Consider the following 46162-nt stretch of genomic DNA (forward strand, 5'->3'; position numbering starts at 1 on the left):
TCCTTTCGCGTTCTGCCTGTTCGGCGCCTGCGTGATGCAAACGCCCACTCGACCGACCTCAGGCACTCCGTTTGTGCATGTTCCGCCTCAGCGTGAGGCGGAACTGGCACAGCGGGATTGGGAACCTGCCGCCGATGCCCGAGTCACGGGTGGCGAGTCCCTGAGTGAATATCGCTCGTCCGGACGTCGCGAGCGGCACGCCGCCTGACCAGCACGAAGTCGGCCCCCGTCATCGCGCATGAGACGGGGGCCGACGGTCTGCGAGACGAGGGTCTCGATGCGCTCCTTCGTCGCTACTCGACCACCGGAGCCGACGAGGCCGACGAGGCCGACGAGGCCGACGAGGCCGACGAGGCCGACGAGGCCGACGCCACCACCGCGATCGCCTCGATCTCGAAGCGGTACTCGGGCGAGGCGAAGCCCGCGACCTGCACGAGCGTCGAGACCGGGAAGTCGTGCGTGAAGTACCGCGCGCGGATCTCGCGCACGTCGTCGCGCATGAGCGCGAACGAGTCGCCGACGAACACGTTCACCTTCACGACGTCCGCAGGGGTCGCGCCCGAGGCGTCCAGCACCTTCGCGAGGTTGGCGAACGCGAGCTCGACCTGCTCGCGCGTGCTCGCCGGCATCGTGCCGTCGGGCCGCATGCCGATGATGCCGCTCACGAACACGAGGTCGCCGCCCGAGACGCGGATCGCCTGGCTGAAGTCGGCCGTCGGCGGGTAGACGCCCTCGGGCCGCACGACCTGCTTCAGCACGACGCCTCCCCGCTCACGACGCCCCCGCGATCTTGCGATCGTCGTACCAGGGCGCGAGTCGGCGGCGCAGCGTCGAGATGAGCAGCAGCGTGAGGTTCGCGATGATCACCATCACGATGACCATGGCGATCGCCTCGGCCATCTCGAACTGGTACGCCGCGTACTCGAGCAGGTGCCCGAGGCCGCCGGTGCCCCCGAGGAACTCGCCGAGCACCTCGCCCGTGAAGCCGAGCGCGGCGCCGCGCTGGATGCCCGAGAGGCTGTACGGCAGGGTCGCCGGGAAGATGACCTTCCACCCGAGCGCGAGGCCGTTCACCCCGTAGACCCGACCCGCGTTCACGAGCGAGGGGCTGACCGTGACGGCGCCCTCCATCGTGTTGAGGATGATCGGGAACACCGCGAGCAGGAAGACCAGCGCGATCTTCGACTCGCTGCCGAGCCCGAGGCCGAGGATGAACAGCGGGGCGAGCGCGACCTTCGGCGTCGAGTAGAGCAGCCAGAGGAACGGCGCGACGGTGAACCGCAGCACCGGCGACCAGCCGACCGCGAGGCCGACCACGACGCCCACCACGACGGCGAGCACGAGGCCGATCGCGACGTTGCTCAGGCTATAAGCGAACGCCGACCAGAACTCGGGGTCGACCATGAGCTGCGCGAATGACGCCGCGACCGCGGTGGGCGGCGGCAGGAACGCCTCGGGCACGAGGTGCAGCCAGCTGACCGCGGCCTCCCACACGAGCAGGATGGCGGCGATGACGCCGATGAGGAGCCAGGTCCACTTCGCCTCGTCGCGGCGCACGACGCGGCGTGGCCGCACGATGCGCATGGTTCCGGTCGCGCTGGTGACGCTCATCGCCGGCCCTTCCTCGTCCACGGGGCGACCCATCGTTCGACGAGGGTCACGAGCTGGGCCATGCCGACGCTCCACACCACGATGATCGCGATCGCGGCGAAGGCCTGGTCGGTCTGGTACGTGTTGACCGACTTGATGATGAGGGCGCCCATGCCGATCGCCGAGCCCGAGAGCTCTGCGACGACCATGCCGATCGTCGCGAGCACGACCGCCTGGCGGAGGCCCGCGAAGAGGAACGGCACGGTCGACGGCAGGTACACCGAGCGGTAGAGCTGCGTGCGGCTCGCCCCGTACACGCGCCCTGCGCGGATGATCGACGGGTTCGTCGTGCGCATGCCCGCCGCCACGTTGAGCAGGATCGGGAACAGCGCGCTGATCGCGACGAGGAAGACGACGGGCCCGATGCCGAAGCCGAACCACGCCTTCGCGAGCGGCTGGTAGGCGATCGAGGGGGTCGCGTAGATCGTCCACGCGATCGGGCCGACCACGCGGTCGACCGGCAGCGAGCTGCCCATGAGCAGTCCGACCGGGATCGCGATGACCGCCGCGATGACGAAGCCGATGAGCCACGCCTGCAGCGAGATGAGCAGGTTCGGCCAGAGCACGCCGCTCGAGACGAGCTCGACGAAGCCCTGCCAGATCGCGGTGGGCGGCGGCAGGAAGACGGGGTTGATCCACCCGAACACGCCGACGACGAGCTGCCAGACGACGAGCATGACGACGACCTCGACGGCGAGCACGCCGGCCTTGCCCGCGGGGCTGAGCCCGGCGAGCCACGCACCGACGCCGCCGCGGCCGAGGTTCGGCCCGCTCGCGAGGAAGGTGCTCATTTCGAGACCGCCGCCGCCGTCGCCTCGCCCTGGAGGGCCTCCCACAGGTGGTCGCGCAGCTCGAGGAATCGTGGGTCGTGCTGCACGCTGCGCTCGGAGCGCGGCCGCTCGAGTCCCGTCTCGATGACCTCCTTGATCGCACCCGGGTGGCTCTTGAAGACGACGATCCGGTCGCCGAGCAGGATCGCCTCCTCGATCGAGTGCGTGATGAAGAGCACCGTCTTGCCGGTCTTCTGGATGAGCTTGTCGATCTCGTCGCGCATCACCTCGCGGGTGAGGGCGTCGACGGCGCCGAGCGGTTCGTCCATGAGCAGGATGCGGGGCTCGGCGACGAACGCCCGGGCGAGCCCGACGCGCTGCTGCATGCCGCCCGACAGCTCGCGCGGGTAGGACGACTCGAAGCCGGCGAGGCCGACCATCTCGATCGCCTCCTGCACCCGGTCGCGCCAACCCTCCCCCTTCAGCCCCTTCTGCATCTCGAGGCCGAACTTCACGTTGTCGAAGACGGTGCGCCACGGCAGCAGCGCGTAGTCCTGGAACACGACCGCGCGGTCGGGCCCCGGCCCGGTCACGGGCGCGCCGTCGACGTGCACGGAGCCCGTCGTGGGCTTCACGAGCCCCGCGACGACGTTCATGAAGGTCGTCTTGCCGCACCCCGAAGGGCCGAGCACGGTGACGAACTCGCCCTCGTGCACGTCGAGGTCGACGCCCTCGATGGCGATGAGCCGCTTGCCGGTGCGGGCCACGTCGTAGCTCACCGAGAGATCGCGCACCGAGATCAGTGGGGCTGGCGGGGATGCCTCGGGGCTGCGTGGTTCGGTCGTCGGGGTCGTCATTCGCTCCTCCTCGTTGAGGTGTCGATCTGTTCGGTTCGGTGGTCGAGTAGCGAAGCGTATCGAGACCTCGTGACGGGTCTCGATACGCTCGCTTCGCTCGCTACTCGACCACCGGTGTTGGACCGGGTGGCGGCTACGCCGCGGCCTGGCCCTGGCGGAACTTCGGCAGCACCTCGGTGCCGAGCAGCTCGATCTGCTCGAAGAAGCGGTCGAACTTGAACCGGAAGTCGAACACGAGGTGCTCGACGCCGAGCGCCTCGAACTTCCGGATCTCCTCGACGGCCTGCTCGGGGTCGCCCACGATGAGCTGGCCCTCGAGGTCCTCGACGGTCTGGAAGCTGCCCGACTCGGGCTTCACCGTGAACCGCGCCTTGTTCGCCCAGGCGAGCAGGCCCGGGATGTTCACGTGCTTCAGCGCGTCTTCGCGGGTGTCCTCGATGGACGTCGGCGGGATCACGGCGACCGTCGGCATGGGGCGGCCCGAGGCATCCGTCATGTCGCGCATCGTGGCGATGCGCTTCTCCATCGTGCGCAGCGAGATGCGGCCGGGCATCCAGCCGTCGGCGTACTCGGCCGCGAGGCGGGCCGAGGCCGGCGTCGCGCCGCAGTACCAGAACGGGATCCGCCCGCCGACGGGCTTCGGCTCGATCGTGACGTTCTCGAACGAGAAGATGCCGTCGTCGTAGGTCACGTCGTTCTCGGTGAAGACGCGCTTCAGGATCTCGGCGTTCGAGCGCACCATCTCGACGCGGTTGAGGTCGCCCCAGCCGACGGCCTCGAACTCGTGGTCGAAGGTGCCGGCGCCGAAGCCGAGGATGAGGCGCGGGCCGACGAGCTGCGTGATCGTGCCGGCCATGAGCGCCGTCACGAGCGGGTGGCGGAACGGGATGAGCGAGCCCGTGCCGAGCTCGAGCTTCTCGGTGACCGCGCCGATCGCGGTGAGCGTCGTGAGCGCGTCGTAGAAGGTGCGGTTCGGCTTCTCCATCTCGCCGTGCGGCTCGAACACCAGGTGGTCGCGCACCCAGACCGAGTCGAAGCCCTTGTCCTCGGCGAGCTTCGAGCCCTCGAGCAGCTTCTCGCGGCTCGCCTCTTCACCGAAGTGGGGCAGCAGCAATCCGAACTTCATGTCAGTTTCCTTCCTGCGCGCCGCCGACGGCGAGCGCGACGCCTGCGGCCGCAGCCGCCGATTCATCGGCCCGAGCGGCCGCGAGCTTCCCGTCGCCGGGCTTGCCGACGACGACGCCGTCGGCGTAGACCTCCCGGCCGCGCACGAGGGTGCGCTCGATCCGGGCGGAGATGGTGCGGCCGTCGTACGGCGTCCAGCCGATCTTCGACAGCACGTCGTCGTTCGTGATGGTCCACTCGTGGGCCGGGTCGGCGATCACGATGTCGGCGTCGGCGCCGACCTCGAGCGAGCCCTTGACGCCCGCGAGCCCGAACTTCTCGGCGGGGATGCGGGCGACCATGTCGACCGCGCGCTCGAGGGTGAGCTGGCCGCGGTTCACGGCGTCGAGCATGAGCTCGTAGTAGTACTGGATGCCGGGCGTGCCGGTGTGGGCGCTCCACATCTCGGTCCAGCCGATCTCCTTCTCCTCGCGCGTGTGCGGCGCGTGGTCGGAGCTCGCGATGTCGATGGTGCCGTCGCGCATGCCCTCCCAGACGGCGGCGCGGTTGTCGTCGGGCACCCAGTAGCTGAGCGCGTACGGCCCGAGGGTCTCGACGTCGTTCCAGGTGGAGAGGAACGGCGCCCAGTGGTTCACCTCGCAGGTCACGTCGACGCCGGCGGCCTTCGCGCGGCGCACCGCGTCGATCGAGCGGCGCGTCTGGATGTGCGCGATGTGCACGGGGCATCCGGATGCCTCGGCGAGGCGCAGCACGACGTCGATCGCCGTGTCCCAGATGACGCCCTCGCGGGCCGCGTACGCCGAGGCGTAGCCCTGCGGCGTGTTCTCGCCGCGGGCGAGCACCTCGCCCTCGATGTAGTCCATGAGCGCCTGGTCGTGCGGGTGCACGATGAAGCGCTTGCCGGTGGTGGCGATGCGGTCCATGATCTGCAGCAGGTGGCCGTGGTCGTGGATGCCGGTGCCGGCCGGGTGCGGGTAGGTGCGGCCCGTGTCGACGACCATGTAGATCTTGTAGGCGCAGATGCCCATCTCGGCCATCGGCACGATGTCGTCGAACTTCGTCGGGGCCGGGTTGTGGTTCCAGTCGACGATCGAGCTCGCGGTGTAGCGGTCGAACACGTCGCGGAGCGTCGTCACGTCGACCGTCGGCGGGTTGAGGTTCGGCATGCCGAACATCGTCGTCACGCCGCCGGCCGCGGCCTGCTGCGAGGTGGTGAGGATGTCGTCCTTGTGCTCGTAGCCGGGCTCGCGGGTGTGCACGTGCACGTCGACCATGCCGGGCAGCACGAGGCGGCCGGATGCGTCGAGCTCGCGTGCCGCCGCGACCTCGACGCCGGGTGCGACGAGGCCGGCGATGCGCCCGTCGTCGCCGACGAGCAGGTCGGCGGCGACCGGGCCGCTCGGGGTGACGACGATGCCGCCGGAGATTCTGAGGTCGATGCTCATCGCACGGCCTCCAGACGCGTTGCTTCCATGGGTGCCTCCAGGCGCTCAGAGGTCTCGCCCTGACCGGGCGAGCGGGTGGTGCGGACCTCGACGTCGCTCGGCCGCACGTAGCGGTCGAGCCAGTCGACGATCAGCGGGGTGGTCTCGGTCCAGTAGCGGTCGTACGCCGCGTAGTGGGTGGTGTGCCGCTGCATGACGAGCTGCTTCGGCCCGCGCGCGGCGGCGTAGAGCTGCTCGGCGTGGTCGGTGGGGGTCGTCGCGTCGCCCTCGACGCCGATCACGAGGAGCGGGGTCTCGAGCCGGGCGGCGGCGTCGATCGGCCGGTAGGCGAGGATCTCCTCGGCGCACGAGAGCGGGATGGCGCTCGGGATCTTGTCGTCGACGTCGGCCTTGATGTTCGTGGCACGGCGCTCGGGCGTCGGCACCATGATCTCCTCGCGGGGGTGCACGAGGCGGCCGGCACCGGTGGTGACGCGAAGCCGCCGGTCCTCCTCGAGGCCGGCGAGGAAGGCGAGCCACTCGTGCTCCTGGCGCATGCGGTGCAGCCAGTCGGTGCCGTCGGCGACGGGCACCTGGCTCACGGCGGCCTTCACGCGCGGGTCGGCGTCGGCGAGCAGCACGGCGTTGCCGCCGCCGGTGCCGCCGGTGCCGAAGACGCCGATCGCGTCGGCGACGACGTCGTCGCGGGTGGTCAGGTAGGTGACGGCGTTCACGAGGTCCTGCAGCTGCCGGTTCGGCGAGAGGATGCCGCGGTCGCCGCCCGAGTCGCCGAAGCCGCGGTAGTCGAAGACGAGCACGGCGAAGCCGGCTGCCGTCAGCGCCTCGTGGTAGCGCACGTAGAGCTTGGCGTCCTTCAGGCCCAGCCAGCCGGGGCCCTGCACGATGGCGCGGTACGGGCCGGGGGTGTCGGGCGTGCGCCAGATGGCGGCGATGCGATCGCCCTCGCTGTGGAACTCGACCTCGGTGTGCTTCATTCTTCGGGTCCTCCCGGATCTCGACGCTGCGTTGCGCGCGGGCCCGGGACGGCGGGCGAACCATCGCCCCGACCCGGTTCGAATCACTCGATCCGGGCCCGCGAGGCCATCATCACTCATTTTGGATCCAGAATCCAGTATTGATTCGAAACTCGTCGCGGCGTTATGCTGGCGACGACCACCGGGCTCGATTTGCCCGGTCGTGGTGGCCCGGGATTGGGCCGCGAGTCGCCGACTTCGTCGGAGTTGCACCCTGCACCCATCCCCGGAGGAACTCTGCCCATGCGCACCCACGCCACCCGTCCCCTGCTCGCCGTCGCCGCCCTCGGCGCGACCGCCGCCGTCGCCCTGCTCGCCGGCTGCGCGAGCCCCGCGGGCGCCGACCCCGCCGCCGATTCCGCCGCGAACGGCGCCGGCGCCGAGGCATCCGCCTACCCGCTCACGATCGACAACTGCGGCACCGAGGTGACCTTCGACGCCGCCCCCGAGCGCGTCGTCACCGTCAAGTCGTCGACCCTCGAGCTCATGCTCGCGCTCGGCCTGGAAGACAAGGTCGTCGGCACCGCGTTCGCCGACGGCCCCGTGCCCGAAGAGTACGCCGACGCCGCGGCCGGCCTCGAGGTGCTGAGCGACAAGGTGCCCTCGCAGGAGGCGACGCTCGCCGTCGAGCCCGACCTGATCTACGCCGGCTGGGAGTCGAACCTCTCGGCCGAGGGCGCCGGCGAGCGCGACTCCCTCGCCGCGCTCGGCGTCGCGAGCTACGTCGCACCCGCCGCCTGCAAGGGCGAGGGCTACATGCCCGACCCGCTGACCTTCGACGAGGTGTTCCGCGAGTTCGACGAGGCGGGCGCCGTCTTCGGCGTGCCCGAGCGCTCGGCCGAGCTCGTCGCGTCGCAGCGCGAGGCGCTCGAGGCGATCTCGCCGTCGGACGCCGGGTACACCGCGCTCTGGTACTCCTCGGGCGACGACCAGCCGTTCGTCGGCGCCGGCATCGGCGCACCGCAGATGATCATGGATGCCGCAGGGCTCGACAACGTCGCCGCCGACGTGCATGACACGTGGACGGCGATGTCCTGGGAGGCCGTCGTCGAGGCGGACCCCGACGTGATCGTGCTCGTCGACGCCCCGTGGAACACCGCCGAGGCGAAGATCGCCGCCCTCTCGTCGAACCCCGCCACCGCGGCCCTGCCCGCCGTGCAGGGCGAGCGCTACGTGATCGTCGACTTCCCCTCGACCGAGGCGGGCGTGCGCAACGTCGACGCCGTCGCCTCGATCGTCGAGCAGCTGGCCGCGCTGGAGGGCTGATGTCCGCCGAGAACCCGCTGCTCGAGGAGCGCCCGACGCAGGCGGACGCGTCTCGAGACCGTGCTCCCGCCGCTCCTCGCCCAGCGGGTTCGGCGCGCGCGCTCCTCTGGGGCATCGGCCTCACCGCGGTGCTCGCGGCCTCGATCGTCATCGCGGTCACCATCGGCCCCGCGGCGCTCTCCCCCGCCGACGTGCTCGCGAGCGTCGCCGCGCACCTCGGCTTCGGGGAGCCGACGCTCTCGCCGCTCCGCGACGGCATCGTGTGGCAGTTGCGGATGCCCCGCGTGCTCACCGCAGCCGCAGTCGGCGCGGGCCTCGCACTCTGCGGCGCGGTGCTGCAGGCCGTCACCCGCAACCCGCTCGCCGACCCGTACCTGCTCGGCCTCTCCTCCGGCGCCTCGGTCGGTGCGGTCGTCGTGCTGGTGCTCGGCTGGGCGCTCGTGCTGCCGCTCGCGGCCTTCACCGGCGCGATCGTCGCGCTGCTCGCCACGCTCGGACTCGCGCTCGGCGCGAGCCGGGCGGGCGGCGCCGCCGGCACGACCGGCGCCCGCCTCTCGCCGACGGCGACCGTGCTCGCGGGCATCGCCGTGTCGAGCGTGTTCGGCGCGATCACGAGCCTCGTCATCTTCTGGAGCGCGACGAACGACAGCTACCGCGAGATCCTCAACTGGCTGCTCGGGTCGCTGTCGGGCACCGACTGGCTGTCGGTCGCGATCGCGGGCGGGGCGCTCCTCATCGTCGGGATGCCACTGCTCGCGAGCGCCCGCACCCTCGACGCCTTCGCGGTCGGCGAGTCGGGCGCAGCGGCGCTCGGGGTGAACGTCGCCCGCAGCCGCGTGCTGCTGCTCGGCGGCACCGCGCTGCTCACCGGCGCGCTCGTCGCGGTGAGCGGCTCGATCGGTTTCGTCGGGCTCGTGCTGCCGCACGCCGTGCGGCTCATCACCGGCCCGGGCCACCGCGCGCTGCTGCCGCTGTCGGCGCTCGCGGGCGCGATCTTCCTCGTGTGGGCCGACACGGGCGCCCGCACGCTGTTCGACCCGCGCGAGCTGCCCGTCGGCATCCTCACCGCCCTCATCGGCGGCCCGGTGTTCGCCTGGCTGCTGCTGCGCAGAAGGAGCCTCGCATGAGCCTCGACCTCTCCCGGGTGCGGTTCGACCGCGCCGGTCGCACGATCATCGACGGCGTCGACGCGACCCTGCCGGGCGGTGGCCTGACCGCACTCGTGGGCCCGAACGGGGCGGGCAAGTCGACCCTGCTCCACCTGGTCGCCGCGATCGAGCGCGCCGATGCGGGCGAGCTCGACCTCGACGGGCGGTCGATCGCCCGGATGCGTCGGCGCGAGCGCGCCCGCCTGGTCGCCCTCGCCGAGCAGCAGGCCGAGGTCGACCCGCAGCTCGGCGTGCTCGCCGCGGTGCTCATCGGGCGGACCCCGCACCTCGGGGCCTTCGCGGCCGCCGGCGAGCACGACCGTGCCGTCGCCGAGCACTCGCTCGCCGCGGTCGGCGCACTCGAGTTCGCACCGCGCCCGATCGGGTCGCTCTCGGGCGGCGAGCGCCAGCGCGTCACGCTCGCCCGCGCGCTCGCGCAGGAGCCCGAGCTGCTGCTCGTCGACGAGCCCACGAACCACCTCGACCTCGCCGCCCAGCTCACGGCGCTCGAGCTGCTCGCTGGCCTCGCCCGCGACGGGCTCACGGTCGTCGCCGCACTGCACGACCTCTCGCACGCGGCGGCGTACGCCGACCACGTGATCGTGCTCGCCGCCGGGCGCGTGGTCGCTGCGGGCGATCCCCGCGAGGTGCTCACCGCGTCGCTCGTCGAGCACATCTACGGGGTGCGCGCCGAGGTCGTCGAGCACCCGCTCACGGGCCGCCCCCTGATCGCAGTGGCGGCGCCGGGCACCGCGTCGCGCACGTCGGCGCAGGCCGCGGGGGTCTCGACCCGCATCTGACCTCGCCGGTACTTCGGCGATCGCCACGAATTCGGATCGAATCGCCGCCTCCCGCCCGAAGTCGTGGTGATCTCCGAAGACGTGGCGGCACGCCGGCACCGTGCCGGGCGTAGCCTCGAGGCATGAGTCCGATCCAGGCCGGGCCGCAGCCGACGACCGAGTGGGTGGCCGAGGAGTTCCTGCACAACGCCCGCCGCGGGCGGCGTCTCGTGGCCGTCGAGGGGGCCGATCCCGTGGCATCCGCCCGCTTCGCCGACGAGCTCGCGGCGGCGATCGCCGCGCGCGGCTCGAGCGTCGTGCGTCGCAGCCTCGGCGCGGTCGACGAGTCGCGGCTGCGCACCGGGCTGATCGACCCGTTCCGCGCTGGCGCGCTCGCGGGCGCCGAGGGCGACGACGTCGTGCTCGTCGCCGACGGCGAGCACCTGCTCGACGACGCGGTGCGCGGCGTGTGGCACTTCTCGGTATGGACGCTCGCTGGCGACGAACTGCCCCACTCCGGGGCATCCGTCATCGTCGACGTCACCGACCCCGAGGCGCCGACCCGCTTCTACTACGACTTCTGCGCGATCCCGTCGAGCGTGAACCGGCCCGGCCTGCACTGAGCGCGGCGCAAGGGGTTGCCGCGCACCCCACCCGGGTCTACGGTGAGCACCGAACGGGCAGGTGTCACCACTTCGGGGGGTCTCCATGGTCAACGTCGAGCGGGGCCGCGTCAGCGCGGGCCGCAGCATCATCGCCATCGTCGCTGCCGTCTCGCTCGCGGCGTTCGCGGCGCCGACGGCCGCATCGGCCGGCAGCACGACTGCGGCGGGCACCGCCGTCACCGGGCGTCCGGCGCCACCGGCGCCGTCGACCTCGACCGGCTTCGGCGGCGCGGTCTCCTCGGTGGATGCCTCGGCCAGCGCCGTCGGCCTCGAGGTGCTGCGCGACGGGGGCAACGCCGTCGACGCCGCCGTCGCGACCGCCGCCGCGCTCGGCGTGACCGAGCCGTACAGCGCCGGCATCGGGGGCGGCGGGTACCTCGTGTACTTCGACGCCGCGACCGGCGAGGTGACCACGATCGACGGCCGCGAGACCGCGCCCGCCGCGATGCCGAGCGACGCGTTCATCGACCCGGCGACAGGCGCGCCCTACGCCTTCGCCGACGCCGTGTCGTCGGGCCTCTCGGTCGGCACACCCGGCACGCTCGCGACGTGGGAGGCCGCGCTCGACGAGTTCGGCACGACGTCGCTGCGCGACGCACTCCAGCCGGCGATCCTGCTCGCGACCAGGGGCTTCGTCGTCGACCAGACGTTCCGCGACCAGACGCTCGCCAACCAGGCGCGATTCGCGGCGTTCCCCGACACGGCCGAGCTCTTCCTCCCTGGCGGCGACGCCCCGAAGGTCGGAAAGGTCTTCAAGAACCTCGACCTCGCGCGCACCATGCGGCAGATCGCACTCGGCGGCACCGAGGTGTTCTACGAGGGCCCGCTCGCCGACGAGATCGCGTCGATCGCGCAGGACCCGGTCACTACGCCGGGCGCGACGCTGCCGGCCTACGCGGGTCACCTGACCGCCGACGACCTCGCCGACTACGAGGTGCTGGAGCAGGATCCGACGCACCTCGAGTACCGCGGGCTCGACGTCTACGGCATGGCGCCCTCGTCGTCGGGCGGAACCACCGTGGGCGAGTCGCTCAACATCCTCGAGAACTTCGACCTCGCCGGCGACGACCCGGCGCAGGCGCTGCACCTCTACCTCGAGGCCACCGCCCACGCCTTCGCCGACCGCAACGCCTACGTCGGCGACCCCGCCTTCGTCGACGTGCCGACCGAGACGCTGCTCAGTCAGGAGTTCGCCGACGCGCGGGCCTGCGTGATCGATCCGGATGCCGCGTCGGTGAAGCCCGTTCCTCCCGCACCGCTCTCGGCTTCCGGGTGCGAAGCGGCCGCGGCCGCCGAGCACGCCGACACCGAGAACATCTCGACGACGCACCTCTCGGTCGTCGACCGGTGGGGCAACGCCGTGGCCTACACGCTCACGATCGAGCAGACCGGCGGCTCGGGCATGACGGTGCCGGGGCGCGGGTTCCTGCTCAACAACGAGCTCACCGACTTCAGCTTCGTGCCGAACCCGGCCGATCCGAACATCGTCGAGCCGGGCAAGCGCCCCCGCTCCTCGATGTCGCCCACGATCGTGCTCGACGACGGCGAGGTGCGATTCGTCGTCGGCTCGCCCGGCGGCTCGATGATCATCACGACGGTGACGCAGGTGCTCGTCAACCGCATCGACCTCGGCATGACCCTGCCCGAGGCGGTCGCCGCACCGCGGGCCTCGCAGCGCAACACCGCGGCGGTCGCAGCCGAGCCGGCGTTCCGCTCGGCGTACGAGACGGCGCTCGCCGCGTACGGGCACACGTTCTCGACCTCGGCCGAGATCGGCGCCGTCGCCGCGATCGAGGTCGACGACGACGGGCTCATGACCGCGGTCGCCGAGCCGGTTCGCCGCGGCGGCGGAACGGGGCTGGTGGTCGAGCCGGCCGGCTGACCCGACGACGGAGCCCGGGCCGCCGAGACGGCCCACGAGCGTCGATCAGACCGTCGAGCGCCCCGACGAATGCCGAGTCGCAGGACGGCCGGTGCCACGCGCCGTCGACACCCAGCACGCCGCCCGGATCATCCTGCGACTCGACGGATCTGCACGGCCGGCGCCGGGCGACGACGCCGCGACCGCGTCGCCGCCCGGCCTAGCCGCCCGGCCTAGCCGCCCGGCCCAGCCGCCACGTACTACCCCCGCGCCCGCAGCCGCGGCGCGAGGTCGCGCTCGAACAGCTCGAGGAAACGGCGCTGGTCGTGCCCCGGCGCGTGGAACACGAGGTGGTTGAAGCCCCAGTCCATGTACTGGCCGATCTGCTCGACGACCGCGTCGGGGTCGGTGCCGACGATCCAGCGCTTCGCGATCTGCTCGATCGGCAGGGCGTCGGCTGCGCGCTCCATCTCGACCGGGTCGGTGATGTCGTGCTTCTGCTCCTTCGAGAGCGAGAGGGGCGACCAGAACCGGGTGTTGTCGAGCGCGGTGTCGAGGTCCTCCTCGTACGAGAGCTTGATCTCGATCATGCGGTCGTACTCGTCGAAGGTGCGGCCGTCGTCGCGCGCCGCGAGGCCTTCGCGCACCGCCGGCATGAGCTGGTCGGCGTAGAGCTCGGCGCCCTTGCCCGAGGTGCAGATGAAGCCGTCGCCGGCCCGCCCCGCGTACTTCGCGACCTGGGGGCCGCCGGCCGCGATGTACACCGGCACGCCGCCCGCAGGCCGGTCGTAGATCGAGGCGTCGTGCGTCGAGTAGTACTCGCCGTCGAAGCTGACCTGGCCCTCGTCCTTCCAGAGCGCGCGCATGAGGCGCACCGACTCGCGCAGGCGCGCGTAGCGCTCGCGGAACTCGGGCCATTCCTGCTCGCCCGCGCCCTGGAATCCGGTCGCGATCTCGTTGAGCGCCTCGCCCGAGCCGAAGCCGGCGATGATGCGCTCGGGGTAGAGCACGCCGAGCGAGGCGAAAGCCTGGGCGAGCACCGCCGGGTTGTAGCGGAACGTCGGCGTCATGACGCTCGTGCCGATCTTCACGGTCGAGGTGCGCTCGCCGACCGCGGCCATCCAGGCGAGCGAGAACGGCGCGTGCCCGCCGGTGTGACGCCACGGCTGGAAGTGGTCGCTCGTGAACACCGACTCCATGCCGTGGCCTTCGGCTGCGACGGCGATCTCGACGAGCTCGCGCGGGTCGAACTGCTCGGCGCTGGCCTTGTATCCGAGGGTGAGGGTCATTCGGGGCTCCTTCTTCGAGGGTCGGTGGGGTGAGTCGGCGGGGTCGACGAGTTCGACGGGTTCTGCGGGTTCGATGCGCTGAAGGCCGTGTGCGGCAGCGCGCCGTCGGCCAGTGCGGCGACGGTTTCGGCGGTGCGCGCGCCGACGCCGAGTCGCAGCGCCTGTTCGAGCGCCTCGATCGTGTCGACGTCACGACGGAGGCTGGCGAACGGCGCGCCGCCCGCGAGGTCGGCGAAGCCCGCTTCGCGGTGCCGGGCGGCCGACTGCTCGCCGAAGGCGGGCCGCATCGGCGCCCCGTCGGCGGCGGTCGCGAGGGTCGTGCCGGTGCCGTCGGCGTCGGCGATGAAGGCGAGCGGATGCCGCGACGCGGCCTCGAGCGCGAACTCGAGCTCGCTCGTGCGGAGCGAGGGCAGGTCGCCGAGCAGCACCGCGACGGGCACGCGCCCGCCGGCACGGGCGACGCGGATGCCGTCGTCGATCGCGGCGGTGAGGCCGCCGGGGCCGTCGCCCGTGCCCGGGGCTTCGCGCACGAGCTCGACGCCGGCGGGCAACGGCGACCCGAGGTCGACCTCGCCGGTGACGACGATCACGCGCTCGACCCCGCGCGCGGCGCGCGCCGCGGTGATCGTGTCGAGGGCGAACGCCCGGGCGAGGGCGGCGCGCGCCTCGGCGGGCACGGCAGGGCCGAGTCGGGTCTTCGCCGCGGAGAACGCCTTCACCGGCACGACGAGGGTCCAGCCGGCAGCCTCGGCGCGGCCCGTCATGCGCGCAGCCCCGGCAGCACGTCACGACCGAAGACCTCGATCCACTCGGCCTGGTTGCGGCCGACGTTGTGCAGGTAGATGCGGTCGAAGCCGAGGTCGAGGTGCCGCTGGATCTCGGCGCGGTGCCGGTCGGGGTCGGCCGAGACGACCATGCGGCCCTCGAAGTCCTCGGGGCGCACGGTGCGGGCGAGCTGTTCGAACTCGAACGGCGAACGGATGTCGCTGCGCCCGAAGCGCATGCCCGCGATCGGCCACTCGGTGAGGGCGTTGCGCATGGCCTCCTCGTCGGTCGCGGCCCAGGAGAGATGCAGCTGCAGGATCTTCGGCATGCGCCGCACGTCGCGGCCGCCGTCGCGCGCGCCGTCGGCGAAGCGGGCGAGCAGCGCGTCGAGGCGTTCGGCGGGCCCGCTCGTCGTGATGAGGCCGTCGGCGACCCGGCCAGCGCGACGCGCGGTCACGGGGCCGGCGGTGGCGACGTAGACCTCGGGGGCGACGGGCGGCATCGTCCACAGGCGGGTGGTCTCGAGCTTGAAGCTCGGCCCGGCGTGACGCACGTCGCGCCCGGCGATCGAGGCGGCGAAGAGCTTCTTGATGAGCTCGACGGCCTCGAACATGCGGTTGATGCGATCGGGCGCCTCGGGCCAGTACTGGCCGACGACGTGCTCGTTGACCGCCTCGCCCGAGCCGATGCCGAGCCAGTGCCGCCCCGGGTACATCGAGGCGAGGGTCGCGCTGGCCTGGGCGACCACGGCGGGGTGGGTGCGGAACGTCGGCGTCGTCACGCCCGGGCCGAAGTCGCCGCGGGTGCGCTCGGCGAGGGCGCCGAGGACGCTCCAGACGTGCGACGCCTGCCCGAGACGGGGTGTCCACGGCTGGAAGTGGTCGGTCGCCATGACCCCGGTGAAGCCGTGCTGCTCGGCGAGCGCGGCGAGCGCCACCGCCTCGGCGGGAGGGAACTGCTCGAGCATCGCGGCGTAACCGATGTGCACTGACACTCCTCCATCCTCCCTGCTCGGCGGGGCGCAGTCACCTCGACGGAATCGAGCCGCGGCGCCGCCTTCACATTATTTCGGATACTGGATCCAAAACGCAAGCAGGCAGCAGTGCTCCGGTGATCCGCGCGGATGCCTCGCGCGTCAGCCGCGCGACGTCGACCCTGCCGACGCGGCCGCCTCCGCCTCGACGAGCAGCTCGAGCACCCCGTCGCGCACCCGCTCGAGGTGCGACCGCAGCACGCCGGTGGCGTGCTCGACGTCGCCGCCCTCGACGGCGGAGACGAGCTGCTCGTGGGAGTGACCGTGCTCGGCCCCGTCCACGAGACGCCAGCCGAGCACGTAGCGGCCGACCTTGAGCCGCAACTGCTCGATCATCTCCCACAGCACGGGACGGTGCGCGGCGCCGTAGAGCTCGGCGTAGAACTCGGTGCGGGCGTCGACGAAGTCGGCGCCCTCCTCCTCGGCGTCGGCCGTGCGACCCAGTTCGCGCAGCCGGGCGACGCGCTCGGCGGTCATCTCGGCCATCGAGAGGCGCAGCGCCTCGACCTCGAGCAGCGTGCGGATGTCGTAGACCTCGCGGGCCTGGTCGGCCGAGAGCGACTTGACGACGGCACCGCGACGCTCGTGGAACTCGACGAGCCCGTCGGCCTCGAGCTGGATGAGGGCGGAACGCACCGGCAGTCGCGAGACGCCGATCGACTCGGCCAGGGTCTCCTGGCGCAGCTTCTGCCCGGGCGGCAGCGTGCCGGTGAGGATGGCGTCCTTCAGGATGTCGTAGACCATCACGCCGACCGAGCGGTACCCGGTCTGGTGCTTGCCCGCCAGCTGCTGCAGCGCGTCGGAGTTCAACCCTGACCCGACGGATGCGCGGCGCGCGCCCTCGGCGATCTGTTCGCTCATGGCACCCGAATGTACCGGCAAACCCCGCTCGGGGCACGCATTCTGGATCCAAAAATCGGAGCGGGCTACTCGAAGTCGCTGGTCTCCCGCAGCGGCCCCTCGGCCTGCGCCTCGTCGAACCCGGCGCGATAGCCGTCATCGTAGGCCTCGTCGGCGCCCTGGCGGAACAGGTCGCGCTCGCTCGGTCGCTGGATCGATCGCGCGCCCGGCAGGTCGAGGTCGCCGACGTAGCGGCCGAGCCCACGCACGATCGCGAGCGGCACGCCCGACGACTTGCCCTTCACGAGCTCGCCCGCCCCGGCGATCTCGTCGGCCACGCACGGCATCGTCACCGAGAGGGGCTTGCCCGAGGCATCCACCCCGCCGCGGAGGTCGTCGAAGACGTGCACGCCGGCCGCGCCGATCGCGATGTCGGTCTGCCCCTCGCGCCACGGGCGGCCGAGCGTGTCGGAGAGGATGACGCCGACCCGCACGCCCGTCAGGGCGCGGAGCCCGGTCGCGAGGTCGCGCGCCGAGGCATCGGGGTCGACCGGCAGCAGGAGCACGGTGCCCTCGGGTGCGTTCGAGGCATCCACCCCGGCGGCGGCGCCGACGATGCCCTGCCGGTTCTCGACGATGCGCGTGACGCCGCCCTCGTACTCGCGCGTCGCGATGACGCGCACCGTCTCGGCGGTGATCGCGTCCTCGCGGTCGGATGCCCGGACCACGCGCCCCTCGGCCTTCGAGACGATCTTCGAGGTCACGACGAGGATGTCGCCGTCGACGAACTCCGCGGCGCCCGCGATGATCGCGGCGAGATCGTCGCCGGTCGAGATCTCGGGCAGGCCCTCGACGCCTGCGACACTGAATCCTGCGGCCATGATGCTCCCCTGTTGAACACGACGGGCTCCATTCTGGCAGCTACGACGGGTGCGCGGCGGGTGCGCAAGCCCCCGGGGCGGCGCAGGGCGCGGCGGTACGATCGCGTATGGCCACCGACCCAGCCCCGCAGGACATGCCGGCCGACGCCGATGCCGACGACCGGAGGGACGGTCGCGACGAGACCCGCACCGAACGCCTCGACCGCAACTGGGGCGACATCCTGCAGGAGCTCCGCGCGGTGCAGACCGGCACGCAGATCATCACCGGGTTCCTGCTCGCCGCGGCGTTCCAGCCTCGTTTCACCGAGCTCGACGCCTACGAGCTGGGCCTCTACCTCGTGCTCGTGTCGCTCGCGGGCCTCGCGACCGTGCTGGGCTTCGCCCCCGTCATCCTGCACCGGCAGTTGTTCGGGCGGCAGCAGAAGGACCGCCTCGTGCACATCGCGAACCGCATGCTGTTCGGACTCCTGGTGGTCGTCTCCCTGCTCGCGGCCGGGGTGACGAGCCTCATCTTCGACGTCGCCGTCGGCCGCACGGCCGGCTACATCGCACTCGGGGTCGCCCTCGCCGTCGTCCTCGCCGTGTGGGTCGTCGTGCCGGCGATCGCGCGACGCAACCGCTGATCGGGCGGATGCCTCGCGGCCGACCACGGGGCATCCGCCGCCGTGCTCGGGGTGTCGCCCGCCTGACCTACGCTGGATCCCATGCGCATCGCCACCTGGAACGTCAACTCGATCCGCACCCGCGTCGGCCGCGTCGTCGACTGGATGGTGCGCGAAGACGTCGACGTGCTGGCCATGCAGGAGATCAAGTGCAAGCCAGAGCAGTTCCCGCACGAGGCCTTCGAGGAGGCCGGCTACGAGCTCGCGATCCACGGGCTGAACCAGTGGAACGGCGTCGCGATCGCGAGCCGGGCGCCGATCACCGAGGTCGAGACCGAGTTCCCGAACATGCCGGGGTTCCTGAAGGGCCATGACGGCCCCGATCTCCCCAAGGAGGCCCGCGCGATCGGCGCGACCGTCGACGGCGTGCGGGTGTGGAGCCTGTACGTGCCGAACGGACGTTCCCTCGGCGACCCGCACCTGCACTACAAGCTCGACTGGTACGCCGCGCTCACCGACTACGCCCGCGCCGAGACGACGGCGCACCCCGAGCGCCCGTTCGCGCTCATGGGCGACTTCAACGTCGCCCCGCTCGACATCGACAACGGCGACCCGACCGTGGTCGTCGGGCAGACGACGCACGTCTCCCCCGAGGAGCGCGCCGCGTTCTTCGCGCTCGAGAACGCGGGCGTCACCGACGTCGTGCGAGCCCGCGTGCCCGAGGGGCTCTACACCTACTGGGACTACAAGCAGCTCCGCTTCCCGCACAACGAGGGCATGCGCATCGACTTCATCCTCGGGTCGGCCGCGTTCGCCGAGGCGGTCACCTCGGCGTCGATCCACCGCGACGAGCGCAAGGGCGACGCCCCGAGCGACCACGTGCCCGTGCTCGTCGAGCTCGCAGTCGGCGATGACGACGACGACCGCCCGATGATCTTCTGAATCGGGCGTCGACGCAACCCCCGGCTCGATCCCAGCCCGGCGGACTACCCTCTGAGGGGTGACGAGCATCTCCGATCGAGATCGCACCGAGCCGACCACCGGTCGGACGCTCGGCGGGCGCTACCGACTCGATGCGCTCATCGGGCGCGGCGGCATGGCGAGCGTGTATCGCGGCTTCGACGAGTCGCTCGGCCGGCCGGTCGCGGTGAAGGTGTTCAGCGAGGCCGCCGAGGGCATCGACGACGCGGGCCGGCGCGCCTCCGAGATCGCGCTGCTCGCGAGCGTCGAGCACCGGGCGCTCGTGCGCCTCTACGACGCCGCGCGCGATGTCGACAGCGACCGCGAGTACCTCGTGATGGAACTCGTCGAGGGGCACGACCTCCGTGTCGCGCTGCAGCACGGTCCGCTCGACGCCGCCGACGCGGCCGGGCTGCTCGCCGATCTCGGCGAGGCGCTCCACGTCATCCACTCCCGCGGCATCGTGCACCGCGACGTGAAGCCGGCGAACGTGCTGCTCGAGCCCGCGCACCTGCCGAGCCGGCGCTGGAACGCGAAGCTCGCCGACTTCGGCATCGCGCGGCTGATCGACGACGCCAGGATCACCCGGACCGGGCTGCTCGTCGGCACTCCGGGCTACCTCAGCCCCGAGCAGGTGAGCGGCGTCGCGCCCGGCAGCGCGGCCGACGTCTACTCGCTCGGCCTGCTGGTGCTCGAGGCGCGCACGGGGCGTCGAGCGTTCCCGGGCCCCGCCGTCGAGGCGGCGAGCGCGCGACTGGTGAACGACCCCGAGATCCCCGACGAGCTCGGTCCGGCCTGGGTCGAGCTGCTCACCCGGATGACGGCGCGGGAGCCCGGTGCACGGCCGACGGCGCTCGAGGTCGCGGTCGCCGCCGCAGCGCTCGCGACGACGGCACCCGGGGGTGCGTCGCCGGCCTCGGCCTCGGTGGCGACGCCGCTCGTCCCGGTAGACGACCCCGCACCGCCGACGGCTCCCCCGGGCGACTCGACGGCCGCGCTCGGAGCGACCGCCCCGTTCGCCGTGCTGCCCGATCGCGAGCCCACCGCGCCCACCCGGGTTCTCCCCGTCGATGGAGCACCGGCCGACGAGCGCGATGCCCACCCCTCGGCGGTCGTGCCGTCGCCGGTCCGCGCCGCGCCGTCGGGTCGGCGCGCACGCGCCAGGACTCCCCGCCGACGCCCGATGCGCATCGTGCTGCTCGTGATCGTCGCGGTCGCCGCCGTCCTGGCGGTGTACGCCGTCGTGACCGCGATGAACGCCGGCGGCGGATCGGAGCTCGCCCCGCTGCCCTCGATCCCCGCCGAGCTCGACCCGCTCGGCGAGCACCTGCAGCAACTCGACGAGGCGGTGCGAGGATGACCGACGTGCCCGCACAGCGCCACCTGATGCGGCGCCGCCTTCGCACCGCGGCACTCGCCGCGGTCCTCGCGCTCGGCGCCGGCCTCGGGCTCGCCGGCTGCGCGACCGACGCGGGCGCGGACACCGCCGAGGCGTTGCACGCGTCGGTCGTGCGCGTCGCCGAGCGCTCCGCCGACGAGGACTTCGCTGGGGCCCTCGCCGCGCTCCTCCTCCTCGAACGCGATGTCGACGACGCCGTCGCCGCCGGCGAGGTCCCCGCCGCTCAGGCGACCGAGATCCGCACGGCCATCGAGCTCGTGCGCACCGACCTCCAGGCCGCCGATGCGCGGGCGAACCCGACGCCGACGCCGAGTCCGACGCAGGCACCCGCCGACGGTGACGACGGCGACGGCGACGGCGACGGCGACGACAACAGCGGCCCGGGCAATAGCGGCGACAACCGCAACGACGGCAACAACGGCAACAACGGCAAGGGCAACGGCAACAACGGCGAGGACGAGGACTGAGCCGGCGCCGCCCGCAGAAGCACCCCGCGCGGACGCCAAGGCGCCAGGACTCCGCATCATCCGCGGACGCCGGGGTCGTAGTCTCGTGACGTGCCCCACCTCGACCTGCCCGGAGCTGAGCTCTACTACGAGACCTCCGGCCCCGCCTCCGCGCCCGCCCTGCTGCTGATCCCCGCCGGCATCGCCACCCTCCGCATGTGGGACGAGCAGGCCGAGACGCTCTCCGCCGACCACCTCGTCGTGCGCTTCGACCCGCGCGCCTTCGGCGGCACCCGGCACGACGAGGCCGCGCCGTTCTGGAACCACCGCGACGCGATCTCGCTGCTCGACCACCTCGGCGTCGCACGCGCCACCGTGATCGGGGCGAGCCGCGGAGGTGCGATCGCGATCGACGTCGCACTCCACGCGCCCGACCGCGTCGCGGGGCTCGTCACCGTGTCCGCACGCGTCGGCGGCCACCCCGAGGTGCCGCTCGACGCTGCGACGCAGGCGCGGTTCGACGAGGTCGAGTCGGTCGATCCCGCCGTCGATGCGGCGCGGATGCTGCGGCTCGAGACCGAGCTCTTCGCGATCGGTTCGGGGCGCGACGCCGAAGCGATCGATCCGGCCTTCCTCGCCCGAGCCCGCGAACTCGCGCTGCCCAACATCGCGCACGCCCTCGACGACGGCGACATGCGGCCGCTCGAGCCCGCGGCCGCCGGCCGGCTCGGCGAGATCGGGGCGCCCGCGCTCGTGCTGGTCGGCGAACACGACCTGGCGCCCTTCCTCGTCCAGTTCGAGACGCTCGCGGCATCGCTGCCCGCGGCGACCGCGCACCGGCTGGCCGGCACGGCGCACCTGCCGAGCGTCGAGCGACCCGGCGAGTTCTCGCGGCTGCTGCGCGACTGGCTCGCCGAACACGGGCTCTGAGCCGGGTCGCCGACCCCGGGGCATCCTGTCGGCGGCTTCGGGGCGCGCGTTCAGGCTTCGGCGCTACGGTCGTCGCATGACCACGGAACTCTGGCTCTCGGCGCTCTGCCTCGCGGGCCTCGTCGTCCCGATCGTGCTCGGCCTGCTGGCGCAGCGCCGCCGTGCGCTGCAGCCCGTCCGGGTTCAGCGCCGCCCGGTGAACCGCTCCATCGAGCGGTAGACGCCGAAGCCGTCGCCGACGACGCGGTCGAACGCGCGCGTCGGCAGCAGGGCGCGCAGCACGCGCGAGAACCGCACGCTGCCCGGCAGCTCGAGGAGCGGGCGGCCGGCGAGCATCGCCCCCCAGACGCGGTCGACGACGTACCCGGGCTCGAGCACGGGAGCCAGCGCCGGCCCGCGCGCGCCCGCGAACATGCCGGTCGCGATGTAGCTCGGCGTGACGGTGGTGACCGCGACGTTCCGGTGATCGGCCTGTTCGAGCTCGAGGCGCAGCGAGTCGCTCCAGGCGATGAGCGCCCCCTTGGATGCCGCGTACACGGCCATGCGCGGATTGCCGATCGTGCCGGCGGCCGAGGCGAGGTTGACGATGCGGGCGGGGCGGAACGCGTTGGAGATCATGCCGGGGAGGAACTCGCGCGTGACGTACATCGGTGCGAGCGCGTTGACCTGCATCGTCGGGCGGGTGTCCTCGCCGTTGTCGGACTGCCAGAAGTAGCCGTTGCCGCGGACGATGCCCGCGTTGTTGATCAGGACGTCGGGGTTGCCGAGCTCGCGGCGCACCCGCTGCGCCGTCTTCGCGATCGCGCCGAGGTCGCCGACGTCGACCACGAACGACTGCACCCTCGTGCGGCCACGCGAGACGGCGCCCAGCTCGTCGACCGCGCGGGCGAGCGCGGCCGCGTCGACGTCCCAGAGGATGACCGAGGCGGCGCCCTCGGCGACCGCCCGCTCGGCGAAGCAGCGCCCCAGGCCGCCGGCGGCTCCCGTGATGAGCACCCTCGCGCCGCGCACCGTTCTCGTCATCGTCCAATCCTCGCCCACCGGGCGGGGCCCGGATGCCTCACCAGGGTTCGTCGGCGCCGGGCAGGAGCGTGCGCACCTGGTCGACGGCACCGGGGAAGCAGGAGTCGAGGACCTCGGTCGCCGACACCTCGTCGCCGTACTCGCCGGTGAGGCGCAGCCCGACCACGGCGTTGATGAGCATGCCGGTCGCGACGAACTCGCGGGCGGCTTCGGGCGTGAAGCCCGCCTCCTCGCGGAGGAAGCGCCAGATCTCGCTGAAGCCCCCGCGCGCGACCCGCCCGATCTCGGGTTCTCCGCCGAGCGCGGTCGAGTGGGCGATGACGGGCAGCATGCCGCGTTCGGCGAGCAGCCCGGTGTACGCCGCGCCCATCCGGTCGACCCGGGTCTCGTCGGGGCCGGGCATCGCGCGCCGGAACTCGTCGATCAGCCGCGCGTAGGCGCGCTGGATGACCGCGATGAAGAGCTTCTCCTTCGTGCCGAAGAGGCGCACGACGTAGGGCTGGCTGACGCCCGCGGCGCGCGCGACCTCGTCGGTCGTGGTGCCGACGTAGCTCTTCGCCCCGAACACGGCCGTCGCCGCGGCGAGGATGAGCTCGCGGCGGTCGGCGGCCTTCATCCGGGTCGCCGTCGCCGGTGCGGTGATCTCTTCGGACGACATGCTTGACATGTTATCAGCGGATAACTAACTTACGAAGTAATCATCCGATTACAACTTATGGAGATCGCCATGTCGTCCACACTCGCCGCTTCGGGCACTCCGGCCACCACCGCGCGCCGACCCCGCCGCACCCCACCGCTCTGGCTCGTGCTCCTCGCGACCGCGCTGCCGATGTTCATGGCGACCCTCGACAACCTCGTCATGACGAACGCGCTGCCCGTGCTGCACACGGAGTTCGGGGCATCCGTCGAAGAGCTGCAGTGGTTCATGAACGCGTACACGCTCGCCTTCGCGAGCACGATCCTCATGGCGGTCGCCCTCGGCGACCGCTTCGGCCGGCGCACCGTGTTCCTCGTCGGCATCGCCGTGTTCACCGCGAGCTCGGCCCTCGCCGCACTCGCGAGCGATCCCGGCCAGCTGATCGCGGCGCGGGCGGCCCAGGGCTTCGGCGCCGCCGCGATCATGCCGCTCTCGCTCACCCTCCTCGCGGGCGCCGTGCCCCTCGCGCGACGGCCGCTCGCGATCGGCATCTGGGGCGGCGTCGCCGGGCTCGGCGTCGCGACGGGCCCGCTCGTCGGAGGCGCGGTCATCGAGGGCTGGGCCTGGCAGGCGATCTTCTGGATCAACATCCCGGTGGGGCTCGCGTCGATCGCGCTCGCGCTCGCCGTCCTCCGCAACGGCTTCGGTGCGCGCCTCCGCGCCGACGTGATCGGACTGCTGCTCTCGGGGCTCGGCCTGCTCGGCCTCGTCTACGGAATCGTTCGCGGCAACGACGCCGGCTGGGCGAGCACCGAGGTGCTCGCCGGGCTCATCGGCGGCGGCGTGCTCCTGATCGCGTTCGTCGCCTGGGAGTCGCGCACGAGTGCGCCGCTGCTGCCGCTCCGGCTCTTCCGCGATCGCAGCTTCAGCGTCGCGAACGTCGTCGGCTTCGGGTTCAGCTTCGGCGCGTTCGGCTCGATCTTCATCCTGATCCAGTTCCTGCAGCTCGTGCAGGGGGCGTCGCCGCTCGAGGCCGCGGTGCAGACCTCGCCGTGGACGCTCGCCCCGATGATCGTGGCGCCGCTCGCCGGCATCATCGCGCCGCGGGTCGGCACGCGGGCGCTCATCGTCACCGGGCTCCTCGCGCTCGGCGCCGCCCTCGCCTGGCTCACGCCCCTGCTCGATGCCGGCACGGAGTACTCGGCCTACCTGGCCCCGTTCATCCTCGCGGGCGTCGGCATGGGGCTCGTGTTCGCGCCGTCGTCGACCGCGGTGCTCGCCCGCATGGCGCCCGACGACCATGCCAAGGCGAGCGGCACGAACTCGATGCTGCGCGAGGTCGGCGTCGCGCTCGGCATCGCCGTGTCGACCGCCGTCTTCACCGGCGCGGGCGGCACCCTCACCCCGACGGGCTACGTCGAGGGCGCGCAGCCCGCGGTGCTCGTGGGCGCGGCCGTGCTGTTCGGCTCGGCGCTCGTCGCGCTGCTGCTGCCGGCTGGTCGTTCCCAGGAGGCGGCGGCCCACTGATGGCGAGGACCCTCGTGATCATCGGCCATCCCCACCGCGGCAGCTTCACGCACGCCCTCGCCGAGCGGTACGTCGCGGGCGCACGCTCGGCCGGCGTCCGCTCGGCGGGCGCCGCACCCGAGGTGCGGGTCATCGACCTCGCCGAGCGCGAGTTCGCCCTGGTCCCCGGCGGTCGCGACATGCTGCGGGCGCCCGGCGGCGAGACGGGGCATCTCGAGCCGGCCGTCCGCGGATTCGTCGACGACGTCGCGTGGGCCGAGCACCTCGTGTTCCTCTTCCCCCAGTGGTGGGGCACCTACCCCGCCGTGCTGAAGGCGTTCCTCGACCGGGTGATGCTGTCGGGCACGGCGTTCGCCTACGGTCGGGGTCACGTCTCGACGCGCCTGCTCGGCGGTCGCACGGCGCGCATCGTGATGACGATGGACTCGCCGCTCGCGTGGAACCGCTTCGTGTACCGCAACGCCGCCGAGACCTCGCTCGCGCAGGCGACGCTCGCCTACTGCGGGATCCGCACGATCGGCATCTCGCGGTTCACCCCGGTGCGGTTCTCGACCGAGGAGCGGAGGGTCGGCTGGCTCGCCGCGGCGCAGCGGCTCGGCGAGCGGGACGCCTCGCGGCTCCCTCGCATCCGGCGACGTCGGGCGACGCGCACGGGGGCGCCCGCGGCGGCACGGGGGCCGGCTCAGCGCATCGCACGGTAGCGCGCCCGCTCGGCCGGGTCGAGGTGCTCGGTGGCGTAGCTCAGCATCGTGCGCGGCATGCGCGCCGCGTGCTCGTCGAGGAACCCCGTGAGGGCGCCCCGATCGACGCGCTTGCCGACCTCGCGCAGCATCCAGCCGACGGCCTTGTGCAGCAGCGGCTCGGGGTCGTCGAGCAGGCGCTCGGCGACCGCGAGCGTCGGGCGCGGATCGCCCGCCTTGATCGCGGCGAAGGTCGAGATGACCGCGACGCGACGCGACCACAGCGAGTCGGATGCCACGAGCCCCGCGACGATCGCCGGTTCGACCTCGTCGACGGGGGCCGACGGGAAGGCCACCTCGCCGAGCAGGACCTCGGCGGTCGCGTCGACGAGGTCCCAGTTGTCGACGCGGCCGGTGCGCACGGCGTCGAGGTACCGCTCGTGCTCGGCCGCCCGCGCGGCATCGTCACGGGTTCGCGCACGACCGGCACGGCGGAAGCGCTCGACCATGACGAGCAGCCCCGCGAGCCGCTCCTCGTGGATCGGGCTGGCGACGAGCTCGGCGACGTCGCCCGCCGGCAGCGAGAGCGAGCGCCGCACGATCGACCGGGTCGCCGGCACCGCGACCCCGATGAAGACGTCGCGCTCGGCGTAGCCGCCCGGCCCAGTCTTGAAGAACGCGGCGGCGCCGGCGGCGCGTGCGGGATCCGCCGCCGCGGCGAGCGCGGCCCGCACGTCGGCGGCGGCGTGCAGCTCGGTGTCGCCCATGGCGGTGACACTACCGGGCGGCGTCCGCTGCGGTCGGGGGGACGGGATCGGGATCCGCCCGTGCGTCGGCGCGGGACATCCGCCAACATGGGGTGATGACCGACGACACCGCGACCGCCGAGGCCCGACCGACGGGCGAGCTCGCCTTCGTGCCGATCACCGGCGACGACCTCCTGATGTGGCTGCCCGAGTCGATGGCGTACTACCGGGCGTCGAGACTGCGCGCCGGCGACACCCCCGAGCAGGCCGAGGCCGCGGTGGAGGCCTCCCGCGACCGCTTCTTCACCGACGGCGTGCTGCACCCCGAGCACGTGCTGCTCGCGATCGTCGTCGACGGCGAGGACGCGGGCTGGCTGTGGCTCGGCCCCTGGGCCGAGGGCGGCGACGCGTGGTGGGTGTGGGACGTGCACGTCCGCGAGCCGTTCCGCCGGCGCGGGCTCGGGCGCGCCGCGATGCAGCATGCCGAACAGGTCGCGCGCGAACACGGCTCGCCGACGCTCGGCCTCAACGTGTTCGCCTTCAACGTGCCGGCGATCGAGCTCTACGAGAGCCTCGGCTTCGAGGCGGCGTCGCTGCACATGGCGAAGTCCATCTGAGCCCCGGGCCCCGACGACGCCGGGGTGCGCGTCTCCCCGGGCGCACGCGAATCGAGAGCGGGGCCGCCGTTCGGCGTACCCCGCTCTCGCGTGGTGATCATCGGTTGCGCGGTGAGATCGGCCGGGGCTCGGGCGTCGGCGTGGGGTCGCCGTCGTCCTGCGACTGACTGAACTGCTCGGCGTACTCGGCGAGGCGCTGACCCTGGACCTCGGCCGCCGACGGGTCGACGGACTCGGCCTGCTTGGTCGCTCGCACGGTCTCCTGGACCTGCATCGAGTTCGAACGGGCGGCCTTCTGCGCCGCCTGCTCGGCCTGCTTGACGGTTCGCAGCTGCTCCTGCACCTTCGCAGAGCGTGCGGCCGACTCGACGCGCTCGGTGCGCTCGGCCTCGCGGAGGATCTCCTGCAGGGTGGTGCCCTGCGGCGAGAACTCCGGCGAGTGAGCCCGGCTGCGTTCCAGCGCGGCCTCCTTGCGAGCCGAGTCCTGCTGCGACTGCAGCGAGGTCACGGCCGCCGATCCGGCTCCGCCTTCGAGCTGGGACTGCACACCGGCGCAGCCGCTGATCGTGACGAGGAGTACGACGGCACCGATCACTGCGGCGCCGGTCCTGTTGGTGTTCATGGCCCTCTCCTGTTCATGTGGGGTTCTGGGGATTTGAACAATCCTCAAGTTAGGTTCGGCCGAGGGTGCGCGTCATCGGGACCGGCACCGGTGTTCTCCTCGGTGCCCGCCTCGCCGTGCGGCCGGGCTGGCGTGGAGCGCCATCCGGGCAGACGCTGAGGTAGTCTCGGCTTCCAGCCGATTCAGGGGAATGCGCACCATGCGCGATCTGCGGCGCGGTTTCGAAGCCGAACGCAAGATTCCCGCGCGACAGTGCAATCAATCGCGAGCGGATGCCTCGTAGCCTTGATCTGTACGGCGATTCCCGCCGCGCGCGGCACGGCCGCGAGCCCGCACTGACCCCTCACAGAGGAACGGAGGTTCACATGTCGAACATCACGATCGACCCCATCGTCGGAGAACCCGAGGTCCTCGAGGACACGGTCACCGCAGCCGACATCGCCCTCGCCGAGGGCGTCGAGAACGACCCCGCCTGGCTCCGCCTCAAGGAGTCGGCGACGAAGCTGCAGTCGCTCCAGGTGAAGGACGGCTCGGTCCCCGCGAAGGGCGACGCGGTGTCCGATGCGAAGGGCGAGGCATCCGCCCTCGTCGACGCCATCGTCGAATCGGTCGCCGCCCTCGCGCCGCGCTTCCCGCACGAGGCCGCCTACCTCACCGCCCTGCAGGCCGACTTCCGCAAGTGGCAGGCCGCGGGCCTCGAAGTCCCCGACTTCCTCGACTCGCTCGTCGAGTTCCAGCCGCAGCGCCACCGCATCGACGGCATCCGCCACCTCGTCGTGTTCCCGATGTACACGCAGAACGGCTCGCTCGACCGCCACGTCGAGGCGCTCGTCGTCGAGACGATCTGGCCCGAGTTCATCGCCGCCCTCGAGGCCGGCGACTACGGCAACAAGCTCTTCGTGAGCCTGCGCCTCGTCGACTTCACGCCCGGCTACGACACCAACTCGGCCGTGCTGTTCCCCGAGACGGTCGCGATGCGCGAGATCCCGACGTTCACGTGGGGCGCCATCTTCCAGGACCGCGAGGCCGCCCGCTACCGCAAGGTCGTGCGCGCCGCGAGCGACATCACGAAGCTCGAGCTGCCCGCCGACGCGGCCGAGATGCTCACCGACCAGGAGCTCACCGAGCGCACCTTCGTCATGTGGGACATCATCCACGACCGCACGCACATGCGCGGCGACCTGCCGTTCGACCCGTTCATGATCAAGCAGCGCATGCCGTTCTTCCTCTACTCGCTGGAGGAGCTGCGCTGCGACCTGACCGCGTTCCGCGAGTCGGTCAAGATCCAGCGTGCGCTCGACGCCCGTCTCGCGAAGGGCGAGGAGCTCACCGAGGTCGAGGAGCAGATGCGCTCGACCGGCAAGCTCGTGCAGTACGCCGTCATCTTCGACCGCATCTTCCGCTTCTCGATCACCGGTTCGCGCGTGCGCAACTACGACGGCCTCGGCGGTCAGCTGCTCTTCGCGTGGCTCCACAAGAAGCACGTGCTCGAGTGGCGCGACGTCGAGCTCAGCTTCGACTGGGACAAGGTGGCCGACGCGGTCGTCGAGCTCGGCGACGCCATCGACCTGCTCTACTGGGAGTCGATCGACCGCCCGAAGACCGTGCACTGGCTCAAGGCCTACGAGCTCGTCTCGTCGGTCGTCACGCCGAACCCCGCGTCGGTCTGGGCCGAGGGCCTGCCCCGCGAGGTGCTCGCCGGCCCGCCCAAGGGCTACACCGACCTCGTGATGGACGACGAGTTCCCGCTCTCGATGTTCTTCGAGGCGCTCGACAAGAAGATGAAGCCCGTCATCGAGTCGACCGTCGGCATCACGGCCAAGTCCGAGGTCTGACCCGCCTTTCCGGAAGAAGTACGCTGCTCAGGACGAAATCGGCGATCTCGTCCTGAGCAGCTTTCTTTCTCCTGAATCCAGCTCGAAGAGGAGCCCCACATGAACGACCACCCCACCGGCGCCGCCGGACGCACCGTGCTCATCGCCGGCGCCACGAGCGCCTCGGGCCGGGCCGTCGCACGCGCCCTCCTCGAGGCGGGCGCCCGCGTCATCGCGGTGGGCAGCGATCGCACCCGCCTCGGCGAGCTCGCAGCCGAACTGCCCGGCGTCATCACCGAGCAGGCCGACCTCACCGACCAGATGCAGGTGTGGCCGCTCGCGATGCGCGTGCACGGCAGGGTCGGCGACGTCGACGGCATCATCCACCTCGTCGGCGGCTGGCGCGGCGGCGGCGGCATCCCCGGGCAGACCGAAGAGGACTACCGGGTGCTCGAGCGCTCGTTCTCCGCGCTCCGCCACATCAGCCGCGCCCTCTGGGACGACCTCGTCGCCTCGCCCGCCGGCCGTATCGCGATCGTCTCGTCGACGGCCGTGGAGCGCCCGCTCGCGGGCGGCGCGAACTACGCCGCCGTGAAGGCCGCGAGCGAGGCGTGGATGCAGTCGCTCGCCCACGGACTCGGCAAGGAGGGTGAGACCGGCGCCGCCGTCACCTTCCGCGTGACGTCGCTCGCGGGCCTCGAGGAACGCCTCGCGACCGAGGTCGTCGCGCTCTGGTCGGCGGATGCCTCGGAGCTGAACGGGCGCGTCGAGACGCTGTCGGCCTGAGCCGAGGCTCTCAACCTGAGCCGAGGCTCTCGGCCTGAGCCGAGGTCTCAGCCTGCCGACGCGCCGTCGTCGGCAGCCGTGGGATCGGGCTCGAGCGCCTCGGGCTCGCTCACGTCGGGGGCGGCTTCGGGCTCGAGCACCTCGGAGCCGGTCTCGCCGTCGGGTCGCAGCATGCCGCCGTCATCGGGCGTCGGCGGCGTCGACGCCTCGGGCGACGGCGGCGGGGCCGACTCCCCGCGATCCTGCTCGGCGGCCCGGGCGAGGCACCCCGTGCCGTCGAGTCCGGGCCCCTCGAGCGCCGCGTGCCACGCGGTGCGCTCGTCGGCGCCGAGCCCGTCCGGCATCGCCGGCGCCGTCGAGTTCGGGTTGCGCGGCTCGGTCGTCCACCACTCCCAGTGCCGGTACTCGTACCCGGCCTCGACCATGCAGTCGCGCACCAGCTGCTGGAACGCGAGCCACGCCGTCTGCTCCTCGGCGGTGGGGATCGGATCGGCCGGCGGCGTCGTCGGCGTCGGAGCCGGCGCGTCGGTCGGGGGCCTGGTTGGCGAGGGCGCGGGCGGCGCCGGCGAGGTCGTCGGGGGCACCGCCCCGTCGCCGTCGTCGGCCCCGTCGGAGGTTCCGGGCGCGGTCGTGGCGGCGCCGGCCTCGATGTCGAGCTCGTCGACGGCAGTCGAGGGGTGCGGCGAGCGGGCGTCGTAGAAGACGGGGGCGCCGGTCAGCGCCGCGGCGACGCCGAGCGACAGCGAGCCGAGGAAGAGGACCGTCGCCGCAGCGACCAGGACGAGGATCTTGCGCATGCCGATCCTCCTCGTCTCCCGAGGGCGCTCGGGCGTTCGTCGTGCGGGCGTCCGGCAATGCTACGTGACCCCCGAAGAGGGGGCAACCCCGTGGTCCGGTTTCAGCCCTGCGTGCTCGGAGCGCTCAGCCGGCGACGAGCGGTGAGATCCGCATCGTGGCGATCGCGCCGTCGCACACCGTGATCGCGTACGGGGTGTCGATGCCTTCGCCGGCTCCGTCGGAGGCGAGCCGCGCACGCACGCCCGACGCCTCGATCGGCGTGCAGCCGTACGCGCCCGCCTGCGAGGCACGCACATGCGCCCGCGCGACGCCGCCGTTCGCGTCGATCACGACCGGCGTGGTCGCCGCGGCCTCGATCTGCGCGGGCCATCCCACCTCGACGCCCTCGTCGTCGATCGCGATGAGGCCCGGCCACCCGTCGAACACGCACGCCTGCGCTCCCGTGTTCGTGAAGACGAGCTCGAATCCGAACGACCCGGCGCCCGACTCGTCGGGCAGCGGTGTCACGGCGAGCTCGAACTGCGCGTCATCGCAGGCGAGGCCCGCACCGCCGACCGCATCGTCGGCGAACGGCTCCTCATCGCGGGGAGCGACCGTTCCGTCGCCGGCTGCCCCGCCGCCCGCGGGCGTCGCGCCGGCGTCGGGCACCGCCGTCGCCTCGGGCTCGCTCGACGCCGTCGGCGAGGCGGAGGGCGATGCATCCGTCGTCGCCTGCGACCCGTCGGGCGTCGCCGAGCCAGCGGCGCAGCCGCCGAGCGCGAGGGCGAGCAGCAGCGCCGCCGTCGTGGCCGTGGCCGTTGCACCCGCACGCGTCATCGAAGCCTCCTCGTCATGCCGACCGTCGACCCATCAGGCTATGCCCGGCCCGCCCGTCGCGGAAGAGGGTCTGCACCGAGGCGCTCGCACCGGGCGCCGGGCGCCGGCGCCGGTCGCCGGGCGTCAGTCGATCGGCGGCACACCCTGGACGTCGTCGGACTCGCGGCGCTCGTCGGTGACGCCGGTCGCCACGTCGGCGGGCGAGTGCTGTCGCCGGCTCAGCCAGAGGAACGGCACCGCCAGCACCTGGAACCCGCTGCTCACGATGAGCGATCCCGGATACCCCCAGAGGTCGGCCGACCGCCCCAGCACCGGCTGGATCACCGCTCCGCCGGTGCTGCCGAGCAGCGAGTCGAACGACAGCACGGTCGCCCGCTGCGCCGACGGGATCATGTCGTTGAGGTACGCCTGCTGCACCGGGCCCGCCGCCGCGTCGACGAGGCCCCAGAGCACGAGGAGCACGAGGGCGAGCCAGAAGCTGCGGTTGAACCCCAGCGCGAGCAGCACCCCGGTGCTGACCACGAGGCTCAGGAGGATCGTCGTCGTGCGCCGGCGGAACCGTCGGCGAACCCACGGTGCGCACAGCCCGCCGATGACCTGCGCGCCCGAGAGGATCGCGGCGGCGAGGCCCGCGATCGAGTAGGCCTCGGCGTCGCCCCAGAGCTCGACGAGGTACGGCTGCAGTGCGTAGAAGACGTAGAAGCCGACGCCCGAGGTGAAGAACGAGGCGAACATCACGTACCGCACGGCCGGCCGGCCGAGCCCGTACCGCAGCGAGGACTGGAACACCTGCTTCGTCGCCCGAAGCGGGTGCGCGCGCCCCGCCGGCGTGAAGCCGAGGTCGCGCATGAGCACCGCGGCGACCACGAACATGACGATCAGGATCGCGGCGCGCAGGAGGAACGGCACCCCGAGGTCGGTCGCCTGGGCGACCACGCCGCCCGCGATCGAGCCGATGAACATCGCCGCGCCGGAGAGCGCGAGCCCGCGCCCGAAGACGCGCTCGAGGCTGCCCGTGTAGCCGGTCGCCGTGAGGGCGTCGACGAGCCACGCCTCGGTCGCGCCCGAGAAGAAGGTGAAACCCAGCCCGAGCAGCACGGAGACGATCGCCCAGCCCCAGAACGGCGCCTCGATCACCCAGAGCCAGTAGTAGAGGAGCGTCGTGACGGCGAGCGTGACCGTGCCGAGCAGGTACGACACCCGTCGGCCGAGCGTGTCGGCCACGACGCCGGTCGGCACCTCGAAGATCACCATGCCGACCGAGAAGAACGCGTTCGCAGCGAAGGCCTCGAGGTTCGAGAGCCCGGCGTCGAGCAGGAACAGCGTGTTGACGCCCCAGATGAACGAAGCGGCGAGCGTGTTGCCGATGAGTAGCGTGAAGTAGACGGACTGCACCCGTCGCGCCGCATGGTTCACCGCCGTCGGCTCGCTCACCCGCCCATCATCCTCCCGACCGGCCGCGCACGGAAGCGCTGCCGCAGCACTGAAGCGCTACGCTCACGCCATGGTGCGCTTCCTCATCCGTCTCGGCGTGTCCCTCGTGCTCGCCGCCCTCGCCCTGGCCATCGCCGCGCTGCTCGTTCCGGGCATGCACCTGCACTGGTCGGGGTTCCTCGTCGCGATCATCGTGTTCGCCGCCGTGCAGGCGCTCATCGAGTGGCTGGTCGAGACGCTGTTCCATCGCGGCGCCCCCGCCGTCGCGGGCGTCGCGGGCCTCATCTCGACCGCGGTCGCCCTCTTCGTCGCCTCGCTCGGTGACGGCATCACCTTCGACGGCATCGCGCCGTGGGTGCTCGCCGCCGTCATCGTCTGGATCATCACCGCCCTGGCCGCCTGGCTCTCGGGCAAGTACCTGCTGCCGCGCATCGCCCCCGAGAAGAAGGGCTGAGCGCCGGAAACCGAGCCCGATTCGGCGTCCGCGAGCGCGCGGGTTAGCATGCTCGCACCCGAAACGGCGTGCGAGTCCCCCATTCGCCCGCCACCGCCGTGCCCGAGCGAACACGGGCTCGAGGCATCCGAACCCGAAGGCCCCACCCATGCGCAAGCGCACCGTCGCGCTCATCGTCGTCGCCGCCGTCCTCGCCGCCGTCGTCGGCGGACTCTACTGGGCCGGCCGTCACCTCTTCCACGAGCCCACCGCGAAGGGCGTCGACTCGGTCGTCGACGAGCTCGGCGGCACCCGCGTGCTCGGCGTGTTCGCCCACCCCGACGACGAGCAGACCGTCAACGGCCTCTTCTGGCACGCGCACGAGGGCGGCGCCTACACGGCGATGATCACCGCCACGCAGGGCGAGGCCGGCCACCAGACGCCGGTCGTCGCACGGCAGGAGGACCTCGGCGAGATCCGCAAGGCCGAGGCGCTGAAGAACAGCTTCAACCTCGGCGTCGACCGCCACGTGGTGTGGGACTACCCCGACGGCGGCGTGCCCGAGGTCGACGAGGACGAGCTCGTCGACCGCGTCGCCGACGAGATGCGCCGGGTCGAGCCCGACGTCGTCGTCGCGTTCTGGCCCGAGTCGGGCGCGACCGGCCACGAGGACCACATGCGGATGGGCGAGGTCGCCGAACGCGCGATCGCCGAGCTCGAGGCGGAGGGCGGTTCGTACACCGGCCCGAAGCACCTCGTGTACACGATCAGCCCGTCGGGCGCGCTCGCGGCCTTCGGCGGCGAGACCGGCGCGTTCGTCGTCGCGAACCAGCCGAAGCCCGAGTACGCGATGGATGCCGCGGTGCAGAAGAAGCACGAGGGATGGACGATCCACGCCTCCCAGGCGAACTTCATGCAGGAGTCGTACATCCTGCCCACGTGGCTCATCTACCTGCTCTGGGACCAGGAGTTCTACCACGTGCGCGACCTCGAGGCCGAGCCGCTGGGATAGGCGGCAGGCCTGCGCCGAGGTCGCGCGTGTAGCCTTCCCCGATGACCACCACCATCTCCGCCGCCGCGATCCTGCTCGACATGGACGGCACGCTCGTCGACTCGTCGGCCGTCGTCGAACGGGTGTGGACCGACTGGGCGGCGGAGCACGCCCTCGACCCGGCCGAGGTCATGCAGGTGATCCACGGCCGGCAGGGCCACGCGAGCATGGCGATCCTGCTGCCCGGGCGCGCGGTCGAGGAGAACCTCGTCGACAACCGCACGATGCTCGAGCGCGAGACCGCCGAGACCGAGGGCGTCGTCGCCATCGCCGGCGCAGTCGAGCTGATGCAGGCGCTCGCCGACGTGCCGCACGCCCTCGTCACCTCGGCGAGCCTGCCGCTGGCGACCGCACGGATGGCCGCAGCGGGACTCACCACGCCCCCGTCGTGGTGACCGCCGAGAGCGTCACCGCGAGCAAGCCCGACCCCGAGGGGTTCCTCGCCGCGGCCGAGGCGCTCGGGGTGCCCGCGCGCGACTGCGTGGTCTTCGAGGACTCCGAGGCCGGCATCACGGCCGCCCGCAGCGCGGGGATGCGCGTCATCGGCGTCGGCCCGCTCGCCGGGCCGCACGGCGCGGATCACCTCGTGCACGACCTCGCCGCCGTGCGGGTCACCGCGGACGGCGACACCCTCACGATCACGCTGGCGTAGGCGCGCGCCCGCACCGCGCCATCGCGAACCGGGTGGGCCGGCGCAGGAACGGAGACCGCCCTCCGATTCACTAGGCTGTCGCTGTGAATCGCGCTCTCGCACGCGGCCTCAGTGCCGCGCTCCTCGTCTCATCCCTGACGCTCGCCCTCTCCGCCTGCTCGCCCGCTGGCGGCGGCCCCTCCGAGGCATCCGGCTCGTCGGAGCAGCCGGTGGCCGCCTCCGAGGCGCCGAGCGGCCAGTCCGAGGCGCTCGACGGCTACGTCGCAGCCGTGCAGGAGCAGATGCCCGCACTCCTCGAGCAGTTCGACGGCATGTACTCGGAGATCTCGGCCGAGGCGATCGCGCCCGACACCATCGACTACCGCTACACGTTCACCGAAGCGGTCGACCCCGCCACCGCCGTGCCGACCTTCGAGCAGATGAAGCCGTCGCTGCAGCAGGTCTGCGACGACACGCTGTTCCCCGAGATGGAGTCCTACGGCATCACCGCGCCGAAGGTGACGTACACCTACCTCAACCCCGACGGCTCCGAGGTCTGGGCGAACACCTTCGCCTCGGAGTAGCGCGCGAGCCGGTGCGGCTCGCGGCTCGTCGACCTAGGCTGGCCGACGAGCCCGAGCACACTGGAGGACCGATGACCGCACCCGCACTCGCCGAGGTGCAGGCCGAGCTCGCCGCACTCGACGACCCGCAGACCCGCGCGGCCAACGAGCGCCGCGGCGACACGCACGGCGTGAACCTCGCGCAGCTGCGCGCACTCGCGAAGCGCGTGAAGACGAACCATGAGCTCGCCCTCGAGCTCTGGGCGACGGACGACACCGCGGCGCGGCTCCTCGCGATCCTGATCTGCCGGCCGAAGGCGTTCACCGCCGCGCAGCTCGATGCGATGATGCGCGAGGAGCCGACGCCCAAGGGCCACGACTGGCTCGTGAACTACGTGGTCAAGAAGAGCCCGCACGCCGAGGCCCTGCGGCTCGCCTGGCTCGACGACCCCGACCCGCTCGTCGTGAGCGCGGCGTGGGCGCTCAACGCCGAACGGGTCGCGAAGCGGCCCGAGTCGCTCGAGCCCGACGAGCTCCCGGTCATGCTCGCCACCATCGAGGCCGAGATGCAGGGCGCGCCCGACAAGGTGCAGTGGGAGATGAACACCTCGCTCGCGATGATCGGCATCAACCACCCGGCCTACCGCGCCAGGGCCATCGACATCGGCGAGCGCCTCGAGGTGTTGAAGGACTACCCGACGCCCCCGAACTGCACCTCGCCCTTCGCGCCGATCTGGATCGGCGAGATGGTACGGCGGCAGACCGCGAAGTAGGCCGCGGCTGCACCGACTCGATCTCCGCCGCGCGGCGGATCCCCGTCGTGCGTCCCGTCGCTAGCGTGGAGGGATGCCCGAGACCACCACCGCACCGCCCGTCCTGCCGGGCGTCGAATGGGTCAGGCCGCGTCCCGGGCGGCGCGGCTACCGCAACGACCTCCTGCTCGCCCTCGTCCTCGCCGTCGGCACGGCCGCGAGCGTGGTGCTGTACCGCGCGACCGGCTGGGGCGAAGGCACCCCGTGGTGGGGCGCCGCGCTCTGGACGGCCGGGATGACCCTGCCCCTCGCCGCGCGGCGCCGCTGGCCCGAGATCGTCGCGCTCGTGGCATCCGCCGTCTTCATCGTCGGCGCCGTCACCGTCGTCGGCGAGGCGCTCTTCTCGAACATCGCGCTCTTCGTCGCGATCTACACGGTCGGCGCGTGGGGCCGCAGCCGGCGGATCGCCACGATCGTGCGCGGCGCGATCGTCGTCGTGATGTTCGCCTGGCTGTTCTGGGGCCTCATCTACTACTCGGCGATGGCCGACCACCTCCCCGAGCTCTCGCGCGAGGGGCTGCTCTCGCCGTACCTCGCCTACGGCTTCATCAACGTGCTCACGAACCTGCTGTACTTCGGCGGCGCCTGGTACTTCGGCGACACCGCCTACCGCTCGGCCCGCGCGAGGGCCGAGCTCGAGCAGCGCACGGCCGAGCTCGCGGCCGAGCGCGAGCGCACCCGCGTGCAGGCGGTCGCGATCGAGCGGCTGCGCATCGCGCGCGAGCTCCACGACGTCGTCGCCCATCACGTCTCGGTCATCGGCGTGCAGGCTGGGGCGGCGCGGCGGGTGCTCGCGAAGGATCCGGGGGCGGCCACCGCCTCGCTCGCGGCGATCGAGTCGAGCGCGCGCGAGGCGGTCGACGAGCTGCACGGGCTGCTCGGCACGCTGCGCGGCGACGGCGACACCGGGCCGCTCGTGCTCGACGGCGACCGGGCGGCAGGCGCCGCGGGCGGCGCGGCGACCACGAGCACCTCGACCCGCGGGATCGCCCGCCTCGACGAGCTCGTCGCCGAGTCGGCCGACGGCGGGCTCCCGGTGACGCTCGCCGTCGTCGGCGAGGCACGGCCGATCTCGCCCGTCGTCGACCTCAGCGCCTACCGCATCACGCAGGAGGCCCTCACGAACGTGCGCAAGCACGCCGGTGCCGCCGCGACCGCCGAGGTGCGGGTGCGCTGGACCGACACTGCCCTCGAGGTCGAGATCACGAACTCGGGCAGCGCGACCTCGACCGCCGGCGTGGCCCGACGTACCGACGGCTCGAGCGGCGGGCTCGGCCAGCTCGGCATGCGCGAGCGGGTCGCCGCCGCCGGCGGCACGATCGAGCTCGGGCCGCGCGCCCGGGGCGGCTACCTCGTGCGGGCGAGCTTCCCGCTCCGCCGCGACGACGCGGCCGGTGCCGTCGCGTCCGCCCGGTCCGCGGAGGCGGGCGCATGAGCATCCGCGTGCTCGTCGTCGACGACCAGAGCCTCGTACGCGCCGGCTTCCGCACCATCCTCGACTCGGAGGACGGGATCGAGGTCGTCGGCGAGGCCGCCGACGGGCAGGCGGCGATCGACCGGGTCGCGATGCTCGCGCCCGACGTCGTCTGCATGGACGTGCAGATGCCCGGGATGGACGGCCTCGAGGCCACTCGCCGCATCACCGGCGACGCGGCGACGCAGGCGGCCGTGCTCGTGCTCACGACCTTCAACCGCGAGGACTACCTGTTCGCCGCGCTCGACGCCGGGGCGAGCGGGTTCCTGCTGAAGAACTCGAGCCCCGAGCAGCTGATCGAGGCGGTGCAGGTCGTCGCGCGCGGCGACGCGCTGCTCTCGCCGGATGTCACGCGCCGCGTCATCGAGGCGGCCGCGGGCCGCTCGGGGCGCGGCCCGACGGCGGGCCACGCGGCATCCGCCGCCGCAGCCCGCCCGGACGAGGCAGCCCCCGGTGCTGAACCCGACACCGCCTCCTCGCCCGCACCCGCCGAGCTCGCGACCCTCACCGAGCGCGAGCGCGAGGTGCTCGAGCTGCTCGCGCTCGGCATCTCGAACGCCGAGATCGCCGACCGCCTCTGGGTGGGTGAGGCGACGGTGAAGACCCACGTCTCGAAGGTGCTCATGAAGCTGGGCCTGCGCGACCGGGTGCACGCGGTCGTCTACGCGTACGAGCACGGCGTGGTGCGGCCGCGCGGCTGACGCCACGGCGCATGGCAGCGAGGGGTTGACGCCGGCTGGCGCCGAGCCTATGGTTAAGCAATTCATTAATTAAGGAGTTGCTTACATTGGGTGATGCGCAGGACGAGCTGAGCGCGGTGTTCCAGGCGCTCGCCGACCCGACCCGCCGCGCGATGCTCTCGCGCCTCCGGGTCGGGCCCGCGACCGTCGGCGAGCTCGCCGAGCCGTTCGCCATGAGCCGCCCCGCGATCTCGCAGCACCTCAAGGTGCTCGAGCGGGCCGGGCTCATCGAGCGCACCGCGACCGCGCAGTGGCGCACCTGCACGCTGCGCACCGAACCCCTCGACGAGGCATCCGCCTGGGTCGAGCACCACCGCGGCGAGTGGAACGAGCGCTTCGACCTGCTCGCCGAGCACCTCCGCACCATGAAGGAGAATCCGGAATGACCGAGCACGACACCGTGACGTCGCCCGCCTCCGCGGACACGACGCACGCACCGCAGTTCACCATCACCCGCACCTTCGACGCCCCGCGCGAACTCGTCTGGCGGGCGTGGACCGAGCAGGCCGACGCCGCCGCCTGGTGGCACCCGCGCGACATCGAGATCAAGCCCGGCAGCGTCGACCTCGACACCCGCGAGGGCGGCAGCTACCGCTACACGATGGTCGCCCCCGATGGCAGCGAGTACCCCACCGCGGGCACCTTCCGCGAGGTTCGCGCGCCCGAACGCCTCGTCATGACGTGGGGTTCGCCCGGCGACGACGACGATCGCGTGCCCGTCATCACCATCACCCTTCGCGAGCTCGACGGCGGACGCACCGAGATGCTGTTCCACCTGCTCGGCATCGACGCCGCCCCCGGCGACGACGACGTCTACGACGGCTGGAGCTCCGCCTTCGACATGCTCGACGAGCACCTGGCCGAGACCGCCGGGGGCCCGAGCGAGGTGCGCTGATGGGCCGGCTGATCGTCGAGCAGGTGGTCACCGCCGACGGCTACGCCGCCGACCCCGACGGCGGCATCGACTTCTTCGAGGCGCTCGTGCGTCCCGACGAGCACGGCACCGTCGACTTCAACGACGCCGAGCAGCTCGAGTACGTCTCGCAGGCCGACGCGATCCTGTTCGGCGCGACCACGTACCGGATGTTCGCCGACTACTGGCCGGGCGTCGATCCCGCGGTCGAGCACGTCGCCGAGCTCATCGACCGGCTGCCGAAGTTCGTCGTCTCGAACACGCTGGAGCAAGCCCCGTGGGGCGACGGACGCATCGAGATCCTCCGCGGCGACGGGGCGGAGCAGGCCGCCGCGCTGAAGGAGCGGTTCGGCGCCGTGATCGTCTGGGGCAGCCTCGTGCTGACCGACGCGCTGTTCGCGGCCGGCCTCGTCGACGCACTGCACCTGCGGGTCGTGCCGACCCTCCTCGGCGACGGGCGGTCGTTCACGCCCCCGCAGCTCGGCGAGGGCCGGCTCGAGCTCGACCGGGCCTCCGCCCGGCCGGGCGGCGTGGTCAGCCTGCGCTACCGGGTGGGGTGACGCCGGCCCCGGCCAGCTGGCCCCGGCCAGCTGGCCCCGGCCGACGCGCCCGAGCGGCGCGTTGGCCTCGCGTCGGCCTCGCGCGGGTCACCGCCGGAAGGTCACGTGGACGACGCCGCTCTCGGCCGTCTCGCTCGAGACGGCGTACTGCTGCTCCAGGCCGCGCAGCTCGTGCCAGAGGTTCTGGCCGCGACCGAGCAGGATCGGCGCGATCGCCACGTGCAGCGCGTCGACGAGTCCCGCCGCGAGGAACGAGCGCACCGTGCGCACCCCGCCGCCGATGCGCACGTCGGCACCGCCCGCAGCGGCGGTCGCCTCGGCGAGCGCCGCCTCGGGCGAGGCGTCGCGGAAGTGGAAGGTCGTGCCGCCGGCCATCTCGATCGACGGCCGCGGGGCGTGCGTCAGCACGAAGACCGGCACGTGGAAGGGCGGTTCGTCGCCCCACCAGCCGCGCCAGTCGGGGTCGTCGGCGTTCAGGTGCAACCCGAACATGCCCGCGCCCATGATCTCGGCGCCGATGTTCTCGAAGTACGCCCGGGCGTACGCGTCGTCGACGCCGGTCGTGCCGGCTCCCGAGGTGTCGCCGAACACCCGCTCGCGGAAGGTGCGCGTGGCCGAGTAGGCGCCCGTGAGGCGGAACCAGTCGTCGCCCATCGGGTTCTCGGCCGTCTGGTCGGTGGTCGAGGCGTAGCCGTCGAGTGAGATGTTGAGGTCGGCGCGAACGGCCACGGGCGGAGTCCTTCCGGTCATCGGTCGCGACCCGCTCGGGCCGCGACGCCCACTCTTCCGGGCACCGGGCCGACGCCGAACAGTTTCGACGGAGATCGAAACATCGGGCCCGCGCTCAGTCGGCCCGGCGACCGCCCTGCCCGCTCGGCGCCGATTCGGCGACCCCGTCGCGAGCGCCGTCACCGACGCCGTCGGGGCGACGGTCGGCACCGTCGGCCTCGCCCGCCGCCTGGTCGGCGCCGCCCGCCGTCGGAGGCACCCCCTCGCGGAACTCGGTCGAGAGCATGCGGTACGAGCGGGTCGTGAACGCCGCGAGCGCGAGCGCCACCATGATGAGCCCCGAGAAGAGGAACACGAGCGCGATGCCGCGCGCCTCGCCGTCGCCGAGCAGCCACCCCCACGTCGCCTGCCCGCCGGCCGACTCCATGTAGGGGATGATCCAGAACTCGGCGAGCGGCGCGATGAGGAACGCCGTGACCGGCGCCGCGGCCGCCTCGAACGCCTGGGCGAAGCCGAAGACGCGCCCCTGCGTGCGGAACGGCACGACCTTCTGGATCACCGTCTGCTCGGCCGCCTCGACGACGGGGATGAGGCACATGTACGCCCAGATGCCGAGCGCGTAGAGCAGCCACCAGTCGCGGATCGTGAAGAGCGCGCCGAGCAGGCCCATGACGATGACGACGAGCAGCATCGTGCGGATGGGGTTCTCGCCGAGCCCCCACTTCGCGATCACGAGCCCGCCGATGATGAAGCCCGTCGCGGTAACGCCGAGCACGATGCCCCAGATCTCGACGGGGAACAGCTCGAGCCCGTACGGGTCCATCAGGGCCATGTACACGCCGCCGATGAGGTTGTTGAAGGTCGAGAAGAGGATGAGCGCGAAGAGCCCGGGCGCAGCGCGCACCGCGGCGACGCTGCCCCTGAGGTCGATCATCGGCGCCCGGTCGGCGTCGACCACGGGCTTCTCCTCGGGGATGCGCACGAAGAGCAGGTGCACGAGCGCGACGAGCGTCAGCGCGATCGCGATGACCAGCGTCCAGCCCATGCCGACGAGGCCGATCGCGAGGCCGCTGAACACGCTCGTGACCATGAACGCGAGGCCCTGCACGGTGCCGACCATGCCGTTGGCGTTGGCGTGGCGCTCTTCGGGCACGAGCAGGGTGACCGTCGTCGAGAGGGCGATGTTGCGCATGTTCTCGACGACCGCGCCGAAGAGGATGACGCCCGTGAACACCCAGAACCACGGGCCGCCGAGGTCGAGCAGCGCCGCCTCGGGCTGCACCGCGTAGAGCACGCCGGCGATCGTGAACGCCGCGAGGGAGACGACGCTCGACAGCACCATGACCCGATGCTTGCGGTGGCGGTCGACGAGCGTGCCGAACACCATTCCGAAGAGCGCGATGAGCAGCATGTACGCGCCGCCGATGATGCCCGTGGCGAGCACCGAGCGGGTCTCGAGGTAGACCCAGAAGGTGAGCGCGAACCACAGGAAGCTCGTGGTCACGTTCGCGATCATCGTGTTCGCGAGCACGTGGAGGAACGTGCGCATGCCGTTCGGCGGCGGCACGACCGTGCCCGCCTGCGGCGTGCGCACCCCACGCCGCACCGCCCCCGTCGGATCGAGCCCCTCGCTCATCCTGCGAGGGTAACCGCGACCGCCGACATCCATAACCCCCCTGCGCCGCGAACCCCGCGCCGAGCTCATCCACCCGCGCCCCGCCCTCCCCCGCGAGGCGGAGCCGCGAAACCCGTCGCCCGGCGGATGACGCCGGCCGCGAGGCATCCGTACCGTGAGGGCATGCTCGAACTCAACGACGTGACCAAGCGCTACGGCGATCGGCTCGCCCTCGACGCGGTCTCCTTCGCGGTCGGCGACGGCCTACTCACCGGCTTCGTCGGCGGCAACGGCGCCGGCAAGACCACGACCATGCGCATCATCCTGGGCGTGCTCGCCGCCGACGGCGGCCGGGTCTCGCTCGACGGCTCGCCCATCACCGCCTCCGACCGCCGCCGCTTCGGCTACATGCCCGAGGAGCGCGGCCTCTACCCGAAGATGAAGGTGCTCGAGCAGGCCGTCTACCTCGCCCGCCTGCACGGCTGGGCCCCCGCCGCCGCACGCCGCAACGCGAGCGAGCTGCTCGAGCGCCTCGGCCTCGGCGAGCGCTTCGACGACACGATCGAGTCGCTCTCGCTCGGCAACCAGCAGCGGGCGCAGATCGCCGCCGCGCTCGTGCACCACCCCGAGGTGCTCGTGCTCGACGAGCCGTTCTCGGGCCTCGACCCGATCGCGGTCGAGACGGTGCAGGGCGTGCTCGCCGACGTCGCCGCGGGCGGCGTGCCCGTGCTCTTCTCCTCGCACCAGCTCGACATCGTCGAGCGCCTCTGCGACGACCTCGTCATCATCGCGGGCGGCCGCATCGCCGCCTCCGGCCCCCGCGACGCGCTCCGCGACGAGCACGGCTCCGAACGCTGGGAGCTCCTGACCGACGGCGACACCGGCTGGCTGCGCGAGCGCCCCGGCATCACGGTCGCCGAGTTCGACGGCGGCTGGGCGGTCTTCGAGGCCGAATCGGATGCCGCGCGGCAGGCCGTGCTCGCCGAGGCCGTCACCCGCGGCGAGGTCGTGAGCTTCACCCGCGAGCACACCACGCTCGCCCAGATCTTCAAGGAGGTCGTGCGATGAGCACGCAGTCCCCGCAGGCGCCCACGACCCGTCCGGCGGCGGCGCGGCCGGCCGAGCCGCGCTTCGTCGACAGCGTCTCGCTCGTCGCGGGCCGCGAGATCACGATGCGGCTGCGCAGCAAGGCGTTCCTCATCTCGACCGGCATCCTCATGCTCGCGGTGCTCGCCTCGGTCGTGCTCGGCAGCCTCTTCGGCGGCCAGTCCGACCCCGCCAAGGTGGCCGTCGTCGGCACGGCGGCGAGCGCGGTCGAGGGCAATCCGGCGCTCGACCCGGTGCCCGTCGACGACGAGGCCGCGGGCGAGCAGCTGCTGCGCGACGGCGAGGTGGAGGCGGTGATCAGCCCCGACGCATCCGACCCGCTCGGCATCGCCGTCACCGGCCTCGACCAGACGCCGTCGGGCGTCGTGCAGGCGCTCGCGGTCGTGCCGACCGTCGAGCTGCTCGAGCCGGCCGCGGTCGACCCCGGCCTCGCCTACCTCGTGGCCTTCGGCTTCGGCATCGTGTTCTTCATGTCGGCGATCACGTTCGGCTCGACGATCGCGCAGTCGGTGGTCGAGGAGAAGCAGACCCGCGTCGTGGAGATCCTGCTCTCGACGGTGTCGGCGCGGGCGCTGCTCACGGGCAAGGTGATCGGCAACAGCGTGCTCGCCTTCGGGCAGATCGTCGCGATCGCGGTGCTCGCGATCGCCGGGCTCATGCTCACCGGGCAGAAGGTGCTGCTCGGAGGGCTCGGCGACTCGGTGATCTGGTTCGTCGTGTTCTTCGCGGTCGGCTTCGTGATGCTCGCCGCCCTCTTCGCCGCGAGCGCCGCGATGGTCTCGCGCGCCGAGGACATGGGCTCGGTGACGACGCCCGTGACGATGCTCGTGATGATCCCGTACTTCCTCGTCATCTTCTTCTTCGACGACCCGACCGTGCTCGGCATCATGAGCTACGTGCCGTTCTCGGCCCCGGTCGGCATGCCGGTGCGCATCTTCCTCGACCAGGCGGAGTGGTGGGAGCCGATCCTCTCGCTCGCGATCCTCGTCGCGACGACCGCCCTCGCGGTGGCGCTCGGCGAGCGCATCTACCGCAACACCCTCCTCAAGACCGGGTCGCGGGTGCCCCTCGGCGAGGCGCTGCGCGGGTAGCGCGGCGCCCCGCGATCGAGCTGCGGGCGGATGCCACGGGTGGGGGCCCCGGCATCCGCCCGCTTTCGCGCGTCAGAACTGCGTCAGCGGCGCGAATACGGCGAATCCGTGCGCCCTGCGTCACGATGTCTGCCAGCCGCCGGGTGCGAGGATGGTTCGGTGAACTCAGCGCTCCACGACACGACCTTCCGCGGCTTCGCCTCCGACAACTACTCGGGCGTGCACCCCGAGGTGCTCGCCGCCATCGCGACCGCCAACGACGGCCACCAGGTGGCCTACGGCGAGGACGTCTACACCGAGCGCCTGCAGCAGGTGTTCGCCCACCACTTCGGCGAGGGCGTCGAGGCCTTCCCGGTGTTCAACGGCACCGGCGCGAACGTGACGGGCCTGCAGTCGATGCTCCCCCGCTGGGGCGCGGTCGTCTCGGCGAAGACGGCGCACATCAACTCCGACGAGGGCGGCGCGCCCGAGCGCGTCGGCGGCATCAAGCTGCTCACCGTCGCCGCGCCCGACGGCAAGCTCACCCCCGAGCTCATCGACGAAGAGGCCTGGGGCTGGGGCGACGAGCACCGCGCCCAGCCGCTCGTCGTCTCGATCACGCAGACCTCCGAGCTCGGCACGGCGTACACCGTCGAGGAGGTGCGCGCGATCACCGAGCACGCCCACTCGCTCGGCATGAAGGTGCACATGGACGGCGCGCGCCTGTCCAACGCGGGCGCCTCGCTCGGCGTGCCGCTGCGCGACTTCACCCGCGACGCGGGCGTCGACGTGCTCAGCGTGGGCGGCACCAAGAACGGATGCCTCGGCGCCGAGGCGATCGTGGTGCTGAACCCCGAGGCATCCGAGGGCCTGAAGTACCTGCGCAAGCTCAACATGCAGCTCGCCTCGAAGATGCGCTTCGTCTCGGCGCAGCTGATCGCGCTCTACGAGGGTGACCTGTGGCTGCGCAACGCCACGCACGCCAACGCGATGGCCTCGCGCCTGCGCGACGCGCTCGACGCCGGCATCGCGGCGGGCGAGCTGCCCGGCCTCGGCTTCTCGCAGGAGACGCAGTCGAACGGCGTGTTCGCGACGCTGCCGCAGGGCGTCGCCGACAAGCTGCGCGACCGCGGGTTCAAGTTCTACGACTGGGACGCCGCACGCGGCGAGGTGCGCTGGATGGCCTCCTTCGACACGAGCGAGGCCGACATCGACGCCTTCGTCGCGGGCATCCGCGAGG

Annotated in this window: 51 protein-coding genes; 30 read left to right on the plus strand and 21 right to left on the minus strand. The window is 72.4% G+C overall.

The window, feature by feature from the left end; all coding sequences use genetic code 11:
- Positions 1 to 293 precede the first annotated feature (293 nt).
- From ACFVSL_RS11985 to ACFVSL_RS12015, 7 genes are all read right to left on the minus strand, one after another.
- The gene (locus tag ACFVSL_RS11985; protein ID WP_386941204.1) at positions 294 to 758 is read right to left on the minus strand and encodes a RidA family protein; all 465 of its coding nucleotides are present in this window, start codon (positions 756 to 758) and stop codon (positions 294 to 296) included.
- Positions 759 to 771: 13 nt separating this feature from the next.
- The gene (locus ACFVSL_RS11990) at positions 772 to 1611 is read right to left on the minus strand and encodes an ABC transporter permease (RefSeq protein WP_386941205.1); all 840 of its coding nucleotides are present in this window, start codon (positions 1609 to 1611) and stop codon (positions 772 to 774) included.
- Positions 1608 to 2441: an ABC transporter permease gene (locus ACFVSL_RS11995; protein WP_386941206.1), complete on the minus strand. Its 834-nt coding sequence runs from the start codon at positions 2439 to 2441 to the stop codon at positions 1608 to 1610. Before ACFVSL_RS11995 ends, ACFVSL_RS11990 begins: the two co-directional genes overlap by 4 nt.
- Positions 2438 to 3277 (minus strand): ABC transporter ATP-binding protein, encoded by an 840-nt coding sequence (locus ACFVSL_RS12000; RefSeq protein WP_386941207.1) that lies wholly within the window; start codon positions 3275 to 3277, stop codon positions 2438 to 2440. The genes ACFVSL_RS11995 and ACFVSL_RS12000 overlap by 4 nt, the downstream gene beginning before the upstream one ends.
- Positions 3278 to 3410: 133 nt before the next feature.
- On the minus strand, positions 3411 to 4403 hold the full coding sequence (locus ACFVSL_RS12005; RefSeq protein WP_386941208.1) for an LLM class flavin-dependent oxidoreductase: 993 nt from the start codon (positions 4401 to 4403) through the stop codon (positions 3411 to 3413).
- Between the two features lies 1 nt (position 4404).
- Positions 4405 to 5847, minus strand: coding sequence for a dihydroorotase family protein (locus tag ACFVSL_RS12010; RefSeq protein ID WP_386941209.1), 1443 nt, complete (start codon positions 5845 to 5847; stop codon positions 4405 to 4407).
- A complete protein-coding gene (locus ACFVSL_RS12015) occupies positions 5844 to 6821 on the minus strand; it encodes an alpha/beta hydrolase (protein ID WP_386941210.1) in 978 nt (325 codons plus the stop codon). The genes ACFVSL_RS12010 and ACFVSL_RS12015 overlap by 4 nt, the downstream gene beginning before the upstream one ends.
- 282 nt (positions 6822 to 7103) lie before the next feature.
- Between ACFVSL_RS12015 and ACFVSL_RS12020 the strand changes: the two genes are divergently transcribed.
- From ACFVSL_RS12020 to ggt, 5 genes are all read left to right on the plus strand, one after another.
- Positions 7104 to 8126: a putative F420-0 ABC transporter substrate-binding protein gene (locus ACFVSL_RS12020; RefSeq protein ID WP_386941211.1), complete on the plus strand. Its 1023-nt coding sequence runs from the start codon at positions 7104 to 7106 to the stop codon at positions 8124 to 8126.
- Positions 8126 to 9253 carry a putative F420-0 ABC transporter permease subunit gene (locus ACFVSL_RS12025; RefSeq protein WP_386941212.1) on the plus strand — a complete coding sequence of 376 codons (1128 nt, stop codon included), beginning with the start codon at positions 8126 to 8128 and terminating at the stop codon, positions 9251 to 9253. The genes ACFVSL_RS12020 and ACFVSL_RS12025 overlap by 1 nt, the downstream gene beginning before the upstream one ends.
- Positions 9250 to 10074, plus strand: a complete 825-nt coding sequence (locus ACFVSL_RS12030) for an ABC transporter ATP-binding protein (RefSeq protein WP_386941213.1) — start codon at positions 9250 to 9252, stop codon at positions 10072 to 10074. The genes ACFVSL_RS12025 and ACFVSL_RS12030 overlap by 4 nt, the downstream gene beginning before the upstream one ends.
- 122 nt (positions 10075 to 10196) lie before the next feature.
- Entirely contained in the window at positions 10197 to 10676 is a 480-nt protein-coding gene (locus ACFVSL_RS12035; RefSeq protein ID WP_386941214.1) for a hypothetical protein, read from the plus strand.
- A gap of 85 nt (positions 10677 to 10761) precedes the next feature.
- Positions 10762 to 12600 carry a gamma-glutamyltransferase gene (ggt, locus tag ACFVSL_RS12040; protein WP_386941215.1) on the plus strand — a complete coding sequence of 613 codons (1839 nt, stop codon included), beginning with the start codon at positions 10762 to 10764 and terminating at the stop codon, positions 12598 to 12600.
- Positions 12601 to 12839: 239 nt separating this feature from the next.
- On the opposite strand, the gene fgd is transcribed toward ggt, so the two are convergent.
- From fgd to cofE, 5 genes are all read right to left on the minus strand, one after another.
- Positions 12840 to 13868 (minus strand): glucose-6-phosphate dehydrogenase (coenzyme-F420), encoded by a 1029-nt coding sequence (gene fgd / locus ACFVSL_RS12045; protein ID WP_386941216.1) that lies wholly within the window; start codon positions 13866 to 13868, stop codon positions 12840 to 12842.
- Positions 13865 to 14632 carry a 2-phospho-L-lactate guanylyltransferase gene (gene cofC / locus ACFVSL_RS12050; protein ID WP_386941217.1) on the minus strand — a complete coding sequence of 256 codons (768 nt, stop codon included), beginning with the start codon at positions 14630 to 14632 and terminating at the stop codon, positions 13865 to 13867. Before cofC ends, fgd begins: the two co-directional genes overlap by 4 nt.
- The gene (locus tag ACFVSL_RS12055) at positions 14629 to 15627 is read right to left on the minus strand and encodes a TIGR03557 family F420-dependent LLM class oxidoreductase (RefSeq protein WP_386941218.1); all 999 of its coding nucleotides are present in this window, start codon (positions 15625 to 15627) and stop codon (positions 14629 to 14631) included. The genes cofC and ACFVSL_RS12055 overlap by 4 nt, the downstream gene beginning before the upstream one ends.
- Positions 15628 to 15768: 141 nt before the next feature.
- On the minus strand, positions 15769 to 16527 hold the full coding sequence (locus ACFVSL_RS12060) for a GntR family transcriptional regulator (RefSeq protein ID WP_386941219.1): 759 nt from the start codon (positions 16525 to 16527) through the stop codon (positions 15769 to 15771).
- Between the two features lie 65 nt (positions 16528 to 16592).
- Positions 16593 to 17387, minus strand: a complete 795-nt coding sequence (gene cofE, locus ACFVSL_RS12065; RefSeq protein ID WP_386941220.1) for a coenzyme F420-0:L-glutamate ligase — start codon at positions 17385 to 17387, stop codon at positions 16593 to 16595.
- 107 nt (positions 17388 to 17494) lie between these two features.
- On the opposite strand from cofE, the gene ACFVSL_RS12070 reads away from it, so the two are divergent.
- From ACFVSL_RS12070 to ACFVSL_RS12095, 6 genes are all read left to right on the plus strand, one after another.
- A complete protein-coding gene (locus ACFVSL_RS12070) occupies positions 17495 to 18010 on the plus strand; it encodes a DUF6328 family protein (RefSeq protein ID WP_386941221.1) in 516 nt (171 codons plus the stop codon).
- 81 nt (positions 18011 to 18091) lie between these two features.
- Complete coding sequence (locus ACFVSL_RS12075) at positions 18092 to 18931, plus strand: exodeoxyribonuclease III (protein WP_386941222.1); 840 nt, start codon at positions 18092 to 18094, stop codon at positions 18929 to 18931.
- Between the two features lie 58 nt (positions 18932 to 18989).
- Entirely contained in the window at positions 18990 to 20309 is a 1320-nt protein-coding gene (locus tag ACFVSL_RS12080) for a serine/threonine-protein kinase (RefSeq protein WP_386941223.1), read from the plus strand.
- A 5-nt stretch (positions 20310 to 20314) separates the two neighbouring features.
- Positions 20315 to 20815: a hypothetical protein gene (locus ACFVSL_RS12085; protein WP_386941224.1), complete on the plus strand. Its 501-nt coding sequence runs from the start codon at positions 20315 to 20317 to the stop codon at positions 20813 to 20815.
- 90 nt (positions 20816 to 20905) lie between these two features.
- The gene (locus ACFVSL_RS12090) at positions 20906 to 21724 is read left to right on the plus strand and encodes an alpha/beta fold hydrolase (protein WP_386941225.1); all 819 of its coding nucleotides are present in this window, start codon (positions 20906 to 20908) and stop codon (positions 21722 to 21724) included.
- 76 nt (positions 21725 to 21800) lie between these two features.
- Complete coding sequence (locus ACFVSL_RS12095) at positions 21801 to 21944, plus strand: hypothetical protein (RefSeq protein WP_386941226.1); 144 nt, start codon at positions 21801 to 21803, stop codon at positions 21942 to 21944.
- Here the strand turns inward: ACFVSL_RS12095 and ACFVSL_RS12100 are convergent.
- Complete coding sequence (locus tag ACFVSL_RS12100) at positions 21908 to 22747, minus strand: SDR family oxidoreductase (RefSeq protein WP_386941227.1); 840 nt, start codon at positions 22745 to 22747, stop codon at positions 21908 to 21910. The genes ACFVSL_RS12095 and ACFVSL_RS12100 overlap by 37 nt on opposite strands.
- Before the next feature lie 37 nt (positions 22748 to 22784).
- Positions 22785 to 23405 carry a TetR/AcrR family transcriptional regulator gene (locus ACFVSL_RS12105; protein ID WP_386941228.1) on the minus strand — a complete coding sequence of 207 codons (621 nt, stop codon included), beginning with the start codon at positions 23403 to 23405 and terminating at the stop codon, positions 22785 to 22787.
- Positions 23406 to 23474: 69 nt separating this feature from the next.
- Here ACFVSL_RS12105 and ACFVSL_RS12110 point away from each other — a divergent pair, with 69 nt between their 5' ends.
- Positions 23475 to 24911, plus strand: a complete 1437-nt coding sequence (locus ACFVSL_RS12110; RefSeq protein WP_386941229.1) for a DHA2 family efflux MFS transporter permease subunit — start codon at positions 23475 to 23477, stop codon at positions 24909 to 24911.
- Entirely contained in the window at positions 24911 to 25612 is a 702-nt protein-coding gene (locus tag ACFVSL_RS12115) for an NAD(P)H-dependent oxidoreductase (protein ID WP_386941230.1), read from the plus strand. Before ACFVSL_RS12110 ends, ACFVSL_RS12115 begins: the two co-directional genes overlap by 1 nt.
- On the opposite strand, the gene ACFVSL_RS12120 is transcribed toward ACFVSL_RS12115, so the two are convergent.
- The gene (locus tag ACFVSL_RS12120) at positions 25594 to 26358 is read right to left on the minus strand and encodes a DNA alkylation repair protein (RefSeq protein WP_386941231.1); all 765 of its coding nucleotides are present in this window, start codon (positions 26356 to 26358) and stop codon (positions 25594 to 25596) included. The two genes, ACFVSL_RS12115 and ACFVSL_RS12120, sit on opposite strands and share 19 nt — an antisense overlap.
- 95 nt (positions 26359 to 26453) lie before the next feature.
- Here ACFVSL_RS12120 and ACFVSL_RS12125 point away from each other — a divergent pair, with 95 nt between their 5' ends.
- The gene (locus ACFVSL_RS12125) at positions 26454 to 26954 is read left to right on the plus strand and encodes a GNAT family N-acetyltransferase (RefSeq protein ID WP_386941232.1); all 501 of its coding nucleotides are present in this window, start codon (positions 26454 to 26456) and stop codon (positions 26952 to 26954) included.
- A 97-nt stretch (positions 26955 to 27051) separates the two neighbouring features.
- Here ACFVSL_RS12125 and ACFVSL_RS12130 read toward each other — a convergent pair whose 3' ends face one another.
- Positions 27052 to 27576: a hypothetical protein gene (locus tag ACFVSL_RS12130; RefSeq protein ID WP_386941233.1), complete on the minus strand. Its 525-nt coding sequence runs from the start codon at positions 27574 to 27576 to the stop codon at positions 27052 to 27054.
- A gap of 365 nt (positions 27577 to 27941) precedes the next feature.
- Here ACFVSL_RS12130 and ACFVSL_RS12135 point away from each other — a divergent pair, with 365 nt between their 5' ends.
- Positions 27942 to 29411 (plus strand): DUF6421 family protein, encoded by a 1470-nt coding sequence (locus ACFVSL_RS12135; protein ID WP_386941234.1) that lies wholly within the window; start codon positions 27942 to 27944, stop codon positions 29409 to 29411.
- A gap of 99 nt (positions 29412 to 29510) precedes the next feature.
- Entirely contained in the window at positions 29511 to 30176 is a 666-nt protein-coding gene (locus tag ACFVSL_RS12140) for an SDR family NAD(P)-dependent oxidoreductase (RefSeq protein WP_386941235.1), read from the plus strand.
- Between the two features lie 47 nt (positions 30177 to 30223).
- Here the strand turns inward: ACFVSL_RS12140 and ACFVSL_RS12145 are convergent, their stop codons facing one another.
- The 3 genes from ACFVSL_RS12145 to ACFVSL_RS12155 form a co-directional block, all read right to left on the minus strand.
- A complete protein-coding gene (locus ACFVSL_RS12145; protein ID WP_386941236.1) occupies positions 30224 to 30973 on the minus strand; it encodes a hypothetical protein in 750 nt (249 codons plus the stop codon).
- Positions 30974 to 31097: 124 nt separating this feature from the next.
- Positions 31098 to 31790 carry a DUF4232 domain-containing protein gene (locus tag ACFVSL_RS12150; protein ID WP_386941237.1) on the minus strand — a complete coding sequence of 231 codons (693 nt, stop codon included), beginning with the start codon at positions 31788 to 31790 and terminating at the stop codon, positions 31098 to 31100.
- Between the two features lie 123 nt (positions 31791 to 31913).
- Complete coding sequence (locus ACFVSL_RS12155) at positions 31914 to 33206, minus strand: MFS transporter (RefSeq protein ID WP_386941531.1); 1293 nt, start codon at positions 33204 to 33206, stop codon at positions 31914 to 31916.
- An 88-nt stretch (positions 33207 to 33294) separates the two neighbouring features.
- Here ACFVSL_RS12155 and ACFVSL_RS12160 point away from each other — a divergent pair, with 88 nt between their 5' ends.
- The 11 genes from ACFVSL_RS12160 (at position 33295) to ACFVSL_RS12210 (ending at position 40401) form a co-directional block, all read left to right on the plus strand.
- Positions 33295 to 33678, plus strand: a complete 384-nt coding sequence (locus ACFVSL_RS12160) for a phage holin family protein (RefSeq protein WP_386941238.1) — start codon at positions 33295 to 33297, stop codon at positions 33676 to 33678.
- A gap of 148 nt (positions 33679 to 33826) precedes the next feature.
- Positions 33827 to 34669, plus strand: a complete 843-nt coding sequence (locus ACFVSL_RS12165; protein WP_386941239.1) for a PIG-L deacetylase family protein — start codon at positions 33827 to 33829, stop codon at positions 34667 to 34669.
- 41 nt (positions 34670 to 34710) lie between these two features.
- Entirely contained in the window at positions 34711 to 35103 is a 393-nt protein-coding gene (locus ACFVSL_RS12170) for an HAD family hydrolase (protein ID WP_386941240.1), read from the plus strand.
- Positions 35097 to 35360 (plus strand): HAD family hydrolase, encoded by a 264-nt coding sequence (locus ACFVSL_RS12175; protein ID WP_386941241.1) that lies wholly within the window; start codon positions 35097 to 35099, stop codon positions 35358 to 35360. The genes ACFVSL_RS12170 and ACFVSL_RS12175 overlap by 7 nt, the downstream gene beginning before the upstream one ends.
- Positions 35361 to 35443: 83 nt before the next feature.
- Complete coding sequence (locus ACFVSL_RS12180; RefSeq protein ID WP_386941242.1) at positions 35444 to 35923, plus strand: hypothetical protein; 480 nt, start codon at positions 35444 to 35446, stop codon at positions 35921 to 35923.
- Between the two features lie 71 nt (positions 35924 to 35994).
- Positions 35995 to 36675: a DNA alkylation repair protein gene (locus tag ACFVSL_RS12185; RefSeq protein ID WP_386941243.1), complete on the plus strand. Its 681-nt coding sequence runs from the start codon at positions 35995 to 35997 to the stop codon at positions 36673 to 36675.
- A gap of 73 nt (positions 36676 to 36748) precedes the next feature.
- Positions 36749 to 38149, plus strand: coding sequence for a sensor histidine kinase (locus ACFVSL_RS12190; protein WP_386941244.1), 1401 nt, complete (start codon positions 36749 to 36751; stop codon positions 38147 to 38149).
- Entirely contained in the window at positions 38146 to 38889 is a 744-nt protein-coding gene (locus ACFVSL_RS12195; protein ID WP_386941245.1) for a response regulator, read from the plus strand. The genes ACFVSL_RS12190 and ACFVSL_RS12195 overlap by 4 nt, the downstream gene beginning before the upstream one ends.
- An 86-nt stretch (positions 38890 to 38975) precedes the next feature.
- Complete coding sequence (locus ACFVSL_RS12200) at positions 38976 to 39314, plus strand: ArsR/SmtB family transcription factor (protein WP_386941246.1); 339 nt, start codon at positions 38976 to 38978, stop codon at positions 39312 to 39314.
- Positions 39311 to 39823, plus strand: a complete 513-nt coding sequence (locus tag ACFVSL_RS12205) for an SRPBCC domain-containing protein (RefSeq protein ID WP_386941247.1) — start codon at positions 39311 to 39313, stop codon at positions 39821 to 39823. The genes ACFVSL_RS12200 and ACFVSL_RS12205 overlap by 4 nt, the downstream gene beginning before the upstream one ends.
- On the plus strand, positions 39823 to 40401 hold the full coding sequence (locus ACFVSL_RS12210; RefSeq protein WP_386941248.1) for a dihydrofolate reductase family protein: 579 nt from the start codon (positions 39823 to 39825) through the stop codon (positions 40399 to 40401). The genes ACFVSL_RS12205 and ACFVSL_RS12210 overlap by 1 nt, the downstream gene beginning before the upstream one ends.
- Positions 40402 to 40488: 87 nt before the next feature.
- On the opposite strand, the gene ACFVSL_RS12215 is transcribed toward ACFVSL_RS12210, so the two are convergent.
- Both ACFVSL_RS12215 and ACFVSL_RS12220 read right to left on the minus strand, forming a co-directional pair.
- Entirely contained in the window at positions 40489 to 41151 is a 663-nt protein-coding gene (locus ACFVSL_RS12215) for a dihydrofolate reductase family protein (protein ID WP_386941249.1), read from the minus strand.
- A 94-nt stretch (positions 41152 to 41245) separates the two neighbouring features.
- Positions 41246 to 42679: an MFS transporter gene (locus tag ACFVSL_RS12220; RefSeq protein WP_386941532.1), complete on the minus strand. Its 1434-nt coding sequence runs from the start codon at positions 42677 to 42679 to the stop codon at positions 41246 to 41248.
- A gap of 249 nt (positions 42680 to 42928) precedes the next feature.
- Here ACFVSL_RS12220 and ACFVSL_RS12225 point away from each other — a divergent pair, with 249 nt between their 5' ends.
- From ACFVSL_RS12225 to ACFVSL_RS12235, 3 genes are all read left to right on the plus strand, one after another.
- A complete protein-coding gene (locus tag ACFVSL_RS12225; RefSeq protein ID WP_386941250.1) occupies positions 42929 to 43813 on the plus strand; it encodes an ABC transporter ATP-binding protein in 885 nt (294 codons plus the stop codon).
- The gene (locus ACFVSL_RS12230; protein ID WP_386941251.1) at positions 43810 to 44943 is read left to right on the plus strand and encodes an ABC transporter permease; all 1134 of its coding nucleotides are present in this window, start codon (positions 43810 to 43812) and stop codon (positions 44941 to 44943) included. Before ACFVSL_RS12225 ends, ACFVSL_RS12230 begins: the two co-directional genes overlap by 4 nt.
- 159 nt (positions 44944 to 45102) lie before the next feature.
- Positions 45103 to 46162 (plus strand): threonine aldolase family protein (locus tag ACFVSL_RS12235; RefSeq protein ID WP_386941252.1); only part of this gene is annotated, 1060 nt, incomplete at its 3' end.

It is taken from the genome of Agromyces sp. NPDC058064, from assembly GCF_042885275.1.
In the GTDB taxonomy this organism is placed as follows: Bacteria; Actinomycetota; Actinomycetes; order Actinomycetales; family Microbacteriaceae; genus Agromyces.

What these genes read in the sequence shown, in the direction of transcription:
- ACFVSL_RS11990 (WP_386941205.1), bottom strand. Translation starts at nt 1,611, where the DNA reads ATGAGCGTCACCAGCGCGACCGGAACCATGCGCATCGTGCGGCCACGC.
- ACFVSL_RS11995 (WP_386941206.1), bottom strand. Translation starts at nt 2,441, where the DNA reads ATGAGCACCTTCCTCGCGAGCGGGCCGAACCTCGGCCGCGGCGGCGTC.
- ACFVSL_RS12000 (WP_386941207.1), bottom strand. Translation starts at nt 3,277, where the DNA reads ATGACGACCCCGACGACCGAACCACGCAGCCCCGAGGCATCCCCGCCA.
- ACFVSL_RS12005 (WP_386941208.1), bottom strand. Translation starts at nt 4,403, where the DNA reads ATGAAGTTCGGATTGCTGCTGCCCCACTTCGGTGAAGAGGCGAGCCGC.
- ACFVSL_RS12010 (WP_386941209.1), bottom strand. Translation starts at nt 5,847, where the DNA reads ATGAGCATCGACCTCAGAATCTCCGGCGGCATCGTCGTCACCCCGAGC.
- ACFVSL_RS12015 (WP_386941210.1), bottom strand. Translation starts at nt 6,821, where the DNA reads ATGAAGCACACCGAGGTCGAGTTCCACAGCGAGGGCGATCGCATCGCC.
- ACFVSL_RS12020 (WP_386941211.1), top strand. Translation starts at nt 7,104, where the DNA reads ATGCGCACCCACGCCACCCGTCCCCTGCTCGCCGTCGCCGCCCTCGGC.
- ACFVSL_RS12025 (WP_386941212.1), top strand. Translation starts at nt 8,126, where the DNA reads ATGTCCGCCGAGAACCCGCTGCTCGAGGAGCGCCCGACGCAGGCGGAC.
- ACFVSL_RS12030 (WP_386941213.1), top strand. Translation starts at nt 9,250, where the DNA reads ATGAGCCTCGACCTCTCCCGGGTGCGGTTCGACCGCGCCGGTCGCACG.
- ACFVSL_RS12035 (WP_386941214.1), top strand. Translation starts at nt 10,197, where the DNA reads ATGAGTCCGATCCAGGCCGGGCCGCAGCCGACGACCGAGTGGGTGGCC.
- ggt (WP_386941215.1), top strand. Translation starts at nt 10,762, where the DNA reads ATGGTCAACGTCGAGCGGGGCCGCGTCAGCGCGGGCCGCAGCATCATC.
- fgd (WP_386941216.1), bottom strand. Translation starts at nt 13,868, where the DNA reads ATGACCCTCACCCTCGGATACAAGGCCAGCGCCGAGCAGTTCGACCCG.
- cofC (WP_386941217.1), bottom strand. Translation starts at nt 14,632, where the DNA reads ATGACGGGCCGCGCCGAGGCTGCCGGCTGGACCCTCGTCGTGCCGGTG.
- ACFVSL_RS12060 (WP_386941219.1), bottom strand. Translation starts at nt 16,527, where the DNA reads ATGAGCGAACAGATCGCCGAGGGCGCGCGCCGCGCATCCGTCGGGTCA.
- cofE (WP_386941220.1), bottom strand. Translation starts at nt 17,387, where the DNA reads ATGGCCGCAGGATTCAGTGTCGCAGGCGTCGAGGGCCTGCCCGAGATC.
- ACFVSL_RS12070 (WP_386941221.1), top strand. Translation starts at nt 17,495, where the DNA reads ATGGCCACCGACCCAGCCCCGCAGGACATGCCGGCCGACGCCGATGCC.
- ACFVSL_RS12075 (WP_386941222.1), top strand. Translation starts at nt 18,092, where the DNA reads ATGCGCATCGCCACCTGGAACGTCAACTCGATCCGCACCCGCGTCGGC.
- ACFVSL_RS12095 (WP_386941226.1), top strand. Translation starts at nt 21,801, where the DNA reads ATGACCACGGAACTCTGGCTCTCGGCGCTCTGCCTCGCGGGCCTCGTC.
- ACFVSL_RS12100 (WP_386941227.1), bottom strand. Translation starts at nt 22,747, where the DNA reads ATGACGAGAACGGTGCGCGGCGCGAGGGTGCTCATCACGGGAGCCGCC.
- ACFVSL_RS12105 (WP_386941228.1), bottom strand. Translation starts at nt 23,405, where the DNA reads ATGTCGTCCGAAGAGATCACCGCACCGGCGACGGCGACCCGGATGAAG.
- ACFVSL_RS12110 (WP_386941229.1), top strand. Translation starts at nt 23,475, where the DNA reads ATGTCGTCCACACTCGCCGCTTCGGGCACTCCGGCCACCACCGCGCGC.
- ACFVSL_RS12115 (WP_386941230.1), top strand. Translation starts at nt 24,911, where the DNA reads ATGGCGAGGACCCTCGTGATCATCGGCCATCCCCACCGCGGCAGCTTC.
- ACFVSL_RS12120 (WP_386941231.1), bottom strand. Translation starts at nt 26,358, where the DNA reads ATGGGCGACACCGAGCTGCACGCCGCCGCCGACGTGCGGGCCGCGCTC.
- ACFVSL_RS12125 (WP_386941232.1), top strand. Translation starts at nt 26,454, where the DNA reads ATGACCGACGACACCGCGACCGCCGAGGCCCGACCGACGGGCGAGCTC.
- ACFVSL_RS12130 (WP_386941233.1), bottom strand. Translation starts at nt 27,576, where the DNA reads ATGAACACCAACAGGACCGGCGCCGCAGTGATCGGTGCCGTCGTACTC.
- ACFVSL_RS12135 (WP_386941234.1), top strand. Translation starts at nt 27,942, where the DNA reads ATGTCGAACATCACGATCGACCCCATCGTCGGAGAACCCGAGGTCCTC.
- ACFVSL_RS12140 (WP_386941235.1), top strand. Translation starts at nt 29,511, where the DNA reads ATGAACGACCACCCCACCGGCGCCGCCGGACGCACCGTGCTCATCGCC.
- ACFVSL_RS12145 (WP_386941236.1), bottom strand. Translation starts at nt 30,973, where the DNA reads ATGCGCAAGATCCTCGTCCTGGTCGCTGCGGCGACGGTCCTCTTCCTC.
- ACFVSL_RS12150 (WP_386941237.1), bottom strand. Translation starts at nt 31,790, where the DNA reads ATGACGCGTGCGGGTGCAACGGCCACGGCCACGACGGCGGCGCTGCTG.
- ACFVSL_RS12160 (WP_386941238.1), top strand. Translation starts at nt 33,295, where the DNA reads ATGGTGCGCTTCCTCATCCGTCTCGGCGTGTCCCTCGTGCTCGCCGCC.
- ACFVSL_RS12165 (WP_386941239.1), top strand. Translation starts at nt 33,827, where the DNA reads ATGCGCAAGCGCACCGTCGCGCTCATCGTCGTCGCCGCCGTCCTCGCC.
- ACFVSL_RS12170 (WP_386941240.1), top strand. Translation starts at nt 34,711, where the DNA reads ATGACCACCACCATCTCCGCCGCCGCGATCCTGCTCGACATGGACGGC.
- ACFVSL_RS12185 (WP_386941243.1), top strand. Translation starts at nt 35,995, where the DNA reads ATGACCGCACCCGCACTCGCCGAGGTGCAGGCCGAGCTCGCCGCACTC.
- ACFVSL_RS12190 (WP_386941244.1), top strand. Translation starts at nt 36,749, where the DNA reads ATGCCCGAGACCACCACCGCACCGCCCGTCCTGCCGGGCGTCGAATGG.
- ACFVSL_RS12195 (WP_386941245.1), top strand. Translation starts at nt 38,146, where the DNA reads ATGAGCATCCGCGTGCTCGTCGTCGACGACCAGAGCCTCGTACGCGCC.
- ACFVSL_RS12205 (WP_386941247.1), top strand. Translation starts at nt 39,311, where the DNA reads ATGACCGAGCACGACACCGTGACGTCGCCCGCCTCCGCGGACACGACG.
- ACFVSL_RS12210 (WP_386941248.1), top strand. Translation starts at nt 39,823, where the DNA reads ATGGGCCGGCTGATCGTCGAGCAGGTGGTCACCGCCGACGGCTACGCC.
- ACFVSL_RS12215 (WP_386941249.1), bottom strand. Translation starts at nt 41,151, where the DNA reads ATGACCGGAAGGACTCCGCCCGTGGCCGTTCGCGCCGACCTCAACATC.
- ACFVSL_RS12220 (WP_386941532.1), bottom strand. Translation starts at nt 42,679, where the DNA reads ATGCGCACGTTCCTCCACGTGCTCGCGAACACGATGATCGCGAACGTG.
- ACFVSL_RS12225 (WP_386941250.1), top strand. Translation starts at nt 42,929, where the DNA reads ATGCTCGAACTCAACGACGTGACCAAGCGCTACGGCGATCGGCTCGCC.
- ACFVSL_RS12230 (WP_386941251.1), top strand. Translation starts at nt 43,810, where the DNA reads ATGAGCACGCAGTCCCCGCAGGCGCCCACGACCCGTCCGGCGGCGGCG.